Genomic DNA, 57,311 nt, shown 5'->3' with positions numbered 1-57,311 from the left:
TTCGTGTTTGCGCCGGCATCCCAATACGACGACCCGAGCGCCGATGAGATCACTGACTTCACGCAGGGCGAGGACCATATCGATCTCCGTGCGTTCTCCGAGGTAGATTCGTCAACTATCGAGACGTGGCTTAGCGCCCATGCGACGGCGAGCCCGACAGATGCCGCGGACACGCGGATCACGCTCGATCACGGCGACATCATCACCCTCAAGGGGGTCGCGGTCAGCAGCCTGCATGCGAGCGACTTTATCGTCTCGCCGCATCACTAGTATGGCCCTTCGCAATTCCCGCCAGCATCCTTGATGCCGGTGCTATCTTCCGGCTTGTCTGGCGCCGTCAGTTAGCGAACAATCGAAGCCATGAAGCTCCGGGCTCTACCGAGGTGGTTCAAGCGGCGCATCGGCTATGCCCGGCTGCTGTGCCTTGCGCTGCTGATCGGGTTTGCCGCGCTGCGCCTTGCTGACCCGGCGCCGGTCGAGGAAGTTCGGGTCAGGACCTTCGATTTCTTCCAGCGGCTCGATCCCCGCAAGAAGACGGCGAGGCCGGTCACCATCGTCGATATCGACGACAAGAGCCTGGAAAAGATCGGCCAGTGGCCATGGCCGCGGACGCGGATCGCCGATCTCATTACCGAGCTGACCAGGCTGGGCGCCCTCGTGATCGCGTTCGACGCGGTGTTTCCGGAGCCGGACCGGCTCAATCCCTCCGATGCGGCCGATACGTTCCGCAACCTCGATGAGGACACCCGCGCCAAATTGCGGGCGCTGCCGAGCAACGACGAGGTCTTCGCCGAAGCCATCCGCAAGTCGCGCGTGGTGCTTGGTGAATCGGGGGCCGCGGAAGAACTGGCCGCGCTCGACAAGACGCTTCCGGTGACGGGCCTGGCGATGCTGGGTGAGGAGCCGCAACGCTTCATGTTCCAGTTCCCGGGCCTGCTGCGCAACACCAAGGTGCTGGAACATGCCGCTGCCGGGCGCGGCCTCTTCACGATCAAGCCCGAGCGCGACGGCATCGTGCGGCGCGTGCCGATGATCATGCTGGCGCAGGGCCAGACCATGCCCTCGCTGAGTTTCGAGATACTTCGGGTTGCCGCCGGCTCGGGTACGATCCTGATCAAGTCCGAGAAGGCCGGCATCAAGAGCCTCGGCATCAAGGGCTTTCAGCTTCCGACCGATGGCAGTGGCCAGCTTTGGGTTCACTACGCCCGCCAAGATCCTTCGCTCTACGTTCCGGTAATCAACGTGCTGCAAAAGACCGTTGCGCCCGAAATGATCGCGGGCAAGCTGGTCCTGATCGGCACCTCGGCCGTCGGTCTCAACGACATCAAGACCACGCCGGTTTCGGAGAACATGCCGGGCGTGGAAATCCACGCCCAGATTCTGGAAAGCGCGTTGACCGGGGCGGTGATCTCCCAGCCGATCTACGGCATTGCGGTCGAATTCGCGACCGCGCTGCTGTTTGGGCTTCTGGTGATCGCGTTCGCGCCGTTGTTCGGTCCGATCACGCTGGTCGCGCTTGGCGGGGCGTTTGCGACCGCCCTGATCGGAACGTCGGCATTTTTCTACATACAGCACAGGCTCCTGATCGACTTCACCTACCCCTTGATGTCGACCACGGCGATCTACCTCACCCTGATCTTTTCGAGCTTCGTGCGCGAGCAGCAACAGCGCAAGCAGATCCGTGGGGCCTTCGCGCAATACATGTCGCCGGTGCTGGTGGAACAGCTCGCGCAGTCGCCGGAAAAGCTGGTGCTTGGCGGCGAGGAGCGCGAGATGACCATCATGTTCTCCGACATGCGCGGCTTCACCTCGATCTCGGAGACCTACAAGAACGATCCGCAAGGCCTCACCGCGCTGATGAATCGCTTCCTGACACCGCTCACCAACGCGATTCTCGCGCGCAAGGGTTTTATCGACAAATACATGGGCGACGCCATCATGGCGTTCTGGAACGCGCCGCTCGACGACAAGGATCATGAGCTCAACGCCTGCGAGGCCGCGCTCGACATGCTGGAGCATGTCGACGAACTCAATCAGGCGCGCGAGCAGGAGGCAAAGGACGAAGGGCGTCCGTTCATTCCGCTCAATGTCGGCGTCGGTCTCAATACCGGCATCTGCGTGGTCGGCAATATGGGATCCGATCTCAAGTTCAATTATTCGGTGTTCGGCGATAGCGTTAATCTGGCCTCGCGCCTTGAGGGGCAGTCGAAGGAATATGGCTTCCCGATCATCGTCGGCTCCAGGACCGCGCTGGCGGTCAAGGACAAGTTCGCGATCCTCGAACTCGACTTCATCATGGTGAAGGGCAAGAAGGAGCCGGAGGTGATCTACGCCATCGCCGGCCGTGAGGACATCGCGCAGTCCGGCCGCTTCCAGCGCCTGCGCAACCTGACCATCGAGATGCTCTCCTGCTATCGCACACGCGACTGGGATGGCGCGCTGGCGGCGATCGCGCGCGGCCGCAAGACCGACGAGGCGCGCTCGCTGGAGCTGCTGTACAACTTGTACGAAGCCCGCATCCGCGGCTATCTCGAAAATCCGCCGCCGGAAGACTGGAACGGCGCCTTCGCGCTGCTGACGAAGTGACAGAACCGTAGGGTGGGCAAAGCGAAGCGTGCCCACCATTCACGACAATGCTCGACGAGAGATGGTGGGCACGGCGCAAACGCGCCTTTGCCCACCCTACGCATTCTCCGCGGAATGCAGGATGGGTGGAGCGACTTGTCCGCCGTAGCTCAACGAGCGAAGGCGGAAGCGATATCCATCATGTTTCCGCGCAGGGATTTGATGGGTTTCGCTTCGCTCTACCCACCCTACAGCGCCAGCTATTCCGACGACAGGCGGACCATCTGGCGACCGCTATTCATTTCCTTGAGGCTGTTGACGTAGTTCTCGGGACGCTGCCAGCGGAGAGGCACTTTCAGTCCCATAAAACTTGCGATGCTGCCGATAAACGCCGTGCAATTGGATGTTTCCGCGTTCCAGACCGGTGAACTCGCTTGCAATTTCTTGATGTAAGCGAACACCCTCTTTGCGTCCGGCTCACTCAGGTAAACCCGGTAGCTCGCGGTCAGGTACTCCGGATCAAGATCGCCATAGCTCGCCCCGGTCTCGGACGGGACCCACGTCAAATGCCCCAGCACGTAGGCAAAGGTGTCTCCCGCAGGCGTGAGGCCCGCGACCTCAACTGCTCGCTCGCTCGTCTTCCCGTACCAGACGAAAGCATGTCCCCAGCTCGCCGCCGTCCTGGCTCTGAAATCGACGTAGTACGGGCCCTTGGCTGTGCCCTGCTTTTGAGCCGCCTGTGCCGCCGGTCTTGGCTGGATAGGCGCGTTACTAGACACAAGCGCATTCGCGTCAGCCAAGCGCTTGTGTGCCTCGTGTGCAGAAGCCGATGGGATTGTGCCTGGGAGCGAAGCTGCGAGTGTGAGTCCCGCAAGCAACCATGGTCCCAATCTGTTAGGTCGACTTGCCACGCTTCGCCCCTCAACCGTCGACGACAAAGGCAGGTTCAACGACCCTCGGTCAATGCCGTGCGCTAGTAGCGCGACACAACGGGCCCGGGCGCCTTGCCGATTGGGCTCTTCCCGACCGGGGTCTTGCCAATCGGCATCTTGCCGACGGCAGCTTGCTGATAGACGGGCTGTCGGCGTGGAATGTCGGCAGCGCTGGCGGCAGTCACCACGGCAAGCGTTGCACCCACTGCAATCGCAATCTTGATCACGGCAGTTCCCCATGACGTTAGACGAAACAAAGCATGCCTGCTGAGCGCTGCCCAGCAGGCATGCCGTGCACATGATCGTCGGAATACGACTACAGTACGGCGGAGGCGTTCAGCGAACGTGACCGCTGTGCGGCAGTTGTGAGACGGGCAAAATCCTCGAGCCCTATTCGTGCGGATCCGTTGGTTTGCCAGGGGCGGCGTTGGTTATGCTGAGGCGCCGCGGTGCCTTGTTTTCAAATGGGGTCATGGCTGTCTCCTTCAGATCAGGACAGCCAAGCCTGTACAGGCTGGAGCGCGCTCTGGATCAAGCCACTCTCACTCCAGCCCGATCTGCGTCAAATCCTGAAACCAGTGCTGCGCCTGCACGAACTTCTTCACCTTCGGCGACAGCGCATGCGGGTTGGTATCGTGCACGACCCAGACTAGCGTGGCGTCGTCGACGATCAGCGCATGGGCCTGCGCCAATAGCTCGTCCTGCTTGGCGACATCAAACGTCTGCTTGGCCTCGTCGATCAGCGCGTCGACCTTGGGGTTCTTGTAGCCGCCCCAGTTGACGCCGACCGGCGCGATCTGGCCGGAGTGGAAGAAGCGGACGATCGCGTAGAGCGGATCTGACGTGACATAGGCGATGTTGTTGGAGGTGATGCCGGCGTTCATCTCGTCGGCCGCGCCCTTGCGCCATGCCGTATAGAGCGTCTCGAGCTCGACCACCTTGAAGTCAACATCGATGCCGATTTCCTTAAAGCTCTGCTGCAGGAATTCGTTCATCGGCAGCGACAGCATCTGCCCGGTGCCGCCTTGCGCGATGATGAAGGTCGCCTTCAGCGGCTTCTCCTTCGAATAGCCCGCTTCCTGCACCAGCTTCTTCGCCGCCGCGACATCGTATTTGAGTTCAAAGGACGGCTTGCCGAACCACGGGCTCGACGGATCGACCTGGCCCTTGGCGGGTTTTGCCAGGCCGTTCATCAGTCCGACCACGGCCTCGCGGTCGATCGCGAGATTGAGCGCCTTGCGAAGCCTGACATCAGTCCAGGGCGAGCCGGGCAATACGCTCAAATGATAATTCCAGACATGCGGCGTGACGTTGTCGACGATCTTCATGCCGGCGGATTTAAGCTGGGGCACCGCGTCCGGCGCCGGTGTCTCGATCAAATCGACCTGGCCTGCCAGCAGCGCATTGGTGCGCGTCAGCGCTTCCGGCATCGGGATCAGCACGATCTTGTCGGCCTTCGGAAGCCGCTTCTTGTCCCAATAGTCGGCGTTCCTGGTCAGTTCAGCCAGTTCGCGCGGGACAAGTTTGGTCAGCTTGAACGGCCCGGTGCCGGAAGGCTGGCTGGCGAACTTGTCCCAGTCCTTGCCGAGCTTTTCATATTGCGTGGGGCTGGAGACCAGGAACCACAGCATCTGGTAGGGGAAGAAGGAATCGACCGCCTTGGTCGTGATCTCGATGGTCGAATCGTCGATCTTGGCGTAGCTCGCCACGGAGGGTAGGCGGGTTTTCACCTGCGCGCTCTGGCGCTTGTCGAACTGCGGTGCCTTGTCATTGAGCACCTTGTCCAGATTCCAGATCACCGCGTCGGCATTGAATTCGCTGCCGTCGTGGAATTTGACGCCCTTGCGCAGGGCAAAGCGCCATTTCTTCTTGTCGCCCTCGTCGACTTTCCACTCGGTGGCCAGGCCCGGCACCAGCTTGCCCGGCCGGTCCGACACGTCCATCTCCCAGGCGACCAGCGGATCGTAGATCGTATAGGCCGAGAACTGATAGGCGCCGGCGCCGCGATCCGGCTGGCCGGTGGTCAGCGGGATATCCGCCATCGAAATGCCGTAGCGCACAACGGTTTCCGCCCGCGCCGAAATCGTAGGCAAGCCTAAAGACAATCCGAGGATTGCCGCGGCAGCAAGAAGCATCGAATTTCGGGTGCGCATGAATTAAGCTCCATCGGGCGGGGTTTGGAGCTAAAAAATGCAAGCTTGATGCCAGATGGAGCATGGAAAGCGCGCTTGCATGCGCATTCACAGGGAGTTGTGCGGCTAATGGCCCCTCACGAAGTGGCTGCCTCAACGCCTGCCTTGGCACAGGCGTTGCATACCTTTGCATAAGAATTAGTCACCCAAGTCGAGAAGGAATTGCTGCATATGCGTAACGACAAATCGAAAAAGACGGCCACCGCGTGGCTGCTGGCAACGGCGCTGGTCGTGGGACTGCCGCAGCTCGCCGGCGCCGAAACGGTGCTGCGGATCGGCATGACGGCTGCCGATATTCCGCGCACGCTCGGCCAGCCCGATCAGGGTTTTGAGGGCAACCGCTTCACCGGCCTGACCATGTATGACGGGCTGACGGCGTGGGACCTCTCGTCGGCCACCAAGCCGAGCGTGATGATCCCGGGGCTCGCGACCGAATGGAAGGTCGACGAGGCCGACAAGAAGAAATGGACCTTCAAGCTGCGTCCCGGCGTCACCTTCCATGACGGCTCGCCGTTCAACGCCGATGCCGTGGTCTGGAATGTTGAAAAGGTGCTGAAACAGGACGCGCCGCAATTTGACGCCAGCCAGGTCGGCGTCACCGCCTCGCGCATGCCGACCTTGGCCTCTGCCCGCAAGATCGACGACATGACGGTCGAGCTGACCACCAAGGAGCCGGACAGCTTTTTGCCGATCAACCTGACCAACCTGTTCATGGCCAGCCCTTCGAAGTGGCAGGCGTTTTATGACAAGGCAGAAGGCGCCGACGCCAAGGCGAAGTCGCAGGCCGCCTGGGCGGCATTTGCGAAGGAAGCCTCGGGCACCGGCCCCTGGAAGATGTCGAAGTTCACGCCGCGCGAGCGGCTCGAACTGGTCAAGAACGAAGGCTATTGGGACAAGGGTCGCGTGCCCAAGGTCGACAAAATGGTGCTGCTCCCGATGCCGGAGGCCAATGCCCGCACCGCGGCATTGCTGTCCGGTCAGGTCGACTGGGTCGAGGCGCCGGCGCCCGACGCGGTCAAGGAAATCAAGCAGCGCGGCTTCCAGCTCCAGGCCAATGAATCGCCGCATGTCTGGCCGTGGCAGTTCTCGCGCATCGAAGGCTCGCCCTGGAATGACATCCGCGTGCGCAAGGCGGCCAATCTGTGCGTCGATCGCGAAGGCCTCAAGGAGGGCCTGCTCGCCGGGCTGATGGTGCCGGCAACCGGAACGTTCGAGGCCGGCCATCCCTGGCGCGGCAAGCCGACGTTTGAGATCAAATACGACAAGGCCGCTGCCCAAAAGCTGATGCAGGAAGCAGGCTTTGGCCCGAGCAAGAAGCTGACGGTGAAGACCCAGACCTCCGCCTCGGGATCGGGCCAGATGCAGCCCTTGCCGATGAACGAATATCTGCAGCAGGCGCTGGCCGAATGCTATTTCGACGTCCAGCTCGACGTCATCGAGTGGAACACGCTGTTCACCAACTGGCGCCGCGGCGCCAAGGATCCCACCGCCAACGGCGCCAACGCCACCAACGTCACCTATGCGGCGATGGACCCGTTCTTCGCGCTGGTGCGCTTCCTGCAATCGTCGATGGCGCCGCCAACGTCGAATAATTGGGGTTACATCAACAATCCCAAGTTCGACGAGCTGGTGACGAAAGCGCGCCAGACCTTCGATCCGGCAGCGCGTGACGCGGCACTCGCCGAACTGCACGCGGCCTCGGTGGATGACGCGGCGTTCCTCTACGTCGCCCATGACGTCTCCCCGCGCGCGATGAGCCCGAAGGTCAAAGGCTTCGTGCAGCCGAAGAGCTGGTTCGTCGACTTCTCGCCGGTGTCGATGGCGCCGTAAGGTCGGGAGCGTGATGCTTGCTCACCCTCTCCCCTTGCGGGAGAGGGTGGCTTCGATGCGTAGCATCGAAGACGGGTGAGGGGTTCTCTCCGCGGATATATGTCCCTCATCTGAATGTCTGCGTCCGCGGATAGAACCCCTCATCCGGCGCAGACTAAAGTCCGCGCCACCTTCTCCCACAAGGGGAGAAGGGAAGAAGAAAAAGTGACTCGTGTTTGCTTATATCGCCCGCCGTATCGTCTATGTGATCCCGATCGTGGCCAGCGTGGCGCTGGTGTGCTTCCTCTTGGTGCACATCACGCCCGGCGATCCGCTGGTAGCCGTGCTGCCGGCAGACGCATCGCAGGAACTCGCCGCGCAGCTGCGCACCGCCTACGGCTTTGATCGTCCGCTGCCGGTGCAGTTCGGGCTTTGGCTGTGGCGCGCGCTCCATGGCGATCTCGGCAATTCGATCGCTACCGGGCGTCCGGTGCTGTCGGAAGTGCTGCGCGCGGTCGGCAACACCGTCACGCTCGCGATTGCCGCAGCGCTGATCGGCTTCACGCTCGGGCTGCTGTTCGGCCTGATCGCCGGCTATTTCCGCGACACCTGGATCGACAAGGTCGCGACTTCGATTGCGATCGCCGGCGTCTCGGTGCCGCATTACTGGCTCGGCATGGTGATGGTCATCATCTTCTCGGTGCAGCTCAACTGGCTGCCCGCAGTCGGCGCCGGTCCCGGCGGTTCCGGCGCCTGGGGGTGGGATTGGGAGCACATGAAGTATCTGATCCTGCCCGCGATCACGACCTCGGTGATTCCGATGGGTATCGTCACCCGCACGGTGCGCGCGCTCACCGGCGATATTCTTTCACAGGATTTCGTCGAGGCGCTGCGGGCCAAGGGCCTGCGCGAACTCGACGTGTTCAAACACGTCATCAAGAACGCCGCACCCACCGCGCTCGCGGTGATGGGGCTGCAACTGGGCTACATGCTCGGCGGCTCGATCCTGATCGAGACCGTGTTCTCATGGCCCGGCTCGGGATTACTGCTCAATTCCGCGATCTTCCAGCGCGACCTGCCGCTGCTGCAGGGCACGATTTTGGTGCTGGCGCTGTTCTTCGTGGCCCTCAATCTCTTGGTCGATATCGCGCAGGCCGCGATCGATCCGCGCATCAAGCGGGGCTGATTCATGACCGTGATGTCGGATACCGTCCTGCAAGCCGCACCCGCCACCAAGGCGCGCGGCTATTGGGCGACCGTTGGCCGCCGCATCTCACGCGACAAGGTCAGCATGGTCTGCGCGTTTGTGCTGGTGCTGATCGTTCTCTCGGCATTGTGCGCGCCGTGGCTTGGCCTTGCCGATCCCTACCAGGGCTCGATGATCCGCCGGCTTCGCCACATCGGCACGCCGAACTATCCGCTCGGCACCGACGAACTCGGCCGCGACATGCTGGCGCGGCTGATCTATGGCGGCCGGCTGTCGCTGATCATCGGCATTCTTCCGGTGATCCTCGCCTTCATGATCGGCACCTCGCTCGGGCTCGTCGCCGGCTATGTCGGCGGCAGGCTCAACACCGCGATCATGCGCACCATCGACGTGTTCTATGCCTTTCCGTCGGTCTTGCTGGCGATCGCGATCTCGGGCGCGCTCGGCGCCGGCATCGTCAATTCCATCGTCTCGCTGACCATCGTGTTCGTTCCGCAGATCACCCGCGTGGCGGAAAGCGTGACGACAGGCGTGCGCAACATGGATTTCGTCGAGGCCGCGCGCGCTTCCGGCGCCGGGCCGTTCACCATCATGCGCGTGCATATGCTCGGCAATGTGCTGGGCCCGATCTTCGTCTACGCTACGGGATTGATCTCGGTGTCGATGATCCTTGCCGCCGGCCTGTCATTCCTCGGCCTCGGTACAAAACCGCCGGAGCCGGAATGGGGCCTGATGCTGAACACGCTGCGCACCGCGATCTATGTCAATCCATGGGTGGCGGCGCTGCCGGGCGTGATGATTTTTGCGGTGTCGATCTGCTTCAATCTGCTCAGCGACGGCATGCGCAGCGCCATGGACATCAGGAACTGACTGGATGAGTGAGACGTATCAGTCAGTCGAACTACTGGAACCGGTCGCGGACGTCGGTGGCGCCGCGCAGCCGCTGCTGCAGGTCACCGGCCTCACCAAGCATTTCCCGGTGCGCGGCGATCTGTTCAGCCCTCGTAAAACCGTGCGCGCGGTCGATGATGTTTCCTTCTCCATCGCCAAGGGCGAAACCGTTGGGATCGTCGGCGAATCCGGCTGCGGCAAGTCGACCACCGCGCGGCTTTTGATGCATCTGATGAAGCGCGATGCCGGCGACATCGTCTATGACGGCATGCAGGTCGGCCGCGCGCTGTCGCTGCGTGAACTGCGCCGCGGCATGCAGATGGTGTTTCAGGACAGCTACGCCTCGCTCAATCCGCGCCTGACCATCGAGGAGTCGATTGCATTCGGCCCAAAGGTTCACGGCATGGCGGATGGCGCGGCGCGCACGCTGGCGCGCGAGCTGCTCGGCAAGGTCGGCTTGCGGGCCGAAACTTTTGCCAACCGCTACCCGCACGAGATTTCCGGCGGCCAGCGCCAGCGCGTCAACATCGCACGTGCGCTGGCGCTGTCGCCGCGGCTCGTGATCCTCGACGAGGCGGTATCCGCGCTCGATAAGTCGGTCGAAGCGCAGGTGCTCAACCTGCTCGCCGATCTCAAACGCGAATTCGGCCTCACCTATCTGTTCATCAGCCACGACCTCAACGTGGTACGCTACATCTCGGACCGCGTGCTGGTGATGTATCTCGGCGAGGTGGTCGAACTCGGCCCGGTCGATAAGGTCTGGGATGCGCCGGCGCATCCCTATACGCGAGCGCTGCTGGCGGCGATGCCGTCGTCCGATCCGGATAACCGCACCGAAACGCCGCCGATCTCGGGCGATCCGCCCAATCCGATCGATCCGCCGCCCGGTTGCCGGTTTCACACCCGCTGTCCGTTTGCGGAGCCGCTCTGCGCAAATGCGACGCCAAAACTCAGCGATGTCGATACAATGGGCCATCAGGCGGCGTGCTACATGGCCATTGCAGGTTCCGGGCACAGCCGCGCGCCGGCCAAAGAAAATGACAAGGGAGCAACCGCCGCATGACAAGACCCGATCCCAAACAGGTCAAGGTAATGACCGACGTCGCCGGCGTGCCGCAGGATTCTGAAGTCTCCGCGCGCATCGCCCATTCCATCGGTCCGGCCTTCGACGGCTTTGCGCCCATTGCCGGCACGCTGCCGATGGATCTCGAGCCTGCGAGCTTTCTCGTGGTGCAGCGCGCGATGGTGTCGAAATGAGCGGCGAACCGGCCCTGATGTCAGCGGTCGCGGTCGCGAAAGCGATCGCGGCTAAGAAACTCTCCTCGCGCGAGGTCACGCAATCCTGCCTCGGCCGGATCGCGCAATGGCAGCCGCGCGTCAACGCCTTCATGGCGATCGAGGCGGACGAGGCGCTCGCCGCGGCGGATGCTGCCGATGCCGCGCTCGCCAAAGGCAAGAATCTCGGCCCGCTGCACGGTGTGCCGATGGCGCACAAGGACATGTATTACGACGCCGGCAAGGTCGTGACCTGCGGCTCCAGGATACGCCGCGATTACGTCGCGACGACAACATCGACCGCGTTGCAACGCCTGAAGGACGCCGGCTCCGTCAGGCTCGGCTCGCTGCAGATGGTGGAATTCGCCTACGGTCCGACCGGCCACAACGTCCATTACGGCGCGGTGCGTAACCCCTGGAACGTCGATCACATCACCGGCGGCTCGTCGTCCGGCTCCGGTTCGGCGGTCGCGGCGCGGCTGACCTTTGCGGCGTTGGGCTCCGATACCGGCGGCTCGATCCGGATGCCCGCGCATTTCTGCGGCGTCACCGGATTCAAGACGACCGTCGGCCTGATCAGCCGTGCCGGCGCGATGCCCTTGTCGCAGTCACTCGACACGGTCGGACCGCTCGCACAAACGGTCGAAGACTGTGCGCTGCTGGTCGGGCTGATGGCGGGCGCTGACCCTGAGGACCCGACTACCTCGACGCTCCCGGTGCCGAACTACATGGCCGCGACCACAGGCTCGCTGAAAGGCCTCAAGATCGGCGTGCCGACCGCTTTCTATGTCGACGACCTCGATCCCGAAGTGGCGCGGGTCCTCGATGAGACCATCGCTACCCTCGGACGCGAGGGCGCCGAGATCGTCAAGGTCGAACTGCCGGATCAGCGTCAGCTCACCGCCGCCTGCCAGATCGTGCTCGCCACCGAAGCCGCTGCCTTCCACAAGCGCTGGATGATCGAGCGGCCGCAGGATTACGGCGCGCAGGTGTTGATGCGGCTGCAGAACGGGCTTGCGATTCCTGCCGTGACCTATCTCGAAGCGATGCGCTGGCGCGGTCCCGCGCTTGCGGCGTATCTCGCAGCAGTGGCCGGCACCGATGCCGTGATCGCACCGGTCGCGCCGATGCCGGCGGCGACCATTGCCGAGAGCGATGTCGGCAACAGCCTCGATGCGGAGGCCGTGATCCAGCGCATCACAAAATTCACCCGCCCGATCAATTATCTCGGCCTGCCGTCGCTTTCGATTCCCACCGGTTTCACTGCAAAGGGCTTGCCGGTCGGCATGCAGTTGATCGGCCGTCCCTTCGACGAGGCAGGGCTAGTGCGGATCGGATCAGCATTCCAGCGCGCCACCGACTATCACCTCCAGGTACCGAAAGCTGCATGAGCAACCTCGTCGAAATCCGCGACCTCAACATCCGCTTCACCGGCGAGCGCACGGTTCATGCCGTCAACGACATCTCGCTCTCGCTTGGCGAGGGCGAGGTGCTCGGCCTGCTCGGTGAATCCGGCTCCGGCAAGAGCGTGACCTTGCGCGCGCTGATGCGGCTGCTGCCGAAGAAGCGGACGCAGATTTCGGGCACAGTGAAGGTGCTGGGCCGCGACGTGCTGGCGATGAACGACGAACAGCTTTCGGCGTTCCGCGGCCAGACCGTCTCCATGATCTTCCAGGAGCCGGCGCTGGCGCTCGATCCCGTCTACACGATCGGCCACCAGATCGCGGAAAGCGTGATGCGCCATGAAGGCAAGAGCCAGAAGGAAGGGATGGCCCGTGCGCTGGAAATGCTGGAGGTGGTGCGGATTCCCTCCGCCAAGCGCCGTCTCGATGCCTATCCGCACGAAATGAGCGGCGGCATGCGGCAGCGCGCGATGATCGCGCTGGCGCTGGCCTGCAAGCCGAAAATTCTTCTGGCCGACGAACCGACCACGGCGCTGGACGCCACGGTGCAGATCCAGATCCTGCTGCTGCTGCGCGAATTGCAGCGCGAGTTCGGCATGTCCGTGATTTTCGTGACCCACGATATCGGCGTCGCCATCGAAATCTGCGACCGTGTGGCCGTCATGTATGCCGGCCAGATCGTGGAGCAGGGCCGCTTGCGCGACATCGTGCGCACGCCGGTTCACCCTTATGCCAAGGGGCTGCTGGCCTCGACCGTGCACGGCGCCAAACGCGGCGCGCGGCTGGAGACCATTCCGGGCACACCGCCTTCGCTAGACAAGGCGCCCGCGAGCTGCTCATTCGCGCCGCGCTGCAGTTACGCGCAGCCGCGCTGCAGCGAAGGATTGCCGCCCAATGTGCAGGTATCGCCGGATCGAACCGCGCGATGCGTGCTGGCGGAGGCGGCGGAAGTTTCTGCTGCTAGCTGATGTGACGAGGCTCGGCTCCGCGGGGCGTTCCCCGGATGCTGCGCAGCGCGCCGCACTTTGCGGCGTGGTACGCTGCTGGTCCGGGGTCCAGATGTCGCGGCGCTAGGTCCCGGCCTGCGGTGCACCCGTTTCGCGCGTCCGGGACACGAGTGAATGATTCACCCACCCAGCCCCGGATCGGCCCAGCGCTCGATCTGCGCCGGCCCCACGACCTGCTTCGGCTGATGGGGATTGAGCGTGCCCGCGCTGGCGGACCAGCCCTTGGCGAGAATTTGCATCGCAAAAAGCTTGGCGTCGATTTCAGATTTAAAGGTGCGGGTCGAGCGCGTCATGCTCTCCGCCGTCTCGTCCGTCCTGTCCGGACCAAAGGTCACATACCAAATGTCGCCATTCTTCATGCCGACATAACGCGGGTGACGCAAAAAAGTTTCACTTCGCAGGCGTTGTTGGAGGGCGTGCGGATTGCGGCTCGTCACATCGGACAATGATGGATAGGCTGTCGTCGGCCTGCGCGTCGTGAACCTGGGGGACTTCAAATGCAGATTTCCAACGAAGGCATTCTCGTCATTCTTTTCGTCGGCCTCGTTGCCGGTTGGCTCGCCGGCAAGATCGTGCGCGGCACCGGCTTTGGCATCATCGGCGATATCCTCGTCGGCATCGCCGGCGCGCTGCTCGCAAGCCTGCTGTTTCCCAAGCTCGGCATCCGCCTCGGCACCGGGCTGGTGTCCGAGATCGTCTACTCCACCATCGGCGCCATCATCTTGCTGTTGATTGTGCGGCTGCTCCGCACCGGCGGCCGGATGTAGCGCGCGCTATTTGGCGTGGCCAACCGCCTCCACGATCCATCGCCGGATGGCAGCAATCCGGCGGTCGCGCGCCTGCTCGGTGCGGGAGACGAGATAGATCGTCTCGCTATGGGTGGCCTCTAACGCAAAGGGCGCGACCAGCTTCTTGCCAAAACCCGGACGCGCCTTGATCAGGGGGGACATGCCGAGCGTGACGCCGAGCCCCTGCTCGGCGGCCTCCAGCATCGCCGGGACGCTGTCGAGCCACAAATGCCCGCGCGGCGTGAGATGCTGAAGGCCGGCTTCCCGGAGCCAGACCGGCCAGGCGCGCGGCTGGGTCGTCAGATGTATCAGCACCTGCCGCGACAAATCTTCCGGCTGCTTCAATCCAGCCTTGATCAGCGCGGGCGCGCAGACCGGCAAGCCCTTCACCGCGACCAGTGGTTCGAATTTCAGTCCTGTCGAATGTTCGCGGCCGTAGCGGATCGCGACGTCGACCCGGGAGGCGTTGAAGTCGGCATATTGATGCGTGGCCTCGATGCGCAGCGTCAGCTGCGGATTGCGCCGCTTGAACTCCGGCAGCGCGGGGATCAGCACGGCCGAGGTGAAGAACGGCAGCGAACTGATCCAGAGTTCGGCGCGCGCATCGCGGCGATGCTGCAACATGTCGCGGCTGGCATCCTGCAGCACCGCCAGCGCGGCAGAGACTTTTGCGAGATAGCGTTCGCCATCGGCCGTCAGCCGGACGGAACGCGCGCCGCGCACAAACAGTTTGACGCCGAACTGCTCTTCCAGCCCGCGGATCTGATGGCTGATCGCCGACGGGCTGAGCGAAAGGTCGCGCGCCGCGCGACGAAAGCTCAGTTGCGAAGCGGCGCGCTCGAACGCCAGCAAGGCTGTCAAGGGCGGGATCGCGCGCAGCGGTGAAGGCGGCGCTTCCAAAGGTTGAATAATACTCATCTGAGGTGAGGAAATCCCTTTTGTGGCGAACTCTGGCTTCCGCCAGACTAGCTTAAGGTTCAACATTTCTCACCTCAGGATACCGCAACCTTGGCCATCTTCGAGTCCGTCGGCCCCAATCGCTGGCAACCCACGGCACTTGCCGCCGGCCCCTTCGCCGGCCTGCAGGGCGGGGCGGTCGCAAGCCTGTTGACGGCGGAAGTCGAGGCGCTGGCGGAGAAGCGTAAATGGGGCACGGCGATCGCATCGTCGGCCTGGTTCCTGCGCCCGACCCCGATGACGGTTTTGCGAACCGCGCTTTCGGTCGTGACCGAGGGCGGCCGCGTCAGTGTGATCGACAACACGCTCTGGCCCGACGACGAGGACCAGCCCTGCGCCACCGTGCGGGTGACGCTGTCGCGCGAGCGCGCGGTCGAAGTGCCCGGCTTTGGCGATCCCGCAAGCGATGCCGCCGATCCCACCCGGTTTCCGGTGCGCACAGGGCGAGCGGCGCATGGCCGGCCCTGGTTCATGGATGCCATGGAGGCCCGCGCGGGTGACGGCGTCGCCTGGTTTCGCATGAACCAGCCGATCATCGATGGCGCGGGATCGCTGTCAAAGGTGCCGCTATCCTCCGTGCTGGGACCGGCGGACTGGACCCATGGCATCGCCCGGCCGGTTAGGGATGTGGTGGCGGATCCGAACCCCAATCTGACGGTTCAGTTGTTCCGCCAGCCTGCCGGCGAATGGGTCGGCATTCGCGCGCAAGCCCGATGGCGGCCGGCAGGTGGAATTGGCGCCGGAAGCGGCGTCCTGCTCGATATCAAAGGCGAGATCGGCCGGGTCTCGATGTCCGTGATTCTGGTGCCGTTTCCGCACCAAACGAAGCCCGAATCCGCCGCGGGGCTGGCGCCGGTGTCGAATTAGCGGCCCCAAGGCGCGACTTCCATCTCCACCTGCTTCATGGGGGTGAATTGGATACAGGTTAACGTGACTTAAAATAGACGGTGTCCAAAAACATCGGTAAAACCAGCACGTCACCTGATCCTTTTGAAGAGATACGCATAAATGGCAGCCGCTCCCGTCCGGCGTTCCGAGCTCGGTGAAGCGCTGCGCGCTTGTCGCAACGCCTTTATCGGCGTCGGCGTCATGAGTTGCATGATCAATTTGCTGTACCTCACCGGCTCGATTTTCATGCTGGAGGTCTACGACCGCGTACTGCCGAGCCGCAGCGTGCCGACCCTGGTTGGCCTCGTGATTCTCGCTGGCGGCCTTTACATCGCCCAAGGCGGCCTCGATCTGATCCGCGGTCGCATTCTTGGCCGCATTGGAACTGCACTCGATGAAGCCCTCAACACGCGCGTGTTCGAAACCGTGGTGCGGCTGCCGCTGCTGGTAGGCAGCCGCAACGAGGGCCTGCAGCCGCTGCGCGATCTCGACAATGTCAGGTCGTTTCTCGGCAGCATGGGGCCGGGCGCGTTCTTCGATCTGCCATGGCTGCCGTTCTATCTCGCGATCTGCTTTGCATTTCACTGGCTGCTCGGCGTCACCGCTCTGGCCGGCGCCGTCATTCTGGTGACGCTGACACTGATCACCGAGTTCCTGTCGCGCACGCCGGCGAAGGAGGCGATGACGCTGGCGGCGCGGCGCAGCGATCTGGCCGCCGCCAGCCGGCGCAACGCCGAAGTGCTGGTCGCGATGGGCATGTCCGGACGGCTGACCAGGCGCTGGAGCGAGGCCAACGAGATCTATCTGGCAGGCAATCAGCGCGCCAGCGACATCGCCGGCGGCCTGGGCGCGGTCGCAAAAGTCTTGCGCATGATGCTGCAATCGGCGGTGCTCGCGGTCGGCGCCTACCTCGTGATCCACCAGGAAGCCACCGCCGGCATCATCATCGCGGGCTCGATCCTGAGCGCGCGGGCGCTGGCGCCGGTCGATCTCGCCATCGCCCACTGGAAAGGTTTTGTCGCCGCGCGCCAGAGCTGGCATCGCCTCTCCAAGCTCCTGGAACAGATCCCGGCTTCGAACCAGCAAACCCTGCTGCAGGCCCCGACCAAGCGGCTGTCGGTCGAGGCCGTCAGCATCGTGCCGCCGGGCGATCAGCGCGTCATCGTGCAGGACGTCAATTTCGCGGCCGATGCCGGCACCGGCGTCGGCGTCATCGGCCCGAGCGGTTCCGGCAAATCGTCGCTGGTGCGCGCGCTGGTCGGCGTCTGGATGCCGGCCCGCGGCAAGGTGCGGCTCGATGGCGCGGCGCTCGACCAGTGGTCGTCGGACGTGCTCGGCCGCCACATCGGCTATCTGCCGCAGGACGTCGAACTGTTCGCCGGCACCGTGGCGCAGAACATCTGCCGCTTCGAATCCGAAGCGAAGTCGGAGGCGATCATCGCCGCCGCCAAGGAAGCCGGCGTGCATGAGATGATCATCAAGATGCGCGAGGGCTACGACACCCAGATCGGCGAGCAGGGCGCGGCGCTGTCTGCCGGGCAGGCCCAGCGCGTGGCGCTGGCGCGGGCGCTCTACGGCAATCCGTTCCTCATCGTGCTCGACGAGCCGAACTCCAATCTCGACAGCGAGGGCGACGAGGCGCTGACGCGCGCGGTGCGCGGCGCGCGCGCACGCGGCGCCATCGTGGTCGTGGTGGCACACCGGCCGATCGGCATCGAGGCGGTCGATCAGCTTCTGGTGCTGAAGGACGGCCGCATGCAGGCGTTCGGTCCGAAGGAAACCGTGCTCGGCCAGGTGCTGCAGCGGGTGCCGTCGCCGCCGACGCCGATCAAGATCGTTTCCGAAGCAGGAGCGAAGAAATCATGACCGCCGAGCTGACAGGCGCGCGCCGTTCGATCCGCGCGCATCTGATTCTGGGTCTTTCGCTGATGCTGGTGCTGGCCGGCGGGTTTGGCGGCTGGGCCTCGACGGTGCAGATTTCGGGCGCGCTGATCGCGCCGGGTTCGGTGGTGGTCGATTCCAACGTCAAGAAGGTGCAGCACCCAACCGGCGGCGTGGTCGGCGAGGTCAGGGTGCGCGACGGCGACATCGTCAAGGCCGGCGATGTCGTGGTGCGGCTCGACGAGACCGTGGTCAAGGCTAGTCTGGCCATCGTCGTCAAGACGCTGAACGGATTGTGGGCGCGCGCGGCGCGGCTGGAGGCCGAGCAGCGCGGCCTCGACAAGATCAAGTTTCCCCCACAGCTGATCGATCAGGCCGGCGATCCCGATGTTCGCGACGTCATGGCGAGCGAAACCAAGCTGTTCGAGGTTCGGGTATTCGGTCGGGCCGGGCAGAAATCGCAGCTGCGCGAGCGGGTGTCGCAGCTCAACGAGGAAATCGCCGGCCTCACCGCGCAAGAGCAGGCCAAGGACAAGGAAACCGCGCTGGTTGAGAAGGAGCTGGTCGGCGTCCGCCAGCTCTACGAGCAGCGCCTGATCCAGATCTCGCGCCTGACGGTGCTGGAGCGCGACCATGCCCGGCTGTCTGGCGAGCGGGCGCAATATATCGCCGCGCGTGCGCAGGCGAGGGGCAAGATTACCGAAACCGAACTGCAGATCATCCAGGTCGACAAGGACGTGGTCAGCGAGGTCTCCAAGGATCTGCGCGAGACCAACGACAAGATCGGCGAGTTCGTCGAGCGCAAGGTCACCGCGGAGGATCAGCTCCGCCGCATCGACATCCGCGCACCGCAGGACGGCGTCGTGCTGCAATCGACGGTGCACACCGTGGGCGGCGTGATCACCGCCGGCGACGCCATCATGATGGTGGTGCCGCGGGCCGACGATCTCTCGGTCGAGGCCAAGGTCAATCCGCAGGACATTGACAAGCTGCAGATCGGCCAGAAGACGCTGCTGCGGCTATCCGCCTTCAACCAGCGCACCACGCCGGAACTCAATGGTGTGGTGACGCGCGTCTCCGCCGACGTCACCACCGACCAGCGCACCGGCCAGAGCTACTACACCATCCGCGTCTCGCTGCCGCCGGCCGAAGTCGCCCGCCTCGGCGACAACGTCAAGATCATCCCGGGCATGCCGGTCGAAGCCTTCGTCCAGACCGGCGACCGCACCATGTTCTCCTATCTGATGAAGCCGTTCAGCGACCAGCTGATGCGCTCGTTCAGGGAGAGGTGAGTCTCTCTCCGTCGTCCCTGCGAAAGCAGGGACCCATAACCACCGGCTTCAGTTGTTGAAACGAAGCCGTCGAACAGCGTCCCTCAAAACACACGGCACGGCGTATGGGTCCCTGCGTTCGCAGGGACGACAGTGTGCCCGCCCCCCTACCTTCTGTCATACTCATCCGGCCCCATCGCGTAAGGCCACTGCTCATGGCCGGGTGCGTAGGTGCGGTTGGTCTCGGCCGGGTCGCGGTTGACCAGCGGCCGCATGAACATCGGGTGCGTGGCGCTGCGGACCTCGTGTTCGACAGTGAACAGATGCCTGCCGCCATCGAGGTCGACGATGTCGCGAAAGCGGTATTGATACTGGTTGTCTTCCTGCGAGATCAGGCCGCGCTCCCGCAGGCGGCGGTAGGGACCTGAGAAGTCCGTGATGTAGATCTGCACATGATGCCCGTCGAACTCCGGCCGCGCGCGGTCGGTCTCGCGGAACTGCAGGTACTGATCCTTGCCGGCCTTGACCCGCGCCACGGCGTTATCGCCGTTCAAGAACTCGGCCTGCATCCCCATGATCGCGGGATAGAAGGCGCAGATCGCTTTCGCGGTGCCGACTGGTACGTCGAACTCGACATAGGGAATGCCGAGCGTGATGCGCCCGAAGCGCGCGGCGTCCGGCTCATAGCAGCGAACGCGGTTGCCCCAGGGGCAGATCGCCTCGACATGGTCGTTATGCTCGGTGAACGCGAACGACGTTCCTTCCAGCTTCTTCGCGACCGACGCCAGCCGCGCCAGCAGCGCCGCGCGGCCTGAGATGACGATGCCGGTATGGCCGCGCAGCACCTGCGGCGCGCCATCAGGCAGATGAAACTGGCTCCTGCCGACATTGACCCACATGTTGGTGTCCGACACCATCAGATAGGGATCGCGGGTCAGTCCGAGGCCGGCGATATAGAACAGCGTCGCCAGGCGTTGATCGGGGATGGTGACGTTGACATGCTCGAAATGGATCGAGTTGCCGAGATCCTCTGCGGCGCGGTCGAATTGTTGTGGCATGGGTGCGATCCTCGGATGGGCCTGCTCTTGTAGGGTGGGCAAAGCGCAGCGTGCCCACCATTCATTGAACGGGATCGAATTGGTGGGCACGCTGCGCTTTGCCCACCCTGTACCCTTCTGGCGTTCGGCACCAGTCGTTGATGTAGACTGGCTGCACGGGCCGATCTGCCGGGAGCTGCCTGACCCACCCGTGCTATGAGCCACCTTCGTAGGACCTGCGCCCCGGTGGAGCGGCTGCGATCAATATCCACTAGGAGGTTTGCGCCAAGAGCGCCAGTACAGGGATCGATCGGGATCGCAGTGGGCCCGCTTTGAGAAGCGAGGAGGTCCAGTAATGGTTGAGGATGTGCGTTGGTTTGTCGGGATCGATTGGGCAACACAGAGCCACCGCGTTTGCCTGCTTGATAGCGAAGGAGGACGCATGGGCGAGCGGGAGTTCGCCCATGGCGGAGCCGGACTGATGGAACTGCGAGATTGGTTGCTGCAGAAGACCGGGGCTGCGCCGGGGCAGATCGCCGTCGCGATCGAGATGCCGCATGGTCCCGTGGTGGAGATGCTGCTCGAGCACGGGTTTGTGGTCTTTGCCATCAATCCCAAGCAGCTCGATCGTTTCCGCGATCGCTTCACAGTCGCAGGCGCCAAGGATGACAGCCGAGACGCCCTTGTCCTTGGAGACTCACTGCGTACCGATCGGAAAGCCTTCCGGCAGCTTGCGATCGACAATCCGGTGGTGATCGAGCTGCGCGAGTGGTCGCGCCTCGTGGACGAGTTGCAGCAGGAACGGACGCGTCTGGCCAATCGTCTGCGTCAGCAGCTGTGGCGCTACTATCCGCAGGCGACCGAACTAGCCGATGATGTCGGGGACGACTGGTTCCTGGCGCTGTGGCAAAAGGTGCCGACCCCCGCCGCCGCCGCGAAGGTAACGGAGAAGACGGTTGCGCGCATCCTCAAGGACCACCGCATCCGGCGTCTCGATGCCGCCACCGTGCTGCAGACCTTGCGCAAGACGGCCTTGTTCGTCGCCCCAGGCACGACGGAGGCCGCTTGCGTGCATATCCGCAGTCTCGCGGCGCGCATGCACCTGGTCAATCAGCAGATCAAGGAAGCCCACAACGCCCTGGACGGCCTCTGCGCCGGGCTCGCGGCACCGGACGAGGAGAGCCCGTCGGGGCAGAGCCGTGAGCAGTGTGACGTGGCAATCCTTCGCTCCTGGCCGGGAATCGGCAGGATTGTTCTCGCCACACTGCTCACCGAGGCAGCGCAGCCGCTGCAGGCCCGAGATTATCACGCCTTGCGTGCGCTGGCAGGGGTTGCTCCGGTGACGCGGCAAAGCGGCAAACAACGCTTCGTGATCCGCCGCCACGCCTGCAACAGGAGGCTGCAGACCGCCGTTCATCATTGGTCGCGCGTTGCCATCCAGCACGATGCTGCCGCGCGGCGCCGCTATGATGCCTTGCGGCAGCGCGGCCACGGCCATGCACGTGCGTTGCGTAGCGTGGGCGATCGCCTGCTCTCGGCTCTATGCTCGACCCTCAAGAGCCGGACCCTGTATGATGCCAACCGCGGGAGTTCGCAGATCTCCGTCAAACAGTAAGCCTCATTCCTTGGTTCGGCCGCTTGCGACCATTCCTTCGTCCCGACCTGCCGAACCCGACAGCGACGCGCGCAGACGCTGTCCAGGATGCCATCGGCACCGGCGTAGCCGGCGCGGAGCGTCCTGGACGGCGGCGAGCACGGCGCTACGCTCGTCATTCAAGGACGCCCAGCTCCTTGACGAAAGCTAGGAGGTCCTACGAATCTACTTCGACAAATTCTCCAGCAGCAGATTGAGCGCCGTCTTCGCAAACGCCTGCATGTTGGCCTGCCGGTCGGCGCGGCCGGTTTCCAGCGTGAACACCGATTGCGACGGCCCCGCCACCGCCATGCAGCTATGGCCGGCGGCGTCGCCGTAACGGTTGCCGGTCGGTCCCGTCGCACCCGTCTCCGACAAGCCCCAGTCGGTTGCAAAGCGCTGGCGGACCTGGCTTGCCAGCAGTTTCGCATAAGGCTCCGACGCAGAACGGATGCCCTTCATCGCCTCGTCAGGAATATCCATCAGCAGCCGCCGCGCATCGCGCGTGTAGACCACGGCGCCGCCGAGGAAATAGGCGGATGCGCCCGGCACCGAAAGTAATGCCGCCGAAACCAGGCCGCCGGTTGAAGATTCCGCAACTGCAATCGTCTGTTTGCGCGCGATCAGTTGAGCGGCAATCTTTTCGGCGATTGTCACGAGCTCTTTCATTTCAACTCCCTAAAAATTCCCGCCAGTCATGTCCTCCTAGCACAGGAGGTCCACATTTGCCGAGTTGCGGCGCAGCGGCCGCCCTGATTGAATACCTCAAACAACCGCGGCCCACGCGGGCCGAAGAGGAAACATCATGACGTCGCCGCTTTCCGGCGGCGTGGATTGCGATCTGCATCCCGCCGTTCCTCATCTGACCAGCCTGCTGCCCTACATGAACGACTACTGGCGCGACCAGGTGACGACGCGCGGCATGACTGACCTGGTCTCGCAATCCTATCCGACCAATTCGCCGATCTCGTCGCGGCCGGACTGGCGACCGGGGCAGGGCAAGCCGGGTTCAGACCTCGCCGACATGCAGAAGCAGGCGCTCGACCGGTTCGGCACAGCTTACGGCATCTGCAATCCCTTGTACGGCGTGCAGATGGTGTTCTCCGAAGACATGCAGGACGCGTTCTGCCGCGCGCTGAACGACTGGCTAGCCAAAGAATGGCTCGACAAGGACGCGCGGCTGCGCGGCTCGATCGTGATCCCGACGCAAAGCGTCGAGAAGTCGGTCGCCGAGATCGAGCGCTGCGCCGCCGACAAGCGCTTCGTCCAGGTGCTGGTGCTTGTCATGGGCGACATGCCCTTGGGCAAGCGCGCCTACTGGCCGATCTATGCGGCGGCCGAACGGCTGGGCCTCACCATCGGCATCCACGCCGGCAGCGCCTATCACAACCCGCCGACCTCGGTCGGCTGGGGCTCCTACCACATCGAGGATTACGTAGCCCAAGCCACCGCGTTCCAGACCCAGCTCACCAGCCTGATCGTGGAGGGTGTGTTCGCCCGCCACCCTGGTCTGAAGATGGTGATGCTGGAAAGTGGCTTCACCTGGCTGCCGGCCTATCTGTGGCGGCTGCACAAGTTCTGGCGCGGCATACGGATGGAAACGCCGTGGGTCGATCGGGCGCCGCTGGAGATTGTGCGCAGCAATATCCGCTTCTCGCTGCAGCCGGTCGATGCGCCGCCCGATCCCGCAACCCTGAACCGCCTGTTTGACCATATGCAGTCGGACGAATTGCTCCTATTCTCGACCGACTATCCGCATTGGCAATTCGACGGCGACGCGGTGCTGCCCGAGGGGATTTCCCCCGATCTTGTTCGCAAGATCATGATCGACAATCCGCTTAAGACCTACGGCCGATTGGAATTCGCAAAGGAGACGACGCCATGAACGTCCAGTTCCGCGACCGTCCGGAGCCCGCGTCACCCGTCAACGTCAGGACCGCGATCGCGGATTGCGACATCCATCCGGCCCGTGCGACGGCGGACGAACTCTATCCTTTCCTGGAAAGACGCTGGCACGAACATCTCGAGGCCTATGGCAAGCAGGCCTATCACGGCATGATGGAAGGCCCGCCCTATCCGAAGGCGCAGCCGAACGCCTCGCGCCGCGATGCATGGCCGCCGGAAGGCGGTCCGCAGGGCTCCTCGCTGTCCTTCATGCAGAAGCAGCTTCTCGATCCCTACAACGTTGCGCTCGGCGTGCTCAATCCGCTCGCCAGCGGGCAGGGGTTGCGCAACCAGGATCTGGCCGGTGCGATCTGCTCCGCGATCAACGACTGGCAGATCGAGAAATGGACAGCCAAGGATTCTCGCCTGAAGGGCTCGATCGTCGTCGCCAATGAAGACGGCGTTTCCGCCGCCGCCGAAATCCGCAAGCGCGCCGGCGACAAGAACTTCGTTCAGGTGCTGCTGCTCTCGCGCAATGTCGAGCCGCTCGGCCAGCGCCGCTACTGGCCGGTCTACGAGGCGGCGCAGGAGATCGGCCTGCCGGTCGGCATCCACGCTTTTGGCTTCGGCGGCAATCCGCTCACCCCATCCGGCTGGCCGAGCTTCTACATCGAGGAGATGGTCGGCCATGCGCAGTGCCAGCAGACCGTGCTGGCGAGCCTGGTGCTCGAAGGCGTGTTCGAGCGATACCCTAAGCTGAAGATGGTGATGATCGAGGCCGGCTTCGGCTGGGCGCCGTCGCTTGGCTGGCGGCTGGACAAGAGTTTTGAGCGGCTGCACAGCGAGGTGCCGTATCTCAAGCGTAAGCCATCGGAATATATCCGCGACCACATCTGGTGGACCACGCAGCCGATGGAAGACCCGGAGCGCCGCGACCATCTGTTCCAGGTGATCGAATGGATCGGCTGGGACAAGCTGTTGTTCGCGACAGACTATCCGCATTGGGATTTCGACGAGCCGTCGCGCGTGTTGCCGGCCGGCGTCAGCGACGCCAACCGCGAAGCGTTCTATCTCGGCAATGCGAAGAAGCTTTATGGTTTGAGCTGATGGTTCGTCATGTGATTGCCCCGGTAGACGAGTTGCCGCCGGGTACGCGAAAATTCCTGACCATCGACGAGCGGCCGATCGCGATCTTCAACATCAAGGGCGAGTTCTTTGGCCTGCTCAACCGCTGCCCGCATCAGGGCGCGGCCTTGTGCGAGGGTCCGCTGATCGGGCTCGCGCAATCCTCCGATCCCGGCGAGATCGAATACACAAAGCTCGGCGAGATCATCCGCTGCCCCTGGCACGGCTGGGAATTCGACATCCGCACCGGCCAATCCTATTGTGACCCCAAACGCTTTCGCGCCCGCGCCTATCCGGTCAATGTCGAGCCGGGATCGGCGGTGGTGAAGGGGCCTTATGTCGCGGAGACGCTCGCCGTGTCGGTCGAAAGCGATTACGTCGTGGTGGATCTATAGCGAGCGTCATTCCGGCGACGCGAGAACCCGGATGCGTCATTGCGTGGCTCTTGCCGTAGCGATGGGTGATCGAACAGAAATATTGTTTGGCGCGTCGCGGCTATCGCGCGGCGAGTTCTGCTTCCAACTCGGAATACGATCTTTTCGTTCTTGAACACGTTGAACGTGCAAGATGGCGTTGGCGCGGGGCTGTCGCTGCCCTCACATATGAACTATTTCACACTGTGACTGACTTGCTGTGCTTGAGGCTGACGTTCGCGAGGCCTATGCTGGCTGGATTAACGAAGGAGAAGCTGCGCCCAGTCGACAAGGGAGAAAATCATGCGTGCATCGCTATTTGCAATTGCCTTAGCAGGCGTCACAGCGCTTGGATTTGCCAGCCCGGGTCTCGCACAAGAATCCGCCGATCAGAAGTTGGGGACTGTTCACTTCGAAACGTCCTGCAATGAAACGGCGCAACGACGATTTGATCGCGCGATGCGATACCAGCATTCGTTCTGGTACACCGCATCAAAGGAAATTTACGAAGAGACGCTCAAGGCCGACCCGGGATGCGCCATAGCATATTGGGGTATCGCGCTATCGTATCTGAACAACCCGCACAGCCCGATTCCGGCTCCCAATCTTCCGCTTGGGCTTGGTGCAATTGAAAAAGCAAAGGCAGCCGGCGCCAAGACTGAACGCGAGCGCGACTATATCGATGCGCTGTCGGTCATGTACGTCGATTATGAGAAGATTCCGCATCAGGCGCGGGTTCAGTCCTACCTGAAAGCCATGGAAACTCTTGCCGGCCGTTATCCCGCCGATGACGAGGCGCAGATCTTCTATGCGATCGCGCTGAACGTCGCGGCCTCGCCGTCGGACAAGACCTATGCCAATCAACTGAAAGGCGCGGCGATTCTCGGGCCGATCCTGGAGCGCCAACCTCAGCATCCGGGTGTCGCCCATTACCTGATCCACCTGTACGATTATCCGCCGATCGCTGCCAAAGGTCTGCCCCCGGCGCTGCGCTATTCAAAGATCGCGCCCAATGCGCCGCACGCGCAGCACATGCCTTCTCACATTTTTACGCGGGTCGGCTATTGGAAGGATTCAATCGCCGCCAACCTGGCATCCGTTCAAGCTGCGAAGGGCAGCAAGGAACTGGGCGATCAGATGCACGGCCAGGATTATCTGGTCTACGCCTATCTGCAGCTTGGTCAGGACAAGGAGGCGCTCGGCGTCGTCACCGAAATCGAGGCGTTGCGGCCCGATGCAGACGCCTTCGCAGCCGCGTTTTCGCAAGCGGCTGCGCCGGCGCGCTATATGGTGGAGCGCGGCGATTGGAACGGTGCGGCGAACCTCGAGGTCAGGCCCAGCAAATTCCTGCATGCCATGGCTATCACGCATTTTGCCCGGGCGATCGGCGCTGCCCGCACCGGGAAGATCGATGCGGCCAAGGCCGATACGGCCAAGCTCGCTGAATTGCGCGACAGGCTTCGAGAGGCCAAGAACGGCTACTGGGCCGGGCAGGTCGATGTTCAGGAGCAGGTTGCGACCGCCTGGGTTCTTTATGCCAGCGGTAATCACGATGAGGCGCTCAAGGCTATGAGCGCCGCTGTCAGCGCCGAAGATAATACCGAGAAGGCGCCCGTCACGCCCGGTCCGCTGGCGCCGGCGCGTGAATTGTATGGAGCCATGCTGCTCGATCGCGGCATGGCCAAGGAGGCACTTGCGGTGTTCGAAGCCACGATGGCGAAGGAGCCTAACCGTTACAACGGCTATGTCGGTGCGGCCATGGCTGCACAGGCTGCAGGCGATGCGGCCAAGGCCAAAGCCACCTACGGGAAGCTGATCGCGCTGGCTGCTGAATCCAGTTCCGAGCGGCCGACGCTGGCGGCGGCACGGTCATTTGTCGCGAGCAATTAGGCGAGTAACCGGGATCGTTCGACTGGCGGGCATACGATGAAACGGACAGTTGCTATTGCTGCCATCGCGGGCTTTAGCCTCGGCGGGTTAGTCGCGCTTGCCTGGTATCAATGGCCTTCATACGTGCGCGACGGCGCGGTCGAAACACCACGTCGTCCCGCATGGACGGAGGCTCAATGGCCCTTTCCCGTGGACGAGTGGGGCAAAGGCAAAGCGTTTCGTTGCGCAGCAGCCGATTGTGGGGTCGAGGTCAACGTTTACGTTCGAGCCAAGATCGGCTTCTGCAACTGTACGACCGGAGTTGCAGACGACGAGGAGCTTGATCGCGTGGCTGACCTCAGGCTGATGGGTGAAAGACCTTCGGCCTTGGCTGCCGGTAGCCCCATCACTGTTGCATGGATGAAGGGGCGCAGCCGCGCATACACTACCCAGCGCCCGCAAAGTTCAGCGCTTGCGATTGCGTTCAATGATCGTTGCGACGTCGTTGTCGCAACAGCCATTGTCGCACATCCTCGTCCGGCACCGCTTGAGCCCAGCATAGTCGCTTTCCTGAGCAGCGAGACTGTCATTCGCTGGGCCGAGGTAACGCTCGGTCTTTAGTGCGGCAAATCATCACAACATGGCCGCGTCCTGGGCGAGGTGCGTGCCCATTGGGCTTTCGTGGCCTTCCGCGGAGTGCTAGCGTTCAGGCCGAACCCACTCATCTGGGGGAACACTCCAAGAGCGAATTTGGGTGGGCTTACATTGCTGTTTCCGACGGATCTGACCTCGTTCCTCGACCTCATACGCCAGCATGGCGATGCGGCCTACAGTTTCATGTTTGCCTATGCGGCCTCGCATAGCCTGTTGCTTGCGCTGTTCGCGGGCTACGCGGCGCATTCGGGCGCGCTGGCTCTTGGCACGCTCATCGTGATCTGCTGGTTCGGCAGTTTCGCCGGCGACATCATTCGCTTCTGGATCGGGCGGCGCTACGGTGCCCGCTTGCTCCTTCGTTTTCCGCGGTTCGAGCGCCCCGTGAATACCGTCGTCCGCCTGACGGACCGTTATTATGTCTGGATGATCCTGTTTCATCGTTTCCCGCATGGCATCCGCGGGCTCGCGGGGTTTGCCTACGGCATATCGCGGCTGCCCTGGTCCACATTCCTCGCGCTCAACTTCGCAGCTGCCGGCCTTTGGTCCGGCGTCGTTGTCTCGGCCGGCTATGCCTTCGGTCAATTCTCCGAGACGTCCATCAACAATGCCTCTTCGGGCCTGGGCATCGTGATGCTGGTCGCGTTCCTCGGCCTGTCCTGGTTGCTCAGCAGGAAGCTCGAGCAGATCGTGGAGCGATACTGAAGCGGGCGGCGCGACCGGTTGCGGATCGCCGGACGGCGATGCGCACAGCGTAGAAAAGCCACCGGGGCGCACGAATGCACGCCCCTCGACGAGCACAATTGCGCTCGCGCGGTGATGACGGGCTCCAGGTGCCCAGAGCGTATGCGCGATGATGGAGCACGGCGCTTCCGCGCCTTTGCTCACCCTGCGCTTTCGCTTACTCCTCTATTGGGCCGGCAAGGGTGCGACGAAGCCGCTGCGCTTCGCGCCACGTCTCACCAACCTCGTTGCCAAAACGGGCGAGCTTGGTTGCCAAGTGCATGAGGATGAGTGTGACCATGGCTATTGGCCCGGCTTGACAAGCAAGCGACTGATTTGCCGCTCTGCATCATCAGACAGCTTCTGCAGCCCGTGGGCAGCAATATACGCCTCAACAACGCGGTCAGCCCGCCGCTGATTGGATTCGACGTGGGCGCGCAATAATCGTGCGAAAAATGAGGGTTTTTTGGTCGGAGCAGAAAGCCAGGCCCCAGTGGTTAGAACATTCGCCATTAGATGGCTCCATTATAGGAGTTGTCCTTGGGGCGAATTTCCTTCCTGATTCACAGATAGGTACTGGTAAGCGCTAATGCCAGACCAAATAGCGCGCATTCGTGCATCAATTAGCACCTTCCCGTGCAAATGCGCGAAGCAGTCACGTTGCGGTGAATCGAATCAACGGCTGAGGATGGTGTGTGAGCGGATTGAGCAATGGATGTCGTCGGGTGAGCAAACCGATTTGTCCGCCGTAGCTCAACGGACGAAGGCGGAAGCGTGCCCACCATTCAAGGTAACGCTGTTGATGGAATGGTGGGCACGGCGCAATTGCGCCTTTGCCCACCCTGCGGCGCTAATCCGCCATCGCGCATCGCGAGGTCGGTATTATTTATCGGCCACCGCTGCCACCTCCGCCACCACCACCACCACCTCCGCCGCCACCACCGCCGGCATCACGCAGCGCCTGGTTTTCGCGCGGATCGAGATTCCTCATGTAGCTCAGTGAAATGTCGCGGCGGCCGCGGGCGCGAAGCTGCTCCACATAGATGATATGATTGCTGCAAGCCTGCCGCGACACCGCCTGCTCGCAGTACGGGGCCGCCACGAAAGCGGGGGCGGCCACGGCGCTCGTCGCGCCGAGCGCGGCCAAGGCTGCCGCAGACAGCATTAACTTCATCGACATCTGTACTCTCCATTCCTTCATCGGGCGAAGCCGGAATGGCTCGCACGGGAGTTCGACGACGCCAGACGAAAACCGGTTCGGGGGTGCGGCTGAAAAATTCGGTCCCCGAGTAACCGCAATGTGAATGAACGTGCGCTTTGCTTGTTCTCGCTTCGCCCACCCCACGAACTCTCGCAATGACGATGTGGAGGCAGGAGGTGCGACAAAAACCACTTGTCGGGCAAATCACCTGAATCCTGTCCAGCCCCTCGCGCAAAAATATTCTGCTTTCGTTCTCACCCAAATCAGTCCCATAACTCCGCCCGTCTCACGGCGGATGAGGGGCGTTGGCCATCGTCACGAACGCGCGGTGAGATGCGGTGGACGCGAGAGCTGCGACTGACGTGTGTGGCTTGAGCGTACGGCGAAGTCGTGTGGTTCGGGCGCCGCGGTGCTGGCGCTAAGTCCGGGAGAGGCAAAGCTTCTCTCGTGGCGACGGAGGCAAGAAAGCCGTTCTCCGGGAAGAGCACGAAGTAAGCCGTAAAGCCATTGCGCAGGGAAGGCCGGAATGCTCCCGCTGCCCTGTATGCTCGTGTGCACTTTTGTTTGCGCAAATCGCACGCGAGACCGCGGGTGCAGCAAGCACCCGGTCTTCCCTGCGCCCTCTATTTCGAGGAGGGCAAACGAAGATGCAAACCTCGGGCGATCAGCGCCGCGAGAAGGCGAATCTATATCCGCCGTCATTGCGAGCCACCGGGTCGGCGCGAAGCGCTGCCCGATGACAGGCTCCGCGAAGCAATCCACTTCTCCGCATGCCGCGCTATGGATTGCTTCCGCCTTCGCTCGCAATGACGTGGAGAGAATAGTGCCCCTGGATTCCGTAGCCCGGATGAGCGCAGCGACATCCGGGACCACTCCAACACCGCCCCCGGATATTGCTTCGCTCATCCGGGCTACAAGCCTCGCTCGCAACGACGAAGTCAGATATGCCCCATCGCCTTCCGCTCCATCGCATAACGCATCAGCGCGACGAAACGATAGATGCCGTGCACGAACTTGCCGTAGGGCATGGTGATGAACAGCGAGAACACCACGCCGAGATGCAGCGCCAGCAGCGGCCCCATTGCCGCCGTCTCGCGCAGGATCAGCAATGCCATGCCGGTCAGGCTGGTAAGAAACAGCATCACGATGAACGCGATATCCATGCCGTAGCGCGCTTCATCGACCAGCACGGGATCGCGCTTCCATCGTTCAGTGAGCAAGCCGACCGGCCCGATCAGCAGCCCGATGCCGCCGAGCGTGCCGAGCACGACCGGCAGATCCCACCATGCATACGGCGCCTCGCGCGCCAGCAGATAATGATACAGCGTCGCGACGCAGGTCGAGGCGAAGCAAAGGACAAAACCGTAAAAGGTGAAATGGTGATAAAGCTTGCGGCGATCGGTCGGGCGGTCGTCCTCGTTGAAGCAGCCGACCCCGCCGCCGTCGAGGTAGCGCAACTCGCCGGCATCACGGATCGCTTGCAGCAGAGCGCCGATATCGGTCTTCATGCCGACGGGCTCACCGATGTCGCGCCAGAACGCGCGCACGCCCATCACGAGCGCGACGATCGCGTACAGGAACGCCGCGCCGAACAGGGCCGCCATCGCATTGTGCGGCATCAGTTTGTAGAACGCGCCCGGCCCGGTGTGGGCGCCAAACAGCACCTGCCGGTCGTTCAGCGCCGCGAAGCCGAAGATGAACGCGGCGACGCTGAGCGCGGCAACGAGGCTGATGACGAGCCCGTTGCGCGCGAAGGCGCCGGAGAAGGCGCGGGGCCACGTATAGGCCGCGTAGGACTCGGCACGCGCCACGGCCAGCGTCTTCGGCACATTGACGTCGAATTCATGCGGCGGCGAGAACTGGCAGTCGGTGTAGCAGGCGCCGCAGGAATGGCAGAGATTGGCGAGGTAGTTGAGGTCGCCATCAGAAAACGCCCGGCGCATTTCCATCGCCGGAAATACCGCGCAGAGCCCCTCGCAATAGCGGCAGGAATTGCAGACCGTCATCAGCCGGTCGGCTTCCTCCAGAATTCGGGTTCCGTGCATCTGTTGCTTCCTGCGCTCGCGCCGGCCCGCTTACTTCGTCAGCCCCTTGCCCTCGAGCCATTTCTGGATCAGGGCGGCGACCTCGGCATTGTTCTTGTCCATCATCACCATGTGCGAATTGCCCTTGATGCCGGCTTGCGGCAGGTCGACGACATCGACGCTGCCGCCGGCGGCCTTGACGGCGTCCGCAAAGGCGATGCCGTTGGCGCGTATTTTCGGCCAGCGCGAATCCTTCTCGATGTAGTCGCCGTAGACGATCAGCGTCGGAATGCCTTTCAAGGCATCGACCTTGGCGGGATCGCCGAGGCCGGCCGGCTCGATCGCAATCAAGGCCTTGACCTTGTCGGGCCGCGCCTGCGCCACCTTGAAGCCAAAACTGCCGGCCTGGCTGTGGAACAGGATGATGGAAGGACCGACGCGGTCGATCTCGGCGATATAGGCGGCGATGATCGCGTCATCGGTGGTGGTCCAGCGCGGCACGTTCTGCTTGACGAAATTCTCATAGCCTTCGTTGGGAAACTGGCTGCCCGGCATCAGCTTGCGCTTGGCCGGATCGGGATCATAGGAGCCCGCGCCGTCGCCGATGCGAAAACGCTCGAACGGATTGGCTGTCGTGAGGAACACCGGCTCGCTCTTGAAGACGTCAGGGTATTGCGCCCAGCCGGCGCGGCCACGCTCGACCGCGTCGGAATTGTAGACGGCCCAGCCCTTGCGCAGGAAATAGTTCAGCCAGCCCTCGCGTCCGTCCGGCGTCGTCTCGTAGGTGACGCCAGTCAACCCGCCGCCGTGCCACATCAGCAGCGGATAGGCGCCCTTTTCGTTGGCGGGCAGAAAATACTGCACATACATCTGCTCGACCTGATAGGTGCCGTTGGGATCAACCTTCGCAGGCACGCCGCCGGGCGTGAAGGTGACTTCCTTCACCGGCTTGCCGGAGATCTCGACCAGGCGCCCGCCGACATGGAACGAACCCATGTCGCGCAACGCAATCGGCTCGGCAGCGTTGGCGAGCGTCGTGCTGATCAAAACGGAAACCGCAGAAACAATCGCAAGGCGCATCATCAATCCTCCCGTCGTTATCTTCTCCCTCTCCCCGCCCTTCGCGGGGAGAGGGTAGGGGTGAGGGGCTCTCTCCGCACACCGTGTCCGCGGAGAGTGAACTCCGTCCTAATTCCTCGCATTCTTCGCCGCTTCCCGTCCCGCCACGCGGCCGAACACGCTGCCGATGGTCATGCCGATGCCGGCGGCATATCCCTTGCCAAGCACATTGCCGGCCATGATCTCACCGGCCGCGAACATGTTGGCGGAAGGCTTGCCGTCCTTCATCACCATGCGCGACTGCTTGTTCACGCGGGTGCCGAGATAGGTGAAGGTGATGCCGGGCCGCACCGGATAGGCGAGAAAAGGCGCCGTCTCGATCCTGCGCGCCCAATGCGTCTTCGGCGGCGTGATGCCTTCGGTGCGGCAGTCGTCGAGGATGGTGTGGTCGAAGGTGCCGGGCTGCACCGCGGCGTTGAAATCGGTCACCGTTTTCTCCAGCCCGGCCGGTTCGAGTCCGAGCTTATCGGCGAGTTCGGCAAGCGTTGCACCCGCAATCGGCGGAAACAGCGTCGGCATGAAGCTGGTGACAACAGTGGAATCGAAAATGATGTAAGCGATCTGATCCGGCTGGGCTGCCACCAGCCGGCCCCAGATGGCGTAGCGCTTCGGCCAGATGTCCTCGCCCTCGTCGTAGAAGCGCTGGGCGTGCTTGTTGACGACGATGCCAAACACGACCGAGTCGTGCCGCGTGATGATGCCGCCGTCGAATTTCGGCGCGCGGGCATCGATCGCCACCGCGTGGCATTGGGTGGGATCGCCGATGTCCTGCACGCCCTTGTCGAGCAGGAGCTTAAGAATGGAGCCGCGGTTATAGGGCGTGCCGCGGATCAGGAAATTATCGGCGGCATCGCCCCAGTATTCCTTGAGCCATTCGATGTTGGCTTCAAATCCACCGGCGGCGGCGACCAGCGCCGAAGCGCGGATTTCGGCGGCGCCATCGATCGGCTGCTTCAGCGTCGCGGACAGAAACATGCCCTCCTCGATCTGGAGATCGGTCACTTCAGCATCGTAGGCGATCTCGACGCCGAGTTTTTCCGCGGTGAGATAAAGCGCGTTGAGCATCGCGCGTCCGCCACCGAGGAAGAACGAATTGGTGCGGCCGAGGCTCAGCGTGCCGCCGAGCGAGGGTTGCCAGCGCACGCCCTGTTCGACGATCCAGTTCAGGATGTCCTTGGACTCGGCGATCATGAACTTGGCCAGTTCCTCGTCGGTCTGCCCGCCGGTCAGGCGCAGCAGATCGTCCCAGAATTCTTCTTCGGTGTACGGGCCGGTGAGGATGTCGGTCGCGGCATCATGGGCACAGCGCATGTTGCGGGTGTGGCGGGTGTTACCGCCGCGATAGAACTTTGGCGCGCCTTCCAGCACCAGCACGGAAGCGCCCGCTCGCCGGGCGCTGATGGCGGCGCACAAAGCGGCGTTGCCGCCGCCGATCACCAGCACATCAAATTTCCGAGTCAAATCAGCCATGCGCTCTTGTTATCGTTGTTGGCATGGAAAGCCGGCAAGCAAATCCATCCGCCCCGGCGATTTTCTAGCCTGCTCTCGCGACCGCGTCACGTCTCTCGTGCTCGAACTTCGTCGATAAGTGCCGCCGTATGCGACGATGTCGCGTGCAACTCGGATCGCGGAATATCTGCGATGTCACGGCTTGCTCTGCACGGAGGCGAGCAGCCATTGCCGGAAGGCCGCGAGTTTGGGCGGGTCGGTTCGCCCCGTGGGCGAGACCAGATAAAAACCGGCGTCGACCGGAAATGCGATGTTGAAGGGAACGACCAGCCGTCCCTTGGCGATGTCCTCCTGCACATAAGCGGTGCGACCCATGGCGACGCCGAGGCCATCGATCGCGGCCTGCACCGTCATGAAGATCATGTCGAAGGTCAGGCCCGGCTGTTTCGAGAAATCGGCCGGCAACCCGGCCGCCGTCAACCACAGCCGCCAGTCGTCGCTATTCGCGTTGCTGGTATGCAGCAGCACGTGATCCCGGAGGTCTTCGGGGCATTTCAGCGGCTTGTTGCCCTTGAGCAGCGCCGGGCTGCACACCGGGAAAAGCTCGTCCGCCATCAGCCAGTCGGCGCGAACGCCAGGCCACTGGCCGCGGCCGTAGCGGATCGCGGCATCGACCTTGTCGCGCTGGAAGTCGACCAGGTTGATCGAGGTCGTGATGCGAACGTCGATCCCCGGTTGCGATTCCTGAAAAGCCGTGAGGCGCGGCAGCAGCCATTTGGCGGCCAGCGAGGCCAACGTCGACACCGTCAGCACATGGTCGTCATCTTTGCGCAGCAGGCGATCGGTCGCGAGCCGGAGATCGTTGAACGCGGCGCGAATGCCGGGAAGGTACTCTTGCGCTTCCGCCGTCAGCGTCAGCGAGCGGTTCTGGCGGATAAAGAGGCGAACGCCGAGCTCTTCCTCCAGCCGCTTGATCTGGTGGCTGATCGCGGTCTGCGTGACGTTCAGCTCGGAGGCCGCCTGGGTAAAACTCAAATGTCGGGCCGCGGCCTCAAACGCCCGCAATCCATTCAGCGACGGCAGCCTGGAGGTCATTCCGTGATCTCCAAATACATGAGTTTATATCATCCGAAACGGTACAAAGTGTCGTTTGTGAATGGCTCAGATAGGACAGATATTCGCAGCAACAGATTACTATAGGAGTTGAGAATGTCCACTTACACGCATGAATCGATGATAAATCATCATGGTACGGGCTTTTTGACCCAGGTGGCCGAAACCCTCAATCTCTGGCGGCAGCGCTACCGGTCGCGTCGCGAACTGGCCCAGTGGTCCGAGCGGGAACTGCACGACATCGGCATCTCCTGGAGCGACATCGCCTACGAGGCCGAAAAGCCGTTCTGGCGGGCTTAGATGGCAGCCAGGCTGGCGTCGCCTGATCACGGGGACGCCGGCCAATTTTCCTGAGCTCCGCGGGAGCGACCCATGAGCACGATGCGCCTCGACGATCTCACGCAATATTCCGACGTGCTGCGTTCGCGGCGCGGCGAGGCTGTGACCGTGCGCTTCGTCGAGCCCCGCGATGCCGGGGCGCTGCAGAACTATTTCCGCTCGCTGACGACGCGCTCCCGCTACAACCGTTTCCTCGGCGCGGCCAGCGAACTGCCGCCATCGCTGCTCGAGGATTTCATCCATATTGGCGAAGCCGACCGGTTCAGCGTGGTCGCGACCATGATGGTCGAGGGCCGCGAGACCATCGTCGGCGAAGCGCGCTATGCCTTCGACAGCGAGACCGCCGCGATCGAATTCGGCCTGTCGATCGACGACCGCTGGCAGGGCCATGGCATCGGCAAGGCGCTGTTGAAGAATCTGGAATGCCGCGCGGCTTCGTTCGGTGCCGCGCGCGTGTTCGGCGACACGCTGCGCTCCAACGACGCGATGATCGCGCTCGCCCGCAAGGCCGGCTACGCCTTCACCAATACCCCCGGCGACTGGAAGCTGACGCGCTTCCAGAAGCAGATCCATGTCGAACCGCAGGAAATCCCATGCGCCAGTTGGCGGCTTGCCGCCGTCTCTCCCAGCGCAATGTCCTCGCTTGCGGTTTGACGACTGAGCCCGGTTCTGGCCGTACCAGAACCGGGCTATTTTCTGCCGACAGCGCCACGGCGTTGATAATCCCCATGTCCCGGTCTAGCCTCCACCTCGCCGATGTGAGGGCCCGGTCATGACAGTCGATGCTGGTTTCGTGCGACAGATTTTCGCCGGTCTCGAGCAGGGCGATGGCGCGGGCTTTTTCACCCACGTCGCCGACGACGCCGATTGGACCGTAATGGGCACGCATCCGCTCGCCGGGCGCTATTTGTCGAAAGCCGATTTCATCGCCGGCACCTTCGCCAAGCTCGGCCAGGTGTTGCCGAACGGGGCGCAGTTGCACGTCGATAACCTGATCGTGCAGGATGATATCGCCATCGTCGAACTGCATTCCGAAGCGATCGCGAAGAACGGCTTTCGCTTCGACAATCATTATTGCTGGGTCTGCTACTTCAAGAGCGACACCATCATGCGCGTCCGCGCCTATCTCGACTCGGTGATGGTGGCGCGGCTGTTTGAAGAGAATCCGATCTAGACTCGTAGCCCGGATGGAGCGCAACGCAGTCCGGGGACGGTCTCTCTTGCCGCATGTGAGAGCGGCCCCGGATTGCGCTCCGCTTCATCCCGGCCACGGCAACGCTCAACTTCCCCTGAACACCGGCTTGCGCTTGTCGATGAAGGCCTGCACGGCCTCCTTGTGATCGGCTGTCACCTGTGCCCGGATCATGCGCTCGGCCTCATGATCGCGCGCTGTGGCGAAATCGAACATCAAGGCTTCGTCCAGATTATCCTTCATGTAGCGGATCGCGATCGTCGGTCCTTCGGCGATCGATTTAGCGAGCGCGAAGGCCTCCGCGTGCAGCCTGTCGTCGGGGACCACGCGGTTCACCAGGCCGATCGCCTCGCACCTGGCCGCATCGACCCTGTCGCAAGTGAACATCAATTCCCGTGCCCGCGAAGTGCCGACCAATCGTGTCAGGAGCCAGGCGATGCCATAATCGCCGCTCAGACCCACCTTGAGGTAGCCGGTGGAAAGGAATGCCGATTGCGCGGCGATTCGCATGTCGCAGGCCATCGCCAGAGCGAGACCGGCGCCGACCGCGGGGCCGGGCAGGGCGGCAATGGTCGGCTTGCGCACCGAAACCAGCGCGCCGGTCAGGAGACGCTGTCGCTCCTGCAGATCGGCGACCCGCTCGTCATGGGACATTGCGAGCTTCGTCTTGTCGCGATTCGCCCCCATGCCCTTGACGTTGCCGCCGGCGCAGAACGCCGTGCCGGCGCCGGTCAGCAACAGCACGCCGACATCGGGATTCTCGCCGCAGGCCTTGATCATGCTGCGCAAGGCCGGGGTCAGATTATCCGACATCGCGTTGCGCGCCTCGGGGCGGTTCAGCGTGATGATGGCGACCCGGTCGCGGATCATGCAGAGCAGTTCGTCGGTGCCGGTGTCGATCTTGGTTTCGGTGGTCATGGGTCCCCATTCCTGTCCCCGTCATTGCGAGGAGCGTAAGCGACGAAGCAATCCATCTTTCCGTACTGCGGCGCCATGGATTGCTTCGCTGCGCTCGCAATGACGGCGGTGGCCGTCTCAAAACTTCTCCACCCACGGCCGCAGTTCGACCTCCCAGGTCCAGGCGCTACGCGGTTGCTGCAGTACGCTCCAGTAGCTCAATGCAATCGCATCCGGATCGAGCATCGAGTCCGGCCGGTCGGTCGGCTCGCTACGCGCCGCGCTGCGGATGCCGCCATCGATGACGAAATGCGCAACGTGGATGCCCTGCGGCGACAATTCGCGCGCCATGCTCTGGGCAAGCCCGCGCAGCGCGAACTTGCCCATCGCAAACGGCGCCGATTGCGCATAGCCTTTGACGCTGGCGGAGGCACCGGTGAACAGGATCGCGCCGTGCTTGTTGGGCAGCATGCGTGTGGCCGCCTGTTGGGCCACCAGAAAACCGCCGAACGCCGAAACGGCAATCGCCTGCGCGACATCTGCCGGCACCAGGTCGGTGAAAGCGCCGCGCGCCCGTCCGCTGGCGTTATAGACGACGATATCCGGCGTACCGATCTCGCGCTCGACCATGCCGAACAGCCGCTCGACCTCCTCAACCTCGGTCGCATTGCAGGCAAAGGCACGGGCGCCGGTCTCGGTGCAGAGCGCGCCGAGCTTCTCTATCTTGCGCGCGGCGAGCGCAACCTTGATGCCTTCGCGGGCGAACAGCCGCGCCAGCGATGCGCTCAATCCTTCGCCGACGCCGACGATCAGGGCAATCTTGTATTTTGGCAATTCCATGGGCGCGGTCCTCCGATGGTCGGGACTTAGTATCTAGGAACCCGATTCCGCCTGGCAATCGTCCGCCATGGGGAGGCCCTCCAATTATGCTTGTTGACGGCACGTCCGCCTGCGTTATCGGTAGTTGACCAACATCGGGCGAAACGAACAAGGGCTAAAAATGCATCCACTCATGCAGGACGGTGCATCAGCGTCAGCCAATCAGCCGGGATTGCTCGCGCCGGATACGACGGGAATGAATTTCTACCGGGCCGATCCGGCATTGACGGATCTGCTTCGCTTGCATCTCCCTGATGCACTGTTCCGCCATATCGAGCCGCATCTCGATCGCCTCGGCGAGTTGGCCGGCGGCTATCTCGACGAATGCGCGCGGCTCGCCGACCGCCACACGCCGGTGCTGCACCAGCGCGACAAGTTCGGCCGCGATACGCAGTACATCGAATATCACCCGGCCTATCGCGAGCTGGAAAAAGCCGCGTTCGGCGAGTTCGGCATTCACGCGCTGTCGATCCGCAAGGGCATCATGGGCTGGCCGGACAAATACCCTGTGGTGGCCAAGCACGCCTTCACGTTCCTGTTCAATCAGACCGAGTTCGGCATGGGCTGTCCGATCAACGTCACCGACGGCTGCGCCAAACTGCTCAACAATTTCGGCAGCGAAGCGCTAAAGGCGAAGTATCTGGACGGCCTGACCCAGACTGACATGAGCAAACTCACCCAGGGCGGCCAGTTCATGACCGAGAAGGAGGGCGGCTCCGACGTCGGCACGCTGACGACGAAAGCCGTGCAGGAAGGGGACCACTGGCGGCTCTATGGCGAAAAGTGGTTCTGCTCCAATGCCGATGCCAAGGTGGTGATGCTGTTGGCGCGACCCGAGGGAGCAGGTCCCGGCACGCGCGGCGTCGGGCTGTTCCTGATGCCGCGGCACCTCGACGACGGCTCGCAAAACCACTACCGGATCGTTCGCCTGAAGGACAAGCTCGGCACCCGTTCGATGGCATCCGGGGAGATCAAGTTCGAGGGTGCGATTGCCTATGCCGTCGGCAAGCTCGATCGCGGTTTTGTACAGATGGCCGAGATGGTCAATTCCTCGCGGCTTAGTAATGGCGTCAAATCCACCGCGCTGATGCGGCGCGCGTATCATGACGCGATGACGGTCGCGAAAAATCGCGTGGTGTTCGGCCAGCGTATCGTCGACTTGCCGCTGGCACGCCGGCAATTGATGAAGATCATGCTGCCGACCGAGCAGGCGCTGTCGATGAGTTTTCTCACGGCAGATGCGCTCGATCGGGCGGAGGCCGGCAGCCAGGATGCGGCGGCGCTGCTGCGGATCCTGACGCCGACCTTGAAATTCCGCGCGACGCGCGATGCGCGAAAGGTCTGCGGCGATGCGTTGGAGATGCGCGGCGGTATTGGCTATATCGAGGAATTTGCGACTGCGCGGCTGCTGCGTGATGCCCATCTCGGATCGATCTGGGAAGGCACCGGCAACATCGTCGCGATCGATGCGCTGACGCGCGCGGTCGGTCGTCACGGTGCCGATGCGGCGTTGGCGGCGGACCTGCACGCCCGTCTCGACGACAGCGCCAACGTGCCGCAGGCCTGGCGCGACCGCCTGCGGGACTTGACCGACCGCGCCGTCGGCTTCGCGCGCGAAGTGGCCAGCCGGAGCGACAATGAGGGCGATGCGCGGCGCGCCACCAGCCTGCTCTATCATGTCGCCAGCGCGGTCGCGCTGGCCTGGGAGGGCGGTCGCATCCACGAAATGCGCGGCGATGCCAGGCGGCTATTGCTGTCGCGCATGGTGGTCGACCACCGCGTTGCGGCGGGCGATCCGTTCCGCTTAACGGAAAATGCTACCCAGCGCGCCATCACCGACCATCTGCTCGGCGATCGCGATGTCGGCATGGCCGAGGTTGGCGAATTGCTCGTCGCAGCGTAGGCTGATTTCAATACTGGTTCAAAAATAACAGAAGTATAGAGGGAGCATCCGATGAAGGCCGCCGTTCTGCATGAAGTCAACCAGCCGCTGATGATCGAGGATGTCAGCGTGCCGAACCCCGGCCCGCGCGAAGTCCTGATCCGCACTCGCGTCGCCGGCCTCTGTCATTCCGACCTGCATTTCATGGAAGGGTTGTATCCGCATCCGCTGCCGGCGGTGCTCGGGCATGAATCCGCCGGCGTGGTCGAAAAGGTCGGCTCCGACGTCACCTACGTAAAACCCGGCGATCACGTCGTCACCTGTCTGTCAGTGTTCTGCGGCACCTGCGACAACTGCACCACCGGCCGCACGGTGCTCTGCACCGACACGACAGTGAAGATGCTGCCCGGCCAGTCCAACCGGCTGTCCTGGGCGCGTGAGGAGAAGCTCCATCAGTTCCTCAACCTCTCGTCCTTCGCCGAGCAGATGCTGGTGCACGAAAACGCCATCGTCAAAATCCGCAAGGACATGCCGCTGGAGCTGGCGGCGCTGATCGGCTGCGGCGTCATCACCGGCTACGGCGCGGTGGTGAACACCGCCAAGGTTCAGGCCGGCGAAACGGTCGCCGTGATCGGTTGCGGCGGCGTCGGCATGGCGGCTATCAATGGGGCTGCGATCGCAGGCGCCGGCCGCATCATCGCCATCGATACCAACCCGGCCAAGCTGCAGTTGGCCACCAAGCTCGGCGCCACCGACATCGTCGACCCTGCAAGGGGCGACGTGGTGCAGCAGGTGCGCGAACTCACCGGTGGCGGCGTGCATCACTCCTTCGAGGTGCTGGGCCGCAAGGAAACCGCGGAGCAGTCTTTTGCGATGCTGGCAGCCGGCGGCACCGCGACCATCGTCGGCATGATCCCGTTCGGCCAGAAGATCGAACTGCACGGTTTCGATTTCCTGCGTGAGCGCCGGATCCAGGGCTCGTCGATGGGCTCCAACCATTTCCGCGTCGACATGCCCCGCCTCGTCGAGTTCTACATGCGCGGCAAGCTGCACCTGGAGGACTGGATCTCGGCCAAGCTGAAACTCTCCGAGATCAACGAGGGCTTTGCCAACATGAAGGCCGGCAAGACGCTGCGCAGCGTGATCATGTTTGATGCGTGAGATAGATCGAGCTCGTCATGCCCGGGCTTGACCCGGGCATCCATCGATCTTCACAAGAAGCCTTCCTTCGACGTGGATGGATTGCCGGGCCAAGCCCGGCAATGACGGCGTTGGCCTACCGCGACACGTGCGCCGAGACGGCGAGCCACTTCCCGTTCTGTTTCGCCCAGCAATCGGTGTAGCGGCCGTGGGCCTGCTGGCCGTCCGCGGTCGTATAGCTGGTGGCGGCGTGGATGATGGCGAAATCGCCGAGCACGCGGATTTTCACGTCGTGTGCCGTAAGGTCCCTGATCGTCACCGGGATCGCGGTCTGCTTCAGGAACGCCGCGCGGTCGACCAGCGACTTGTCGGGATTCGAGCAATAGAAGTCCGCTGCAAGAATTTCATCGAAGCGTTTGACATCGCAGTTCTGGACTGAAGCGACATAGTCGTGGTTGAGCTCTGTCAGCTCGGCGAGGTCGTTGTTCATGATTTCCTCCGGTCCTTGTTCGTCAATGTGGAGCGGCCATCACGCTGTTCTCGGCGAGCGTTTGATCACGAAGCGGACGAGCGAACCAAGCACGTAACCCGCAAGCGAGAAGGCGACTGGCGGCAAGAGCGCCTTGAGATCAAAGATGGTTTGAGACAGGAATTGTTCAAGCGTCGGTGGCGCCAGCAGAAGATCCAGGTTCAGGAAGACAAGCGGCGATATCACGAGCAGCGCCAAACGGAGCCGGTGTTTGGCAAAGATGCATAGTGCTGCAACGATAACGGCCGTGGCGCTGAACAGGCCATAGGCAATCTCAAAGCCGAGAGCGTGGCGGATGTTGAAAGCAGTGGCCAGCAACAGACCCCAAACAAGGCCGGCGATCAGAAGCGCGGCGTCGTCGATGCTCCGGAAAAGCGGCAGATACCCCAGTGCCAGGAATGCCAGGATCGAGAGGGTAGGCCAGGCCGCGACAAATGTGCCATGCATCAGCCCCCACAAGTGGAATGTTGGCCAGCCGAGCGCGGCATAGGCATAGCCAAGCGGCCACATCAGCAGGAAGCCGGCAACGACGGCGATGACGCTTTGAATGAAAGTCCGCATGGCGCTTTCAACGGTGCCGCTTCACCCTCATGGCGAGGAGGTGCGCTTGCGCGCAACTCGCCGGCACGAGGGGTCTCTAATCATCAAACATTGGCGGCGGCTTGAACCCGCCGAATTCGCGCTCGATCAGTTCCGCCAGCTTGAGCGGCGTGCGGTCCTCCAGCGAGGGCCCGACGATCTGCACGCCGACCGGCAGTCCATCCGGCGAAAAGCCAGTCGGGATCGCTGTCGACGGCAGGCCGGGCAAGGTGGCGATGCCGGGCCAGGAAAGCTGGTCGGGATAGATGTAATCCTTACCGTCGATCCTGATGCGGCGTTTTTCCTGGTCATCGGAGTGATCGTGCGGATAGGCCGGCGTCGGCATCAGCGGGCAGATTACGGCATCATAGGTCTTGAACAGTTCGCGCCATTGCGCGCGCAGCCGGGAGCGTCCGCCATCGGCCATCAACCAGTCGCGGTGGCTGAGCGTAATGCCGCGCAGGCGCTCGGCGGCGAGGCTTATGTCCTCGGCGGGCAGCGACGCGGCGGCCGCCAGCGCGCCGGTGTAGGCTTCGGGCGCAAAGGAAGCCGCAAGGAACGACATCAGCATCCGCATGTAGAGCCGGCTCGATACTGCGAAATCAGGCAGCAGCGGACTGGCGCGGTCGACCTTGACGCCGGCCCTGGCGAGATCTGCGGCAAGTGCTTCCAGCGTTCCGCGCACCACACTGTCGGTCGGCATGACAGGATCGCTGTCGATCAAGAGCACGCGGAAGTTCTTCATCTCCGTGTGACGCGCCGGTGGCAGCGTGAGGCTATAGGCCTTGCCGGATTCGAGCGGATCGGGCCCTGCGATCACGTCGAGCAGCAGCGACAAATCGGCCACGCAACGCGCCATCGGACCGATCACGCTGAGATCGCGCGTGGAAGGCAGCGGCGGCAGGGGTGGCGGCGTGTGGCCGCGCATGGCGACGAGGTCGAAGGTCGGCTTATGCGCGTAGATGCCGCAGTGAAACGCGGGCACGCGCAAGGAGCCGCCGATGTCGGAGCCGAGCGAGAGCGCGCCATAGCCCGCCGCGAGCGCCGCCGACGAGCCGCCGGAAGAACCGCCCGGCGTGCGGCCGAGATTGAACGGGTTGTTGGTGGTGCCGTAGATTTCGTTGTAGCTCTGCCAGTCGCCGAGCCCGAGCGGCACGTTGGTCTTGCCGAGGATCACGCCGCCGGCGTCCTTGACGCGGGTGATCGGCAGCGCGTCTTCGGTCGGCGTGAAATCCTTCTGCGCCGGAATGCCCCAGGTCGTCGGCAGCCCCGCAATGTTGAAGGACTCCTTCACCGTCATCGGGATGCCGAGCAGCGGCTTCTTCACCCCGCGGGCTAGTTCCGCATCGGCAGCCCGCGCGGCGGCAAGGCCGCGCTCGAAATCACGGACGCAAATCGCATTGATCTTGGCATCGTGCCGCTCGATCCGGCCGATCGCGTCCTCTGCCAATTCGACCGCTGAGACTTTCCTGTCAGCAAGCGCAGATGACAATTCGACGGCGGTCTTGAAACTCCATTGCGATTTGGCCAAGGCGTACTCCCGATCTGTCCTTCGATGCGGCGCGGATGATGCTCAGTTTGCGCCGACGCCGCAAGAGCAATGGCTGTACAGCGGCAGAACGGTCACGTTGCTATGCTCTTGGCGGCAACACCGTTTGCGCGCTAGTCTTCCGCTCAACGAAAAATGAAAACAGTGCGGGAGGCTCCGATGAGATTTGCGCGGATGAAATTCGCAAAATTCATGCGCCGGGTCGGCGCCATCAAGCACGAGCCTGCTTCGTGGAAGGACATGTTCTTCCCCGAGATCGGCGGGCTCAACGGCAGTTGATGCCACTCTTCCGGAATGTCTGCGAACCAAAATCAACGGGCAGAGGAAACCATGCCACACAGCGCGAGTCGGAAATTTCCCGTGTTGTCCACTAAGCGGCTGACCTTGCGGGCCGCGGCGCCAAAGGACGTCCCTGCGTTTCGGGCGTTATTGTCGGTTCCCGACGTAACGCGTTTTTCCAATTGGCCCGACGCGCCGTCCACGACGCAGGTCGAACGTTTCGTGCGCTGGATGTCCAAGGTCCACGGCTCCGGCAAGGGGTGTGCCTGGATCATCGAGATCAGCGGCTCAAAGGCGCTGGCCGGCGCGATCCGCTTCAACAGTTTCGAGAAGAAATGGCGCTGCGGCCAAATCGGCTACGAGTTGCATCCGGATTATTGGGGCAGGGGCCTGATGACGGAGGCGGTGCGGGCCGTGGTCGCGTGCGGACATGAGACCTTCAGGCTCAATCGTATCGATGCCTGGACGATGCCCGGTAATGCCGCGTCCGACCGCGTGCTGGAAAAGTCAGGCTTTCAGTATGAAGGCACGTTGCGGCAAAAGGCATGGTTCAAGGGCGCGTTCCATGATTTTCGAATGTTCGGCCGGATCGCGGGAGACGCCGTGAGTGCGAACTGAGGCGCCGGCTACGCCGTCCCGATCAATATCCCGACCGCGAGCACGATGGCGCCGCCGAGCACGATCTGGAACACCGCCTGAAGGAAAGGCGTGTCCATGTATCGCGCGCGGATAAAGGCGATCGCCCACAATTCAAAGAACACGATGATGCAGGCGATCACGGTCGCGATCCAGAATGCGTTCGGCCAGGGGTCGGGAACGAGATAGGGCAGGGTGTGGCCGATACCGCCCAGCGTCGTCATCAACCCGCAGGTGATGCCGCGCAGCCATGGCGAGCCGCGCCCCGTCAGCGAGCCATCATCCGAGAGCGCTTCGGCAAAGCCCATGCTGATGCCGGCGCCGATCGAGGCGGCCAGTCCCACCAGAAACGTCTGCCAGTTCTGATGCGTGGCAAAGGCGGCGGCGAACAGTGGCGCCAGCGTCGAGACCGAGCCGTCCATCAATCCGGCCAACCCCGGCTGCACATATTGCAGCACGAACATACGCCGGCGCGTCTTGTCTTCCTCGGCGCGCACATCCGGGCTGAGGATCTCGCCGGTCAGCTTCACTGCGAGCTTCTCGTGGCCCCTTTCTTCCTCGGCGAGGTCGCCGAGCAAGCGGCGCACGCCGACATCGTCGGCCTGCTCTGCGGCCTTGATGTAGAATTGCTCGGCCTGGAGTTCCATCGTCTCGACTTCCTTGCGGATGGTGTCGAGCGACAGGTTCTTGGTCAGCCAGATCGGCCGACGCCTCAGGAAGCCCTTGACGTCCTCGCGGCGGATCGGCGGCAGATGCGCGCCAAAGCGCTGCTCGTACAGTTCCAGCAGCCGATGGCGGTGGCCGCGTTCCTCCTCGGCCATCTCCTCGAACACCTTGGCCGAATCCGGATAGCGTTCCGCGAGGTCTTCCGCGAACGTCATGTAGATGCGGCTGTCCTCCTCCTCGGAAGAGATCGCGACAGCCAGCACTTCGCGTTCGGTCAGATCGGCGAAATTCTTCACGGGACAGCGCCTTTTTCTTAATTTAGAATAATTCTAATATTGGCTGTCGCCGCGGTCAATTGCCGGGCCTGGCCTGGTTCGCCTTGGTCTAAGCGTTCGCGTTCGTCCCTCGCAAGAATTGCACCAGCAACCAGCTCACTTCGTTGGCCTGCTCCTGCTGCACCCAGTGGCCCGCGCCATCGACGAGATGGCTGCCGATCATGTTGGTGCAGGCCTTCTGCATGGCCTCGTACACGCCGGGACGCTGATAGGTGCCCCAGTCCTGCTTGCCCGAGATGAAGGCAGAGCGCACGTCGATGGTGCGGCCCGACCAGGTCTGCAGTTCCGGCAAAAACGCGCCCGAGGTGCCGCAGCGATACCATTGCAGCCCGCCCTGGAAACCGTTGCGTTCGTACTCGGCGCTGTAGAAGGCAAGCTCGCTATCGGGCAACCATTTATTCGCGGCGATCTCTTCCGCTGACGGCATCTCTTCCGCAACCGTCGCGGCCATGTCCTTGGCGAGGTCCATCACATAATAGGTCGGCAGTTTTGCGATTTCGCCCGCCGACCATGACTTCAGCGGATATGGCTGGTTGTCCTTCCAGTCCGCGCTCTTGTGATGATAGTAGGCGCGCAGGAAATCGTGCACGCCTTGCGGCGCGCGGTGCATGTCGGCATTCGCCTCGCGCGTCGAGTAGTACCATTGGTAATGCTTTCGCGGGCGCGGCAGCGCTGCGAGGTCGTGGTGAATGGGATCATCGACGGGCCTGGCGGGTTCGTGCACCGTGTTGAAGGGCAGGGGTGGCGGGCCGCCGAACGGCGCGCTCATCATGAGGACCGAGCGAAACACGTCGGGCCGGATCAGCGCGCACCAGGCGGCGACCGAAGAGCCGAAATCATGCCCGATGACGGCGTCAACGCTGCGATAGCCGAACGCCGACACCAGCCCAAGCGTGTCGCGCACCAGGTTGGTGAGCCGGAACGAGGCGAGATCGCCGTCGTAGTCCGGGTCCCATCCGGTGGTGCGGCCATAGCCGCGCTGGTCCGGCGCGATCACGTGATAGCCGGCTTCTGCGAGAACCGGCATCACCTTGCGCCAGGAGAAGGCGAGTTCGGGGAAGCCATGCAGCAGCAGCACGCAGGGCCGGCCGCGGGTTTCGAAGCCGGCCTCGAGCACATGCATGCGCAGGCCGTTGATGCCGTCGACATAGCGCGAGCGGATGGAAGGCGGGAGCGGGATCTCGGGGAGGATGGGCATTGTTCGCGCCTTTCTTCCCCCTCTCCCTTGTGGGAGAGGGTGGATCGAATGAGCGTAAGCTCATTTGAGACGGGTGAGGGGTCTGTCTCCGCGGATAGAGACCCCTCATCCGCCTTGCCTTCGGCAAGGCACCTTCTCCCACAAGGGGAGAAGGGAAGAAAGTGCCGCGTGCTTTGGCCGGATGCGTAGGGTGAGCAAAAGCGTAAGCGTGCCCACCATCAGGTGTAGGCGAGCAGATGATGGGTACGGCGCTTAGCGCCTCTGCCCACCCTGCGATTCCCGCGCTACCCCTTCGCCGCCGGCTTCGGCCAGTACTTGTCGCGCAGATGCCGCTTCACCAGTTTCCCGGTCGGCGTCCGCGGCAACTCCGCCTCGAAGTCGATGCTTTTCGGGCATTTGATCGGCGACAAATGCTTGCGGCAGAACACGATCAGTTCGGCCTCGAGCTCCTTGCCGGCTTTTGCCATGTCGTGCGGCTGCACCACGGCCTTGACCTCTTCGCCCATTTCCTCGTTCGGCACGCCGAACACCGCGACGTCGGAGACGGCGGGATGGGTGATCAGGACGTCCTCGGTCTCCTGCGGGTAGATGTTCACGCCGCCCGAGATGATCATGTAGCTCTTGCGGTCGGTGAGGTAGAGGAAACCTTCCGCGTCGAGATAGCCGACGTCGCCGAGCGTCGACCAGCCTTTTTCATTGTAGGCCTTCTTCGTCTTCTCGGGATCGTTGTGATAGGCGAAGGCAGGCGCATCGGCGAAATAGACAGTGCCGATTTCGCCCACGGGACGCTCCTCGTCGTTCTCGTCCAAAATCTTCACCTTGCCGACCACGGCGCGGCCGACGGTGCCGCGGTGCGTCAGCCATTGCTGCGAGGTCGAGACGGTGACGCCGTTGCCTTCGGAGCCGGCGTAATATTCGATCAGGATCGGTCCCCACCACTCGATCATTTTTGCCTTCACGTCGACCGGGCAGGGGGCCGCGGCGTGAATCGCGCCTTTCAGCGAGGAAACATTGTAGCGCGTGCGCACCTCGTCCGGCAGCTTCAGCATGCGCACGAACATGGTCGGCACCAGCTGCGACTGCGTGGCCTTGTATTTCTCGACCAGTTTTAGAAATTCCTCGGCGTCGAAATGCTCCATGATGATGGAGGTGCCGCCGAGCGTGATCGCCATCATGTTGAAGCGCAAGGGGGCTGCGTGATAGAGCGGCGCCGGCGACAGATAGATGCTGTCGGACGACATGCCGCACATGTCGGCGCAGAGAATTTTCAGGAGCGGGTTCGGCACGTCGATCGCCTTGCCCTCGAACTCCTTCTTGATGCCCTTGGGCCGCCCGGTGGTGCCGGACGAATACAGCATGTCGTAGCCCGCCAGCTCATCCGCAATCGGCATGGCCGGCTGCGCGGCGGCTTCCCTGTCAAAGGAACGGAAGCCCGGCTCGGGCTCATCCATCATGTAGAGCAGCGGTCCATCAGGCTGGCCAACGAGGCCCCTGACCTGGTCGGCGCATTTCGGCGTGGTGATGAAGACTTTTGCGCCGCAGTCTTTCACGATGTAGGCGATTTCGTCCTGCGTCAGATAGCGGCTGATCGCGGTGTAGTAGAGACCTGCGCGCTGCGCCGCCCAGCAGATCTCCATGAAGGCGAGGCGGTTTTCCATCAGGAGTGCAATGTGGTCGCCGGCCCTAAGCCCAAGTGAACGAAACAGTTGCGCGCCCTGGTTCGAGAGCTCGTCGAGTTCACGATAGGTGATCGCCTTGCCGGTCGTCGCCATCTGATAGGCGATCTTGTTCGGATAGGTGCGGGCGTGGACGGAGGGATGGGTCATGGGTGTTTCCTCAATAAGAAAATGGCGAGCAGGAAGCGCACTCCCTGCTCGCCAGTCGCCAAACGCTTTTCTTGTTTTTAAAGCCGCTCGACGATGGTCACGTTCGCCATGCCGCCGCCTTCGCACATGGTCTGCAGGCCGTAACGCTTGTTGTTCTGCTTCAGCGCATTGACCAGCGTGGTCATCAGCTTGGTGCCGGAGCCGCCGAGCGGATGGCCGAGCGCGATGGCGCCGCCATTGACGTTGAGCCGTGCCGGATCGGCGCCTGTCGTCTTCAGCCATGCCACCGGCACGGCCGCGAAGGCCTCGTTGACCTCGAACAGGTCGATGTCGTTGATCGACATCCCGGCCTTCTCCAGCGCCCGCTTGGTGGCGTGCAGCGGGGCATCCAGCATGATCACGGGATCGCCGCCCATCATGGTCATGTGATGGATCCGCGCCAGCGGCTTGACGCCGAGCGACTTGAGGCCGCGTTCGTTCACCACCAAGACGCCGGAAGCGCCGTCGCAGATCTGGCTGGCGCTGGCCGCGGTATGCTTGCCGTTCTCGGCGATCAGCTTGACGCCCTTGATGCCGTCGAGGCTGGCGTCGAAGCGGATGCCTTCGTCGATGTGATGGGTATCGGTCGAGTTGTCGGCGCGGGTGATCTGCAGCGGAACGATTTCTTCCTTGAACTTGCCGCCTTGAGTCGCGGCAATCGCGCGCTGGTGGCTGTTGTAGGAGTATTCGTCGAGCTGGTCCTTCGAGAGGCCGTACTTCTCCGCCATCATTTCCGCGCCGGTGAACTGGCTGAACACGATGTTCGGATATTTCTGCTCGAGGCCCGGGCTCTTGTAGTGGCCAAAGCCGTTCTTGGCGGGCAGCTGCGAGGCAAGGCCCATCGGCACCCGCGTCATCGATTCCACGCCTGCGGCGATCACAATGTCCATCGAGCCGGCCATCACCGCCTGCGCCGCGAAGTGCAGCGCTTGCTGCGACGAGCCGCACTGGCGGTCGACCGAGGTGGCGGGCACGCTCTCGGGAAGTTTCGAGGCCATCACCGCGTTGCGGGCGATGTTGTTGGACTGCTCGCCGGCCTGCATCACGCAGCCCATGATGACGTCTTCGATCTGGGCGGGATCGACGCCGGAGCGATCGACCAGCGAATTCAGTACCGAAGCGGCGAGATCGGCCGGATGCCAGCCTGCGAGACGTCCCCCCTTGCGGCCACCCGCGGTACGCGCGGCGGCGACGATATAGGCCTCGGCCATGTCTGTTCTCCCTGATGTTTATGGATGGCGTTTGAAAGTTGGGCCGGATTTAAGGGGCGCTGCGGGATTTAGTCAATCAATCAATTAACTCTTGAGTGCAGGCGCGGCATGCGCTTATGTGCGGCCCGGATTTCCGGACCAGGCAGCGATGGCATCGCAGTTGAATACCAGCATACCGACCAGGCCTCAGGGCGGTAAAAACAGCACCGCCGAGAAGCTGCTTATCGCGGCGAGCGAACTGATGATCGAGCGCGCCTCGATCGAGGTGTCGCTGTCCGACATCGCGCAGAAGTCGGGCGTCAACGCCGCGCTGGTGAAATACCATTTCGGCAACAAGGACGGGCTGTTACTGGCGCTGCTGGCGCGCGACGCCGCGACCGAGATGTCGGGGCTCGAATATCTCATCAGCCAGCCGATATCGCCGACCGCAAAACTCAAGCTGCATATCGGCGGCATTATCCGCGCCTATTACCAGTTCCCGTATATGAACCGGCTGATCCACTATCTGCTGCATGAGAGCAGCACGGAAGCGGCCGACGAGGTGTCGAAGTTTTTCGTGGCGCCGCTCCTGGAATTCCAGCGGCGGCTGCTCGCGGAGGGCATCAAGGCCGGCGAGTTTCGCAACATCGATCCGGTGATGTTCTACACCAGCCTGGTTGGCGCCTGCGATCACCTGTTCTTCGGCCGCCACGCGATGTCGCGGGCGACCGGTGTCGGCCCCGTCACCGACGAGGTCTGCCGCGAATATATCAAGCATATGGAAGCGCTGATCTGCGGCGGGATGCTGAACGGGAAAGAAAAAGGTGCCGCCGCCGGATAACGATCGCGACACTCAGTAGCCTACGAATCCAGAGAAGAAACTCCCAAGGAAAGGTTGTTACAATGCAGTTGCAAGACGTAGCCGTTCTCATCACCGGCGGTGGCTCCGGCCTCGGCGCCGCGACCGCCCGCGCCATGGCCGCCAAGGGCGCGAAAATCGGCGTCATCGACCAGAACAAGGAAAACGCCGAAAAGGTCGCCGCCGAAGTGAAGGGCGTTGCCCTTCATGCCGACGTGACTGACGAAGAGGCGATCAAGGCGGCGATTGCCAAGGCCGAAGCCGCCCACGGCATTACGCGCGTCTTGATGAACTGCGCCGGCATCGGCGGTTCGCAGCGCACCGTCGGCAAGGACGGCGTCTATCCGTTGGCGAAGTTTGTCCGCATCATCAATGTCAATCTGATCGGTACCTTCAACGTGCTGCGCCTGTTCGCTGAGCGCCTCGCGACCGCGCCGCCGGTCGGCGAAGAACGCGGCGTCGCCATCAACACGGCTTCGGTGGCGGCTTATGAAGGCCAGATCGGCCAGATCGCCTATTCGGCGTCGAAGGGCGGCGTCGTCGGTCTCACGCTCCCGGCCGCGCGCGATCTCGCCAGCCTCAAGATCCGCGTCAACACCATCGCGCCCGGCCTGTTCCTGACGCCGCTCTTGATGGGCCTGAACGAGGAGGCCCGCAAGAGCCTTGGCGCCCAGGTGCCGCATCCGGCCCGCCTCGGCGACGCCGCCGAATACGGCGCGCTCGCGGTTCACATCGTCGAGAACCCGATGCTCAACGGCGAAACCATCCGTCTCGACGGCGCCATCCGCATGGCGCCAAGGTAAGGCGCACTCTCTCGTCGTCCCCGCGAAAGCGGGGACCCATACTCCGCGGCGGTTTTTGCTCAGGAAGGTCTCTGCGACCATGCCCCATCGACACGACACGGCGTATGGGTCCCGGCTCGCGCTTCGCTTGGCCGGGACGACGGTGGGGAGGCTTGCGTGACAAGCCCGCTGCTGATCGAACATCATGACGGGGTCGATTGGGTCACGCTCAATCGTCCGGACAGCCTCAACGCGCTCAACCCTGACATGATCGATGCGCTGAACGCCTATTTCGAAGGCCTGCAGCGCAATCGCTCCATCCGCGTGGTCGTACTGAAGGGCGCCGGCGCGTCGTTCTGCGCCGGGCTCGACCTCAAACATGCGATGAAGCGCCGCGCCGGCCAGCAGGAGCCGCCCGGCGTGACCGAATCGCTGGACTCGCAGCGGCGCATTGCCGACATCGTGATGCTGATGCGGCGCGGTCCGCAGCCGATCATCGCGCTGATCCAGGGTGCGGCGGCCGGCGGTGGCTTTGCGCTGGCGCTCGCCGCCGATATCCGGATCGCCACCAAGTCCGCGCGGATGAACTGCGCCTTCATCAAGCTCGGCCTCGGCGGCTGCGACATCGGCACCTCCTATTTCCTGCCGCGGCTGGTCGGCGTGTCGGTGGCGTCCGAACTGATCCTCACCGGCCGCTTCATCGGCGCAGAACGTGCGCTTGCGGTGGGCCTCGTTTCCGAAGTCGTTGAGGAAGGCGGGCTGGACGCAGCAGTCGAACCTTACGTCGATGCGATGATGACGGCTTCGCCGGTGGGCTTAAGGCTGTCGAAAGAATGCCTCAACATGAGCGTCGATGCCGGCTCGATCGAAGCCGTGATCGCGATGGAAGACCGCAATCAGGTGTTGTGCAGCCGTTCGGAAGATTTCAACGAAGGCATCAGCGCCTTTCTCGAAAAGCGAAAGCCTGTCTATATCAAGCGATAGAACTTGAAGTCCGCAAAGGACCGAATTCCGGGAGACGCAATATGAGTGGGAGTGCTGCCGCAGTGTTGACCAAGCCGGCCTTTCGCAAGATCGAGTGGCTGGCGCGCGACATCGCGGTCGAGCGTCGTCCCGATGGCGTCATCATCCTGAAGTCGCGCATCCCGCTGCAGCCTTACGAGAAGCATATCCCGGCGTCGCTTTCGAAATGGGCGAAGCAGGCGCCCGAGCGCATCTGGCTGGCGCAACGCGGCGACGCGGACCGGCAATGGCGGAAAGTCTCCTACGGCGAAGCCAAGCGCATCGTCGACGGGCTGACGCAGGGCCTGCTCAATCTCGGTCTCGAAGACCAGCCCGTTGCGATCCTGTCCGGCAATTCGATCGAGCACGCGCTGATGACGCAGGCCGCGATGCAGGCGCGCTCTCCCGCAGCGCCGGTGTCGCCGGCCTATTCGCTGATGAGCCATGATCATCTCAAGCTCAAATACCTCTTCGACCTGATCAGGCCTGCGGTCGTGATGGTGCAGGACGGGCCGACCTTTGAGAAGGCCTTGAAGGCGCTCGACCTGACCGGCGTTACTGTCGTCCACGTCGCGCGGCCCTGCGATGGCATCAAGAGCGTGTCCTTTGCCGATCTCGCCGCAACGCCGGTGACCAAAGCGGTCGAGGAGTCGATTGCGAAGATCACGCCCAAAACCGTCGGCAAGCTGCTGTTCACATCGGGCTCGACCGGCATGCCGAAGGCCGTCATCAACACGCAGGAGATGATGTGCGCAAATGCGGCGATGATGATGCAGGTGCGCCCGCGCGATCCGAACGGGCCGATTGCGACCGTGCTCGACTGGATGCCGTGGAATCACACCATGGGCGGCAATGCCGCGTTCCATCCGATCCTGGTCGATGGCGGCACGCTGTATATCGACGACGGCCGGCCGATGCCCGGCCAGATCGAGGAGACCCTGCGTAACCTGCGCGAGATTTCGCCGACTTATTATGCCAACGTGCCCGCCGGTTATGCGGCGCTGGCGGCGGCCATGGAAAAGGACGACGCGCTATGTCGATCTTTCTTCAAGAATCTGACCGTGATGGCCTACGGCGGCGCGCGGCTGCCTGATGATCTCTACGACCGCATGCAGGCGCTGGCGGTGAAGACCACCGGCGAGCGCATCGTGTTCTATACGGGGTGGGGCTCGACCGAGACCGCGCCGACCTCGACCGGCACCTATTGGGACACCGAGCGCGTCGGCCTGATCGGCCTGCCGTTCCCCGGCGTCGAGCTGAAGATGGTGCCGTGCGGTTCGAAGTACGAGTTGCGCCTGCGCGGCGTCAACGTCACGCCGGGCTATTTCGGCCAGCCTGATTTGACGAAGAAGATGTTCGACGAGGAGGGGTTCTATTGCATCGGCGATGCAGGCATATTCGTCGATGAAAAGGATCCATTGCAGGGCATCATCTTCGCCGGCCGCGTGGTCGAGGACTTCAAGCTCACGACCGGTACCTTCGTCCATGTCGGCTCGCTGCGGACCGATGCGATCGCTGCCGCCACGCCTGTTGTGCACGACGCACTGGTGGCTGGGCAGGACCGGGAATTCATCGGGCTGTTGGCCTGGCCCAATCTGCACGCCTGCCGGCAGATCGTCCGCAGTCCCGATGCGACGTTTGAAGACGTGGTCAAGCATCCCGAAGTGATCGCCTGCCTGAAGCGCGGGCTGGAAGCGCACAACGCGGCCGCCACCGGCAGCAGCATGCGGATCGCGCGCGCGATGCTGATGGCCGAGCCGCCCTCGATCGACGGCAACGAGCTCACCGACAAGGGTTACATCAACCAGCGCGCCGGCCTCGAGCGCCGCGCCGCGCTGGTGGAGAAGCTATACGCCGAGAAGCCGGGAGAGGACGTGATCATTTTGAACTGACCGTAGGATGGGTAGAGCGCAGCGAAACCCATCAACCGCAACCAAACAATGATGGGTATCGCTTCGCTCCACCCATCCTACGAGCCACCATCAACGCGAGTAACCCGCCATGAACTTCGATTTCTCCGACGAACAAAAACAGATGCGCGACGAGGCGAGGAAGTTTCTCGCCGAAAAATGCCCGCCGAAGGCCGTGCGTGAGGTACTCGACGGCAAGGCGCCGTACGACAAGACGCTGTGGAAGGGCCTCGCCGAGATGGGTTTTCTCGGCGTCGCGATCCCCGAAGAATTCGGCGGCGCGGGCGCGGGCCATCTCGAGCTCTGCGTGATCGCGGAGGAAATGGGTCGCGCGAATGCGCCGGTGCCGTTCTCGTCCACCGTCTACCTCGCTGCTGAGGCTTTGTTGCTGGCAGGTTCGGACGCGCAGAAGCAGAAATGGCTGCCGAAGATTGCGAGCGGCGAAGCGATCGGCACGCTGGCGCTGTTCGAGGGCAAGGGCAATCCGTCGCCGAAGGCGATCAAGCTGCAGGCCTCCGGCGGCACGCTCAGTGGCGTGAAGAAACCGGTGCCGGATGGCGCGATCGCCGATTTCGCCGTGGTCGCCGCGCGTACCGGCTCCACGGGTCGCGATTCCGATATCTCGCTGTTCCTGGTCGACCTGAAGACCGGCGGCGTCGAAGCCAAATCGCTGACCAATGTCGATCCGACCCGAGGCCAGGCCGAACTCACCTTCAAGAACGCCAAGGCCGAGCCGCTCGGTGCCGCCGGTGACGGCTGGAGCATTTTGACCCAGGTGCTCGACCGCGCGGCAGTGCTGCTGGCGTTCGAACAGGTCGGCGGCTCCGATCGCGCGCTCGAAATGGGCCGCGACTATGCGCTGGATCGTATCGCGTTCGGCCGGCCGATCGGTTCGTTCCAGGCGGTGAAGCACATCCTCGCCGACATGTATGTCTCGGCGACGCTGGCGCGCTCGAACTGCTACTACGGCGCCTGGGCGCTCTCGACCAACGCCTCCGAGTTGCCCGAAGCAGCAGCCGCTGCGCGCATCAGCGCGACGCAGGCGTTCCAGCACTGCTCCAAGAACAACATCCAGGTTCACGGCGGCATGGGTTTCACCTGGGAGTTCGACTGCCACATGTACTACCGCCGCGCCAACACGACCGCGCTGACGCTCGGCAGCCTGTCGTACTGGGAAGATCAGTTGATCGACCGCATGCGCAAGAAGAACGCGGCGTAGGCTATCACCGCCGTTGTCGTCCCCGCGAAAGCGGGGACCCATACGCCGAGAAGTTTCGATTGGATCACGATGCGAGAGCCCGGGTTAAATTTGTAGGCCGGTGGTTATGGGTCCCTGCGTTCGCAGGGACGACCGATAGAATTGAAGGACCACGCTCATGAACTTCGACGACACCCCGCAGGAAGCCGCGTTCCGCGCAGAAGCCAAGGCGTGGATCTCCGCCAACGCGCCGAAGCAATATGAGGAAGAACTTCGAAAGTCCTCGCTCGGCCGCACCGTGCTCAAGGGCGCCAATATTCTCGAGGTCGCAAAGGCCTGGCAGAAGAAGAAGGCCGACGCCGGCTGGGCGTGCCTGCACTGGCCGAAGGAATATGGCGGCCGTGGATCATCGCCGATCGAGCGCGTGATCTGGCAGCAGGAAGAGGGCCCGTTCGGCAAGCTCTCCGGCATGTTCATCATCGGCCACGGCATGTGTGGGCCAACCATGATGGCGTTCGCCGGCGAGGAGCAGAAGCGCAAATACCTGCCGCCGCTGGCCTCGGGCGAAAAAGTCTGGTGTCAACTATTCTCCGAACCCGCCGGCGGCTCCGACGTCGCAGGTCTGCGCACCCGCGCCGAGAAGAACGGCGACGACTGGATCATCAACGGCCAGAAGATATGGACCTCGGGCGCGCATTACTCTGATTACGGCATCCTGCTGACGCGAACCGATCCGAACGTCGCCAAGCACAAGGGCCTCACCATGTTCTTCCTGGACATGAAGAGCCCGGGCGTCGAGGTGCGGCCGATCAAGCAGGCCAGCGGCCAGTCCGACTTCAACGAGGTCTATTTTACCGATGTGAAGATTCCGGATTCGCAGCGGCTAGGCACCGTCAATGACGGCTGGAACGTCTCGCTGACCACGCTGATGAACGAGCGCATGTCGATCGGCGCCGGCGTCTCGACCGGCTTCCCGGAACTGTTCGACTTCTGCAACAGCCTGATGCTGGAAGATGGACCCGCGATCGAGGATCGCAGCGTCCGCTCGAAGCTTGCGAATTATGCGGTGAAGGCCAGTGGCCTCCGATACACCAGCAT

The 57,311-nt window shown here is 63.0% G+C and carries 54 protein-coding genes (2 of these 54 cut by a window edge); 32 read left to right on the top strand and 22 right to left on the bottom strand.

The window, feature by feature from the left end:
- Both V1286_RS31105 and V1286_RS31100 read left to right on the top strand, forming a co-directional pair.
- Positions 1–270: the 3' portion of a VCBS domain-containing protein gene (locus V1286_RS31105; RefSeq protein ID WP_334486193.1), read on the top strand. 4,851 nt of this gene lie to the left of the window's left edge; only the last 270 of its 5,121 coding nucleotides appear in the window; its start codon lies beyond the left edge, outside the window; the stop codon is at positions 268–270.
- Between the two features lie 90 nt (positions 271–360).
- Positions 361–2,586 (top strand): CHASE2 domain-containing protein, encoded by a 2,226-nt coding sequence (locus tag V1286_RS31100; protein ID WP_334486191.1) that lies wholly within the window; start codon positions 361–363, stop codon positions 2,584–2,586.
- A 239-nt stretch (positions 2,587–2,825) separates the two neighbouring features.
- Here the strand turns inward: V1286_RS31100 and V1286_RS31095 are convergent, their stop codons facing one another.
- From V1286_RS31095 to V1286_RS31085, 3 genes are all read right to left on the bottom strand, one after another.
- A complete protein-coding gene (locus tag V1286_RS31095; RefSeq protein ID WP_334490025.1) occupies positions 2,826–3,476 on the bottom strand; it encodes a hypothetical protein in 651 nt (216 codons plus the stop codon).
- A 62-nt stretch (positions 3,477–3,538) separates the two neighbouring features.
- Positions 3,539–3,724, bottom strand: a complete 186-nt coding sequence (locus V1286_RS31090) for a hypothetical protein (protein ID WP_334486189.1) — start codon at positions 3,722–3,724, stop codon at positions 3,539–3,541.
- A gap of 315 nt (positions 3,725–4,039) precedes the next feature.
- Positions 4,040–5,650, bottom strand: coding sequence for an ABC transporter substrate-binding protein (locus V1286_RS31085; protein ID WP_334486187.1), 1,611 nt, complete (start codon positions 5,648–5,650; stop codon positions 4,040–4,042).
- A 210-nt stretch (positions 5,651–5,860) separates the two neighbouring features.
- Between V1286_RS31085 and V1286_RS31080 the strand changes: the two genes are divergently transcribed.
- The 7 genes from V1286_RS31080 to V1286_RS31050 all read left to right on the top strand — a co-directional run bounded on the left by V1286_RS31080 (position 5,861) and on the right by V1286_RS31050 (position 13,242).
- Positions 5,861–7,519: an ABC transporter substrate-binding protein gene (locus V1286_RS31080; protein ID WP_334486185.1), complete on the top strand. Its 1,659-nt coding sequence runs from the start codon at positions 5,861–5,863 to the stop codon at positions 7,517–7,519.
- Positions 7,520–7,730: 211 nt separating this feature from the next.
- Complete coding sequence (locus tag V1286_RS31075) at positions 7,731–8,684, top strand: ABC transporter permease (RefSeq protein WP_334486183.1); 954 nt, start codon at positions 7,731–7,733, stop codon at positions 8,682–8,684.
- A gap of 12 nt (positions 8,685–8,696) precedes the next feature.
- Positions 8,697–9,575 (top strand): ABC transporter permease, encoded by an 879-nt coding sequence (locus V1286_RS31070; RefSeq protein WP_417021292.1) that lies wholly within the window; start codon positions 8,697–8,699, stop codon positions 9,573–9,575.
- Positions 9,576–9,579: 4 nt separating this feature from the next.
- Positions 9,580–10,659: an ABC transporter ATP-binding protein gene (locus tag V1286_RS31065; RefSeq protein WP_334486178.1), complete on the top strand. Its 1,080-nt coding sequence runs from the start codon at positions 9,580–9,582 to the stop codon at positions 10,657–10,659.
- Positions 10,656–10,853 (top strand): hypothetical protein, encoded by a 198-nt coding sequence (locus V1286_RS31060; protein ID WP_334486176.1) that lies wholly within the window; start codon positions 10,656–10,658, stop codon positions 10,851–10,853. The genes V1286_RS31065 and V1286_RS31060 overlap by 4 nt, the downstream gene beginning before the upstream one ends.
- On the top strand, positions 10,850–12,262 hold the full coding sequence (locus V1286_RS31055) for an amidase (protein ID WP_334486174.1): 1,413 nt from the start codon (positions 10,850–10,852) through the stop codon (positions 12,260–12,262). Before V1286_RS31060 ends, V1286_RS31055 begins: the two co-directional genes overlap by 4 nt.
- The gene (locus V1286_RS31050) at positions 12,259–13,242 is read left to right on the top strand and encodes an ABC transporter ATP-binding protein (RefSeq protein WP_334486171.1); all 984 of its coding nucleotides are present in this window, start codon (positions 12,259–12,261) and stop codon (positions 13,240–13,242) included. Before V1286_RS31055 ends, V1286_RS31050 begins: the two co-directional genes overlap by 4 nt.
- 158 nt (positions 13,243–13,400) lie before the next feature.
- Here V1286_RS31050 and V1286_RS31045 read toward each other — a convergent pair whose 3' ends face one another.
- Entirely contained in the window at positions 13,401–13,727 is a 327-nt protein-coding gene (locus V1286_RS31045; protein ID WP_334486169.1) for a hypothetical protein, read from the bottom strand.
- Positions 13,728–13,778: 51 nt separating this feature from the next.
- Here V1286_RS31045 and V1286_RS31040 point away from each other — a divergent pair, with 51 nt between their 5' ends.
- On the top strand, positions 13,779–14,048 hold the full coding sequence (locus V1286_RS31040; RefSeq protein ID WP_334486167.1) for a GlsB/YeaQ/YmgE family stress response membrane protein: 270 nt from the start codon (positions 13,779–13,781) through the stop codon (positions 14,046–14,048).
- A 6-nt stretch (positions 14,049–14,054) separates the two neighbouring features.
- Here the strand turns inward: V1286_RS31040 and V1286_RS31035 are convergent, their stop codons facing one another.
- On the bottom strand, positions 14,055–14,987 hold the full coding sequence (locus tag V1286_RS31035) for a LysR substrate-binding domain-containing protein (protein WP_334486164.1): 933 nt from the start codon (positions 14,985–14,987) through the stop codon (positions 14,055–14,057).
- A 90-nt stretch (positions 14,988–15,077) separates the two neighbouring features.
- On the opposite strand from V1286_RS31035, the gene V1286_RS31030 reads away from it, so the two are divergent.
- The 3 genes from V1286_RS31030 to V1286_RS31020 all read left to right on the top strand — a co-directional run bounded on the left by V1286_RS31030 (position 15,078) and on the right by V1286_RS31020 (position 19,087).
- Complete coding sequence (locus V1286_RS31030; RefSeq protein ID WP_334486161.1) at positions 15,078–15,893, top strand: acyl-CoA thioesterase domain-containing protein; 816 nt, start codon at positions 15,078–15,080, stop codon at positions 15,891–15,893.
- Positions 15,894–16,034: 141 nt separating this feature from the next.
- A complete protein-coding gene (locus V1286_RS31025; RefSeq protein WP_334486158.1) occupies positions 16,035–17,780 on the top strand; it encodes a type I secretion system permease/ATPase in 1,746 nt (581 codons plus the stop codon).
- Positions 17,777–19,087, top strand: a complete 1,311-nt coding sequence (locus tag V1286_RS31020) for an HlyD family type I secretion periplasmic adaptor subunit (protein WP_334486155.1) — start codon at positions 17,777–17,779, stop codon at positions 19,085–19,087. The genes V1286_RS31025 and V1286_RS31020 overlap by 4 nt, the downstream gene beginning before the upstream one ends.
- Before the next feature lie 146 nt (positions 19,088–19,233).
- Here the strand turns inward: V1286_RS31020 and V1286_RS31015 are convergent, their stop codons facing one another.
- Positions 19,234–20,124 carry a hypothetical protein gene (locus V1286_RS31015; RefSeq protein ID WP_334486152.1) on the bottom strand — a complete coding sequence of 297 codons (891 nt, stop codon included), beginning with the start codon at positions 20,122–20,124 and terminating at the stop codon, positions 19,234–19,236.
- 334 nt (positions 20,125–20,458) lie between these two features.
- On the opposite strand from V1286_RS31015, the gene V1286_RS31010 reads away from it, so the two are divergent.
- A complete protein-coding gene (locus V1286_RS31010) occupies positions 20,459–21,718 on the top strand; it encodes an IS110 family RNA-guided transposase (RefSeq protein ID WP_334477947.1) in 1,260 nt (419 codons plus the stop codon).
- A 204-nt stretch (positions 21,719–21,922) separates the two neighbouring features.
- Here the strand turns inward: V1286_RS31010 and V1286_RS31005 are convergent, their stop codons facing one another.
- A complete protein-coding gene (locus V1286_RS31005; protein WP_334486149.1) occupies positions 21,923–22,405 on the bottom strand; it encodes a CinA family protein in 483 nt (160 codons plus the stop codon).
- A 136-nt stretch (positions 22,406–22,541) separates the two neighbouring features.
- Here V1286_RS31005 and V1286_RS31000 point away from each other — a divergent pair, with 136 nt between their 5' ends.
- The 6 genes from V1286_RS31000 (at position 22,542) to V1286_RS30975 (ending at position 28,383) form a co-directional block, all read left to right on the top strand.
- Positions 22,542–23,621, top strand: a complete 1,080-nt coding sequence (locus tag V1286_RS31000; protein WP_334486146.1) for an amidohydrolase family protein — start codon at positions 22,542–22,544, stop codon at positions 23,619–23,621.
- Positions 23,618–24,727, top strand: a complete 1,110-nt coding sequence (locus V1286_RS30995; RefSeq protein WP_334486143.1) for an amidohydrolase family protein — start codon at positions 23,618–23,620, stop codon at positions 24,725–24,727. The genes V1286_RS31000 and V1286_RS30995 overlap by 4 nt, the downstream gene beginning before the upstream one ends.
- Positions 24,727–25,140, top strand: coding sequence for a Rieske (2Fe-2S) protein (locus tag V1286_RS30990; protein WP_108512224.1), 414 nt, complete (start codon positions 24,727–24,729; stop codon positions 25,138–25,140). Before V1286_RS30995 ends, V1286_RS30990 begins: the two co-directional genes overlap by 1 nt.
- Before the next feature lie 477 nt (positions 25,141–25,617).
- Positions 25,618–27,048: a tetratricopeptide repeat protein gene (locus tag V1286_RS30985; RefSeq protein ID WP_334486137.1), complete on the top strand. Its 1,431-nt coding sequence runs from the start codon at positions 25,618–25,620 to the stop codon at positions 27,046–27,048.
- A 36-nt stretch (positions 27,049–27,084) separates the two neighbouring features.
- Positions 27,085–27,648: a hypothetical protein gene (locus tag V1286_RS30980; RefSeq protein WP_334486134.1), complete on the top strand. Its 564-nt coding sequence runs from the start codon at positions 27,085–27,087 to the stop codon at positions 27,646–27,648.
- 144 nt (positions 27,649–27,792) lie between these two features.
- Positions 27,793–28,383 carry a DedA family protein gene (locus V1286_RS30975; RefSeq protein WP_334486131.1) on the top strand — a complete coding sequence of 197 codons (591 nt, stop codon included), beginning with the start codon at positions 27,793–27,795 and terminating at the stop codon, positions 28,381–28,383.
- Between the two features lie 321 nt (positions 28,384–28,704).
- Here V1286_RS30975 and V1286_RS30970 read toward each other — a convergent pair whose 3' ends face one another.
- From V1286_RS30970 to V1286_RS30945, 6 genes are all read right to left on the bottom strand, one after another.
- On the bottom strand, positions 28,705–28,914 hold the full coding sequence (locus tag V1286_RS30970; protein ID WP_334486129.1) for a hypothetical protein: 210 nt from the start codon (positions 28,912–28,914) through the stop codon (positions 28,705–28,707).
- Between the two features lie 373 nt (positions 28,915–29,287).
- Positions 29,288–29,581 (bottom strand): hypothetical protein, encoded by a 294-nt coding sequence (locus V1286_RS30965; protein ID WP_334486127.1) that lies wholly within the window; start codon positions 29,579–29,581, stop codon positions 29,288–29,290.
- Positions 29,582–30,540: 959 nt separating this feature from the next.
- A complete protein-coding gene (tcuB, locus tag V1286_RS30960) occupies positions 30,541–31,647 on the bottom strand; it encodes a tricarballylate utilization 4Fe-4S protein TcuB (protein WP_334486124.1) in 1,107 nt (368 codons plus the stop codon).
- A gap of 30 nt (positions 31,648–31,677) precedes the next feature.
- On the bottom strand, positions 31,678–32,709 hold the full coding sequence (locus tag V1286_RS30955; protein WP_334486122.1) for an alpha/beta hydrolase: 1,032 nt from the start codon (positions 32,707–32,709) through the stop codon (positions 31,678–31,680).
- Positions 32,710–32,814: 105 nt separating this feature from the next.
- Positions 32,815–34,206 carry an FAD-dependent tricarballylate dehydrogenase TcuA gene (tcuA, locus tag V1286_RS30950; protein WP_334490023.1) on the bottom strand — a complete coding sequence of 464 codons (1,392 nt, stop codon included), beginning with the start codon at positions 34,204–34,206 and terminating at the stop codon, positions 32,815–32,817.
- 183 nt (positions 34,207–34,389) lie between these two features.
- Positions 34,390–35,289 (bottom strand): transcriptional regulator GcvA, encoded by a 900-nt coding sequence (locus V1286_RS30945; RefSeq protein WP_334486119.1) that lies wholly within the window; start codon positions 35,287–35,289, stop codon positions 34,390–34,392.
- Positions 35,290–35,403: 114 nt separating this feature from the next.
- Here V1286_RS30945 and V1286_RS30940 point away from each other — a divergent pair, with 114 nt between their 5' ends.
- The 3 genes from V1286_RS30940 to V1286_RS30930 all read left to right on the top strand — a co-directional run bounded on the left by V1286_RS30940 (position 35,404) and on the right by V1286_RS30930 (position 36,820).
- Positions 35,404–35,607, top strand: a complete 204-nt coding sequence (locus V1286_RS30940) for a DUF1127 domain-containing protein (protein ID WP_334486116.1) — start codon at positions 35,404–35,406, stop codon at positions 35,605–35,607.
- A 72-nt stretch (positions 35,608–35,679) separates the two neighbouring features.
- The gene (locus V1286_RS30935; RefSeq protein WP_334486113.1) at positions 35,680–36,300 is read left to right on the top strand and encodes a GNAT family N-acetyltransferase; all 621 of its coding nucleotides are present in this window, start codon (positions 35,680–35,682) and stop codon (positions 36,298–36,300) included.
- 118 nt (positions 36,301–36,418) lie between these two features.
- Entirely contained in the window at positions 36,419–36,820 is a 402-nt protein-coding gene (locus tag V1286_RS30930) for a nuclear transport factor 2 family protein (RefSeq protein ID WP_334486110.1), read from the top strand.
- A 105-nt stretch (positions 36,821–36,925) separates the two neighbouring features.
- Here the strand turns inward: V1286_RS30930 and V1286_RS30925 are convergent, their stop codons facing one another.
- Positions 36,926–37,756, bottom strand: a complete 831-nt coding sequence (locus V1286_RS30925; protein WP_334486108.1) for an enoyl-CoA hydratase — start codon at positions 37,754–37,756, stop codon at positions 36,926–36,928.
- Positions 37,757–37,873: 117 nt separating this feature from the next.
- On the bottom strand, positions 37,874–38,575 hold the full coding sequence (locus V1286_RS30920) for an SDR family NAD(P)-dependent oxidoreductase (RefSeq protein ID WP_334486106.1): 702 nt from the start codon (positions 38,573–38,575) through the stop codon (positions 37,874–37,876).
- A 160-nt stretch (positions 38,576–38,735) separates the two neighbouring features.
- Here V1286_RS30920 and V1286_RS30915 point away from each other — a divergent pair, with 160 nt between their 5' ends.
- Together V1286_RS30915 and V1286_RS30910 are read left to right on the top strand one after the other, a co-directional pair.
- On the top strand, positions 38,736–40,517 hold the full coding sequence (locus tag V1286_RS30915; RefSeq protein WP_334486104.1) for an acyl-CoA dehydrogenase family protein: 1,782 nt from the start codon (positions 38,736–38,738) through the stop codon (positions 40,515–40,517).
- Between the two features lie 51 nt (positions 40,518–40,568).
- Positions 40,569–41,657 carry a Zn-dependent alcohol dehydrogenase gene (locus V1286_RS30910; protein WP_334486102.1) on the top strand — a complete coding sequence of 363 codons (1,089 nt, stop codon included), beginning with the start codon at positions 40,569–40,571 and terminating at the stop codon, positions 41,655–41,657.
- Positions 41,658–41,772: 115 nt separating this feature from the next.
- On the opposite strand, the gene V1286_RS30905 is transcribed toward V1286_RS30910, so the two are convergent.
- The 3 genes from V1286_RS30905 to V1286_RS30895 form a co-directional block, all read right to left on the bottom strand.
- A complete protein-coding gene (locus V1286_RS30905) occupies positions 41,773–42,126 on the bottom strand; it encodes a nuclear transport factor 2 family protein (protein WP_334486100.1) in 354 nt (117 codons plus the stop codon).
- 39 nt (positions 42,127–42,165) lie between these two features.
- Positions 42,166–42,675 (bottom strand): hypothetical protein, encoded by a 510-nt coding sequence (locus tag V1286_RS30900; RefSeq protein ID WP_334486097.1) that lies wholly within the window; start codon positions 42,673–42,675, stop codon positions 42,166–42,168.
- 127 nt (positions 42,676–42,802) lie between these two features.
- Positions 42,803–44,275, bottom strand: coding sequence for an amidase (locus V1286_RS30895; RefSeq protein WP_334486094.1), 1,473 nt, complete (start codon positions 44,273–44,275; stop codon positions 42,803–42,805).
- Between the two features lie 378 nt (positions 44,276–44,653).
- Between V1286_RS30895 and V1286_RS30890 the strand changes: the two genes are divergently transcribed.
- Complete coding sequence (locus V1286_RS30890; protein WP_334486091.1) at positions 44,654–45,190, top strand: GNAT family N-acetyltransferase; 537 nt, start codon at positions 44,654–44,656, stop codon at positions 45,188–45,190.
- Between the two features lie 8 nt (positions 45,191–45,198).
- Here V1286_RS30890 and mbfA read toward each other — a convergent pair whose 3' ends face one another.
- From mbfA to V1286_RS30870, 4 genes are all read right to left on the bottom strand, one after another.
- Positions 45,199–46,170 carry an iron exporter MbfA gene (gene mbfA / locus V1286_RS30885; RefSeq protein ID WP_334486088.1) on the bottom strand — a complete coding sequence of 324 codons (972 nt, stop codon included), beginning with the start codon at positions 46,168–46,170 and terminating at the stop codon, positions 45,199–45,201.
- 88 nt (positions 46,171–46,258) lie between these two features.
- On the bottom strand, positions 46,259–47,407 hold the full coding sequence (locus V1286_RS30880) for an alpha/beta fold hydrolase (protein WP_334486085.1): 1,149 nt from the start codon (positions 47,405–47,407) through the stop codon (positions 46,259–46,261).
- 284 nt (positions 47,408–47,691) lie between these two features.
- A complete protein-coding gene (locus V1286_RS30875; protein WP_334486083.1) occupies positions 47,692–49,233 on the bottom strand; it encodes an acyl-CoA synthetase in 1,542 nt (513 codons plus the stop codon).
- 77 nt (positions 49,234–49,310) lie between these two features.
- Entirely contained in the window at positions 49,311–50,483 is a 1,173-nt protein-coding gene (locus tag V1286_RS30870; RefSeq protein ID WP_334486081.1) for an acetyl-CoA C-acetyltransferase, read from the bottom strand.
- Between the two features lie 148 nt (positions 50,484–50,631).
- Here V1286_RS30870 and V1286_RS30865 point away from each other — a divergent pair, with 148 nt between their 5' ends.
- The 6 genes from V1286_RS30865 to V1286_RS30840 form a co-directional block, all read left to right on the top strand.
- On the top strand, positions 50,632–51,303 hold the full coding sequence (locus V1286_RS30865; RefSeq protein WP_334486079.1) for a TetR family transcriptional regulator: 672 nt from the start codon (positions 50,632–50,634) through the stop codon (positions 51,301–51,303).
- Between the two features lie 62 nt (positions 51,304–51,365).
- The gene (locus V1286_RS30860; protein ID WP_334486076.1) at positions 51,366–52,124 is read left to right on the top strand and encodes an SDR family NAD(P)-dependent oxidoreductase; all 759 of its coding nucleotides are present in this window, start codon (positions 51,366–51,368) and stop codon (positions 52,122–52,124) included.
- Between the two features lie 156 nt (positions 52,125–52,280).
- Positions 52,281–53,087 carry an enoyl-CoA hydratase/isomerase family protein gene (locus V1286_RS30855; protein ID WP_334486073.1) on the top strand — a complete coding sequence of 269 codons (807 nt, stop codon included), beginning with the start codon at positions 52,281–52,283 and terminating at the stop codon, positions 53,085–53,087.
- Between the two features lie 41 nt (positions 53,088–53,128).
- A complete protein-coding gene (locus V1286_RS30850; RefSeq protein WP_334486070.1) occupies positions 53,129–54,997 on the top strand; it encodes an AMP-binding protein in 1,869 nt (622 codons plus the stop codon).
- Between the two features lie 109 nt (positions 54,998–55,106).
- The gene (locus V1286_RS30845) at positions 55,107–56,234 is read left to right on the top strand and encodes an acyl-CoA dehydrogenase family protein (RefSeq protein ID WP_334486068.1); all 1,128 of its coding nucleotides are present in this window, start codon (positions 55,107–55,109) and stop codon (positions 56,232–56,234) included.
- A 157-nt stretch (positions 56,235–56,391) separates the two neighbouring features.
- A protein-coding gene (locus tag V1286_RS30840; protein WP_334486066.1) for an acyl-CoA dehydrogenase crosses the window boundary here: on the top strand, positions 56,392–57,311 show its 5' portion. The gene runs 328 nt beyond the window's last position; the window shows 920 of its 1,248 coding nt (coding positions 1–920); the start codon lies at positions 56,392–56,394; its stop codon lies off the right edge, out of view.

The organism is Bradyrhizobium algeriense (assembly GCF_036924595.1).
GTDB lineage: Bacteria > Pseudomonadota > Alphaproteobacteria > Rhizobiales > Xanthobacteraceae > Bradyrhizobium > Bradyrhizobium algeriense.
This window is presented reverse-complemented; position numbering and strand designations above follow the sequence as displayed.

Coding starts and splice junctions, on each gene's coding strand:
- V1286_RS31040 (WP_334486167.1), top strand. CDS start 13,779: ATGCAGATTTCCAACGAAGGCATTCTCGTCATTCTTTTCGTCGGCCTC.
- V1286_RS30875 (WP_334486083.1), bottom strand. CDS start 49,233: ATGACCCATCCCTCCGTCCACGCCCGCACCTATCCGAACAAGATCGCC.
- V1286_RS31070 (WP_417021292.1), top strand. CDS start 8,697: ATGTCGGATACCGTCCTGCAAGCCGCACCCGCCACCAAGGCGCGCGGC.
- V1286_RS30845 (WP_334486068.1), top strand. CDS start 55,107: ATGAACTTCGATTTCTCCGACGAACAAAAACAGATGCGCGACGAGGCG.
- V1286_RS31005 (WP_334486149.1), bottom strand. CDS start 22,405: ATGAAAGAGCTCGTGACAATCGCCGAAAAGATTGCCGCTCAACTGATC.
- V1286_RS30920 (WP_334486106.1), bottom strand. CDS start 38,575: ATGGAATTGCCAAAATACAAGATTGCCCTGATCGTCGGCGTCGGCGAA.
- V1286_RS30935 (WP_334486113.1), top strand. CDS start 35,680: ATGAGCACGATGCGCCTCGACGATCTCACGCAATATTCCGACGTGCTG.
- V1286_RS31080 (WP_334486185.1), top strand. CDS start 5,861: ATGCGTAACGACAAATCGAAAAAGACGGCCACCGCGTGGCTGCTGGCA.
- V1286_RS30990 (WP_108512224.1), top strand. CDS start 24,727: ATGGTTCGTCATGTGATTGCCCCGGTAGACGAGTTGCCGCCGGGTACG.
- V1286_RS30925 (WP_334486108.1), bottom strand. CDS start 37,756: ATGACCACCGAAACCAAGATCGACACCGGCACCGACGAACTGCTCTGC.
- V1286_RS30965 (WP_334486127.1), bottom strand. CDS start 29,581: ATGTCGATGAAGTTAATGCTGTCTGCGGCAGCCTTGGCCGCGCTCGGC.
- V1286_RS31010 (WP_334477947.1), top strand. CDS start 20,459: ATGGTTGAGGATGTGCGTTGGTTTGTCGGGATCGATTGGGCAACACAG.
- V1286_RS30985 (WP_334486137.1), top strand. CDS start 25,618: ATGCGATACCAGCATTCGTTCTGGTACACCGCATCAAAGGAAATTTAC.
- V1286_RS30930 (WP_334486110.1), top strand. CDS start 36,419: ATGACAGTCGATGCTGGTTTCGTGCGACAGATTTTCGCCGGTCTCGAG.
- V1286_RS31025 (WP_334486158.1), top strand. CDS start 16,035: ATGGCAGCCGCTCCCGTCCGGCGTTCCGAGCTCGGTGAAGCGCTGCGC.
- V1286_RS31100 (WP_334486191.1), top strand. CDS start 361: ATGAAGCTCCGGGCTCTACCGAGGTGGTTCAAGCGGCGCATCGGCTAT.
- V1286_RS30995 (WP_334486143.1), top strand. CDS start 23,618: ATGAACGTCCAGTTCCGCGACCGTCCGGAGCCCGCGTCACCCGTCAAC.
- V1286_RS31000 (WP_334486146.1), top strand. CDS start 22,542: ATGACGTCGCCGCTTTCCGGCGGCGTGGATTGCGATCTGCATCCCGCC.
- V1286_RS30850 (WP_334486070.1), top strand. CDS start 53,129: ATGAGTGGGAGTGCTGCCGCAGTGTTGACCAAGCCGGCCTTTCGCAAG.
- V1286_RS31060 (WP_334486176.1), top strand. CDS start 10,656: ATGACAAGACCCGATCCCAAACAGGTCAAGGTAATGACCGACGTCGCC.
- V1286_RS30860 (WP_334486076.1), top strand. CDS start 51,366: ATGCAGTTGCAAGACGTAGCCGTTCTCATCACCGGCGGTGGCTCCGGC.
- V1286_RS30880 (WP_334486085.1), bottom strand. CDS start 47,407: ATGCCCATCCTCCCCGAGATCCCGCTCCCGCCTTCCATCCGCTCGCGC.
- V1286_RS30905 (WP_334486100.1), bottom strand. CDS start 42,126: ATGAACAACGACCTCGCCGAGCTGACAGAGCTCAACCACGACTATGTC.
- V1286_RS30970 (WP_334486129.1), bottom strand. CDS start 28,914: ATGGCGAATGTTCTAACCACTGGGGCCTGGCTTTCTGCTCCGACCAAA.
- V1286_RS31055 (WP_334486174.1), top strand. CDS start 10,850: ATGAGCGGCGAACCGGCCCTGATGTCAGCGGTCGCGGTCGCGAAAGCG.
- V1286_RS30945 (WP_334486119.1), bottom strand. CDS start 35,289: ATGACCTCCAGGCTGCCGTCGCTGAATGGATTGCGGGCGTTTGAGGCC.
- V1286_RS30900 (WP_334486097.1), bottom strand. CDS start 42,675: ATGTGGCCGCTTGGCTATGCCTATGCCGCGCTCGGCTGGCCAACATTC.
- V1286_RS31015 (WP_334486152.1), bottom strand. CDS start 20,124: ATGCCACAACAATTCGACCGCGCCGCAGAGGATCTCGGCAACTCGATC.
- V1286_RS30865 (WP_334486079.1), top strand. CDS start 50,632: ATGGCATCGCAGTTGAATACCAGCATACCGACCAGGCCTCAGGGCGGT.
- V1286_RS30955 (WP_334486122.1), bottom strand. CDS start 32,709: ATGATGCGCCTTGCGATTGTTTCTGCGGTTTCCGTTTTGATCAGCACG.
- V1286_RS30940 (WP_334486116.1), top strand. CDS start 35,404: ATGTCCACTTACACGCATGAATCGATGATAAATCATCATGGTACGGGC.
- V1286_RS31050 (WP_334486171.1), top strand. CDS start 12,259: ATGAGCAACCTCGTCGAAATCCGCGACCTCAACATCCGCTTCACCGGC.
- V1286_RS30915 (WP_334486104.1), top strand. CDS start 38,736: ATGCATCCACTCATGCAGGACGGTGCATCAGCGTCAGCCAATCAGCCG.
- V1286_RS30870 (WP_334486081.1), bottom strand. CDS start 50,483: ATGGCCGAGGCCTATATCGTCGCCGCCGCGCGTACCGCGGGTGGCCGC.
- V1286_RS30910 (WP_334486102.1), top strand. CDS start 40,569: ATGAAGGCCGCCGTTCTGCATGAAGTCAACCAGCCGCTGATGATCGAG.
- V1286_RS30980 (WP_334486134.1), top strand. CDS start 27,085: ATGAAACGGACAGTTGCTATTGCTGCCATCGCGGGCTTTAGCCTCGGC.
- tcuB (WP_334486124.1), bottom strand. CDS start 31,647: ATGCACGGAACCCGAATTCTGGAGGAAGCCGACCGGCTGATGACGGTC.
- V1286_RS31085 (WP_334486187.1), bottom strand. CDS start 5,650: ATGCGCACCCGAAATTCGATGCTTCTTGCTGCCGCGGCAATCCTCGGA.
- V1286_RS31020 (WP_334486155.1), top strand. CDS start 17,777: ATGACCGCCGAGCTGACAGGCGCGCGCCGTTCGATCCGCGCGCATCTG.
- V1286_RS31035 (WP_334486164.1), bottom strand. CDS start 14,987: ATGAGTATTATTCAACCTTTGGAAGCGCCGCCTTCACCGCTGCGCGCG.
- V1286_RS31065 (WP_334486178.1), top strand. CDS start 9,580: ATGAGTGAGACGTATCAGTCAGTCGAACTACTGGAACCGGTCGCGGAC.